Annotated in this window: 55 protein-coding genes and 2 pseudogenes (2 of these 57 running past the window's edge); 13 read left to right on the forward strand and 44 right to left on the reverse strand. The window is 47.0% G+C overall.

The genetic code is table 11. The features are described from left to right. The 8 genes from QD47_RS01855 to QD47_RS01890 all read right to left on the reverse strand — a co-directional run. Positions 1–157, reverse strand: partial view of a PTS lactose/cellobiose transporter subunit IIA gene (locus QD47_RS01855; RefSeq protein WP_044644523.1) — the beginning only. The gene continues 158 nt to the left of window position 1, outside the view; only the first 157 of its 315 coding nucleotides appear in the window; its start codon is at positions 155–157; the stop codon falls past the left edge of the window. A gap of 43 nt (positions 158–200) precedes the next feature. Next, positions 201–515 carry a PTS sugar transporter subunit IIB gene (locus tag QD47_RS01860; protein WP_044644524.1) on the reverse strand — a complete coding sequence of 105 codons (315 nt, stop codon included), beginning with the start codon at positions 513–515 and terminating at the stop codon, positions 201–203. A gap of 16 nt (positions 516–531) precedes the next feature. Continuing rightward, entirely contained in the window at positions 532–2,469 is a 1,938-nt protein-coding gene (locus QD47_RS01865; protein WP_044644525.1) for a BglG family transcription antiterminator, read from the reverse strand. Positions 2,470–2,684: 215 nt separating this feature from the next. Further along, positions 2,685–3,659 carry a polysaccharide pyruvyl transferase family protein gene (locus QD47_RS01870; RefSeq protein WP_044644526.1) on the reverse strand — a complete coding sequence of 325 codons (975 nt, stop codon included), beginning with the start codon at positions 3,657–3,659 and terminating at the stop codon, positions 2,685–2,687. Continuing rightward, complete coding sequence (locus QD47_RS01875; protein WP_044644527.1) at positions 3,634–5,013, reverse strand: lipopolysaccharide biosynthesis protein; 1,380 nt, start codon at positions 5,011–5,013, stop codon at positions 3,634–3,636. The genes QD47_RS01870 and QD47_RS01875 overlap by 26 nt, the downstream gene beginning before the upstream one ends. Positions 5,014–5,085: 72 nt before the next feature. Next, positions 5,086–6,039, reverse strand: a complete 954-nt coding sequence (locus tag QD47_RS01880) for a glycosyltransferase family 2 protein (protein ID WP_044644528.1) — start codon at positions 6,037–6,039, stop codon at positions 5,086–5,088. Between the two features lie 40 nt (positions 6,040–6,079). Then, a complete protein-coding gene (locus tag QD47_RS01885) occupies positions 6,080–7,021 on the reverse strand; it encodes a glycosyltransferase family 2 protein (protein ID WP_044644529.1) in 942 nt (313 codons plus the stop codon). Between the two features lie 202 nt (positions 7,022–7,223). After that, positions 7,224–8,024 (reverse strand): DUF1836 domain-containing protein, encoded by an 801-nt coding sequence (locus QD47_RS01890; protein WP_044644530.1) that lies wholly within the window; start codon positions 8,022–8,024, stop codon positions 7,224–7,226. 223 nt (positions 8,025–8,247) lie between these two features. Between QD47_RS01890 and QD47_RS01895 the strand changes: the two genes are divergently transcribed. Further along, entirely contained in the window at positions 8,248–9,618 is a 1,371-nt protein-coding gene (locus QD47_RS01895; protein ID WP_044644531.1) for a hemolysin family protein, read from the forward strand. 128 nt (positions 9,619–9,746) lie between these two features. Then, the gene (bacA, locus tag QD47_RS01900; protein ID WP_082067091.1) at positions 9,747–10,544 is read left to right on the forward strand and encodes an undecaprenyl-diphosphate phosphatase; all 798 of its coding nucleotides are present in this window, start codon (positions 9,747–9,749) and stop codon (positions 10,542–10,544) included. A 140-nt stretch (positions 10,545–10,684) separates the two neighbouring features. On the opposite strand, the gene QD47_RS01905 is transcribed toward bacA, so the two are convergent. From QD47_RS01905 to QD47_RS01935, 7 genes are all read right to left on the reverse strand, one after another. Further along, on the reverse strand, positions 10,685–11,011 hold the full coding sequence (locus QD47_RS01905) for a thioredoxin family protein (RefSeq protein WP_044644532.1): 327 nt from the start codon (positions 11,009–11,011) through the stop codon (positions 10,685–10,687). A 207-nt stretch (positions 11,012–11,218) separates the two neighbouring features. Next, positions 11,219–12,130 (reverse strand): aldo/keto reductase, encoded by a 912-nt coding sequence (locus tag QD47_RS01910; RefSeq protein WP_044644533.1) that lies wholly within the window; start codon positions 12,128–12,130, stop codon positions 11,219–11,221. A gap of 243 nt (positions 12,131–12,373) precedes the next feature. Next, entirely contained in the window at positions 12,374–13,357 is a 984-nt protein-coding gene (locus QD47_RS01915; RefSeq protein WP_044644534.1) for a siderophore ABC transporter substrate-binding protein, read from the reverse strand. Between the two features lie 12 nt (positions 13,358–13,369). After that, the gene (locus QD47_RS01920) at positions 13,370–14,128 is read right to left on the reverse strand and encodes an iron ABC transporter ATP-binding protein (RefSeq protein ID WP_039273792.1); all 759 of its coding nucleotides are present in this window, start codon (positions 14,126–14,128) and stop codon (positions 13,370–13,372) included. After that, positions 14,122–15,072, reverse strand: coding sequence for an iron chelate uptake ABC transporter family permease subunit (locus tag QD47_RS01925; protein WP_044644535.1), 951 nt, complete (start codon positions 15,070–15,072; stop codon positions 14,122–14,124). The genes QD47_RS01920 and QD47_RS01925 overlap by 7 nt, the downstream gene beginning before the upstream one ends. Next, entirely contained in the window at positions 15,062–16,015 is a 954-nt protein-coding gene (locus QD47_RS01930; protein WP_044644536.1) for an ABC transporter permease, read from the reverse strand. The genes QD47_RS01925 and QD47_RS01930 overlap by 11 nt, the downstream gene beginning before the upstream one ends. A 222-nt stretch (positions 16,016–16,237) precedes the next feature. Further along, on the reverse strand, positions 16,238–16,768 hold the full coding sequence (locus tag QD47_RS01935; protein ID WP_044644537.1) for a GNAT family N-acetyltransferase: 531 nt from the start codon (positions 16,766–16,768) through the stop codon (positions 16,238–16,240). A gap of 250 nt (positions 16,769–17,018) precedes the next feature. On the opposite strand from QD47_RS01935, the gene QD47_RS01940 reads away from it, so the two are divergent. Then, entirely contained in the window at positions 17,019–17,990 is a 972-nt protein-coding gene (locus QD47_RS01940) for a ring-cleaving dioxygenase (protein WP_044644538.1), read from the forward strand. Between the two features lie 161 nt (positions 17,991–18,151). On the opposite strand, the gene QD47_RS01945 is transcribed toward QD47_RS01940, so the two are convergent. From QD47_RS01945 to QD47_RS01960, 4 genes are all read right to left on the reverse strand, one after another. Beyond that, positions 18,152–19,849, reverse strand: coding sequence for a M3 family oligoendopeptidase (locus tag QD47_RS01945; protein WP_044644539.1), 1,698 nt, complete (start codon positions 19,847–19,849; stop codon positions 18,152–18,154). A 220-nt stretch (positions 19,850–20,069) separates the two neighbouring features. Beyond that, entirely contained in the window at positions 20,070–20,879 is an 810-nt protein-coding gene (thiD, locus tag QD47_RS01950; RefSeq protein ID WP_044644540.1) for a bifunctional hydroxymethylpyrimidine kinase/phosphomethylpyrimidine kinase, read from the reverse strand. 190 nt (positions 20,880–21,069) lie between these two features. Further along, positions 21,070–22,476 carry a hypothetical protein gene (locus QD47_RS01955; protein WP_044644541.1) on the reverse strand — a complete coding sequence of 469 codons (1,407 nt, stop codon included), beginning with the start codon at positions 22,474–22,476 and terminating at the stop codon, positions 21,070–21,072. 285 nt (positions 22,477–22,761) lie between these two features. After that, positions 22,762–24,723 carry a bifunctional 2',3'-cyclic-nucleotide 2'-phosphodiesterase/3'-nucleotidase gene (locus tag QD47_RS01960; protein WP_044644542.1) on the reverse strand — a complete coding sequence of 654 codons (1,962 nt, stop codon included), beginning with the start codon at positions 24,721–24,723 and terminating at the stop codon, positions 22,762–22,764. A 239-nt stretch (positions 24,724–24,962) separates the two neighbouring features. On the opposite strand from QD47_RS01960, the gene QD47_RS01965 reads away from it, so the two are divergent. The 4 genes from QD47_RS01965 to phnE (QD47_RS01980) all read left to right on the forward strand — a co-directional run bounded on the left by QD47_RS01965 (position 24,963) and on the right by phnE (QD47_RS01980) (position 28,480). Beyond that, on the forward strand, positions 24,963–25,931 hold the full coding sequence (locus QD47_RS01965) for a phosphate/phosphite/phosphonate ABC transporter substrate-binding protein (RefSeq protein WP_044644543.1): 969 nt from the start codon (positions 24,963–24,965) through the stop codon (positions 25,929–25,931). A gap of 133 nt (positions 25,932–26,064) precedes the next feature. Beyond that, positions 26,065–26,835 carry a phosphonate ABC transporter ATP-binding protein gene (gene phnC / locus QD47_RS01970; protein ID WP_044644544.1) on the forward strand — a complete coding sequence of 257 codons (771 nt, stop codon included), beginning with the start codon at positions 26,065–26,067 and terminating at the stop codon, positions 26,833–26,835. Next, the gene (gene phnE, locus QD47_RS01975; protein WP_044644545.1) at positions 26,832–27,686 is read left to right on the forward strand and encodes a phosphonate ABC transporter, permease protein PhnE; all 855 of its coding nucleotides are present in this window, start codon (positions 26,832–26,834) and stop codon (positions 27,684–27,686) included. Before phnC ends, phnE (QD47_RS01975) begins: the two co-directional genes overlap by 4 nt. After that, complete coding sequence (gene phnE / locus QD47_RS01980) at positions 27,683–28,480, forward strand: phosphonate ABC transporter, permease protein PhnE (protein ID WP_044644546.1); 798 nt, start codon at positions 27,683–27,685, stop codon at positions 28,478–28,480. Before phnE (QD47_RS01975) ends, phnE (QD47_RS01980) begins: the two co-directional genes overlap by 4 nt. Positions 28,481–28,561: 81 nt before the next feature. Here the strand turns inward: phnE (QD47_RS01980) and QD47_RS01985 are convergent, their stop codons facing one another. From QD47_RS01985 to QD47_RS02065, 18 genes and pseudogenes are all read right to left on the reverse strand, one after another. Beyond that, a complete protein-coding gene (locus QD47_RS01985) occupies positions 28,562–29,560 on the reverse strand; it encodes a DarT ssDNA thymidine ADP-ribosyltransferase family protein (protein WP_044644547.1) in 999 nt (332 codons plus the stop codon). Then, complete coding sequence (locus QD47_RS29955) at positions 29,544–30,461, reverse strand: macro domain-containing protein (RefSeq protein WP_052646707.1); 918 nt, start codon at positions 30,459–30,461, stop codon at positions 29,544–29,546. The genes QD47_RS01985 and QD47_RS29955 overlap by 17 nt, the downstream gene beginning before the upstream one ends. A gap of 12 nt (positions 30,462–30,473) precedes the next feature. Beyond that, positions 30,474–30,692 (reverse strand): helix-turn-helix domain-containing protein, encoded by a 219-nt coding sequence (locus tag QD47_RS01995; RefSeq protein WP_044644548.1) that lies wholly within the window; start codon positions 30,690–30,692, stop codon positions 30,474–30,476. Positions 30,693–30,757: 65 nt separating this feature from the next. Then, positions 30,758–31,885: an aminotransferase class V-fold PLP-dependent enzyme gene (locus QD47_RS02000; protein WP_044644549.1), complete on the reverse strand. Its 1,128-nt coding sequence runs from the start codon at positions 31,883–31,885 to the stop codon at positions 30,758–30,760. 165 nt (positions 31,886–32,050) lie between these two features. Next, on the reverse strand, positions 32,051–32,926 hold the full coding sequence (gene cysW / locus QD47_RS02005; protein WP_044644550.1) for a sulfate ABC transporter permease subunit CysW: 876 nt from the start codon (positions 32,924–32,926) through the stop codon (positions 32,051–32,053). Positions 32,927–33,001: 75 nt separating this feature from the next. Beyond that, a complete protein-coding gene (gene cysT, locus QD47_RS02010) occupies positions 33,002–33,835 on the reverse strand; it encodes a sulfate ABC transporter permease subunit CysT (protein WP_044644551.1) in 834 nt (277 codons plus the stop codon). Positions 33,836–33,862: 27 nt separating this feature from the next. Further along, the gene (locus QD47_RS02015; RefSeq protein ID WP_044644552.1) at positions 33,863–34,924 is read right to left on the reverse strand and encodes a sulfate ABC transporter substrate-binding protein; all 1,062 of its coding nucleotides are present in this window, start codon (positions 34,922–34,924) and stop codon (positions 33,863–33,865) included. 383 nt (positions 34,925–35,307) lie between these two features. Next, the gene (locus QD47_RS02020) at positions 35,308–35,991 is read right to left on the reverse strand and encodes a hypothetical protein (RefSeq protein ID WP_044644553.1); all 684 of its coding nucleotides are present in this window, start codon (positions 35,989–35,991) and stop codon (positions 35,308–35,310) included. Positions 35,992–36,111: 120 nt separating this feature from the next. Beyond that, entirely contained in the window at positions 36,112–36,606 is a 495-nt protein-coding gene (locus QD47_RS02025; protein ID WP_044644554.1) for a hypothetical protein, read from the reverse strand. 250 nt (positions 36,607–36,856) lie between these two features. After that, positions 36,857–37,048 carry a hypothetical protein gene (locus tag QD47_RS33850; protein WP_327204658.1) on the reverse strand — a complete coding sequence of 64 codons (192 nt, stop codon included), beginning with the start codon at positions 37,046–37,048 and terminating at the stop codon, positions 36,857–36,859. Further along, positions 37,028–37,429, reverse strand: a pseudogene (locus QD47_RS02030) (MFS transporter); the annotation flags it as partial. The gene QD47_RS33850 and the pseudogene QD47_RS02030, both read right to left, overlap by 21 nt. Positions 37,430–37,654: 225 nt before the next feature. Then, a complete protein-coding gene (locus QD47_RS02035; RefSeq protein WP_044644555.1) occupies positions 37,655–38,956 on the reverse strand; it encodes a pyrimidine-nucleoside phosphorylase in 1,302 nt (433 codons plus the stop codon). Between the two features lie 32 nt (positions 38,957–38,988). After that, on the reverse strand, positions 38,989–39,696 hold the full coding sequence (gene deoD / locus QD47_RS02040) for a purine-nucleoside phosphorylase (RefSeq protein ID WP_044644556.1): 708 nt from the start codon (positions 39,694–39,696) through the stop codon (positions 38,989–38,991). A gap of 65 nt (positions 39,697–39,761) precedes the next feature. Beyond that, positions 39,762–40,943 carry a phosphopentomutase gene (gene deoB, locus QD47_RS02045; protein ID WP_044644557.1) on the reverse strand — a complete coding sequence of 394 codons (1,182 nt, stop codon included), beginning with the start codon at positions 40,941–40,943 and terminating at the stop codon, positions 39,762–39,764. A 32-nt stretch (positions 40,944–40,975) separates the two neighbouring features. Then, positions 40,976–42,154 carry a NupC/NupG family nucleoside CNT transporter gene (locus tag QD47_RS02050; protein WP_044644558.1) on the reverse strand — a complete coding sequence of 393 codons (1,179 nt, stop codon included), beginning with the start codon at positions 42,152–42,154 and terminating at the stop codon, positions 40,976–40,978. 76 nt (positions 42,155–42,230) lie between these two features. Next, complete coding sequence (locus tag QD47_RS02055) at positions 42,231–42,626, reverse strand: cytidine deaminase (RefSeq protein WP_044644559.1); 396 nt, start codon at positions 42,624–42,626, stop codon at positions 42,231–42,233. Positions 42,627–42,656: 30 nt separating this feature from the next. Further along, on the reverse strand, positions 42,657–43,319 hold the full coding sequence (gene deoC / locus QD47_RS02060) for a deoxyribose-phosphate aldolase (RefSeq protein ID WP_044644560.1): 663 nt from the start codon (positions 43,317–43,319) through the stop codon (positions 42,657–42,659). Between the two features lie 209 nt (positions 43,320–43,528). After that, positions 43,529–44,464 carry a sugar-binding transcriptional regulator gene (locus QD47_RS02065; protein ID WP_044644561.1) on the reverse strand — a complete coding sequence of 312 codons (936 nt, stop codon included), beginning with the start codon at positions 44,462–44,464 and terminating at the stop codon, positions 43,529–43,531. Positions 44,465–44,684: 220 nt separating this feature from the next. Here QD47_RS02065 and QD47_RS02070 point away from each other — a divergent pair, with 220 nt between their 5' ends. Further along, positions 44,685–45,098: a chemotaxis protein CheW gene (locus QD47_RS02070; RefSeq protein ID WP_044644562.1), complete on the forward strand. Its 414-nt coding sequence runs from the start codon at positions 44,685–44,687 to the stop codon at positions 45,096–45,098. A 111-nt stretch (positions 45,099–45,209) separates the two neighbouring features. On the opposite strand, the gene QD47_RS02075 is transcribed toward QD47_RS02070, so the two are convergent. Next, positions 45,210–46,316, reverse strand: a complete 1,107-nt coding sequence (locus QD47_RS02075) for a slipin family protein (protein WP_044644563.1) — start codon at positions 46,314–46,316, stop codon at positions 45,210–45,212. Positions 46,317–47,219: 903 nt separating this feature from the next. Between QD47_RS02075 and QD47_RS02085 the strand changes: the two genes are divergently transcribed. After that, positions 47,220–48,638: a helix-turn-helix domain-containing protein gene (locus QD47_RS02085; protein ID WP_044644612.1), complete on the forward strand. Its 1,419-nt coding sequence runs from the start codon at positions 47,220–47,222 to the stop codon at positions 48,636–48,638. A gap of 1,143 nt (positions 48,639–49,781) precedes the next feature. Further along, positions 49,782–50,111 (forward strand): DUF3139 domain-containing protein, encoded by a 330-nt coding sequence (locus QD47_RS02090; protein WP_044644564.1) that lies wholly within the window; start codon positions 49,782–49,784, stop codon positions 50,109–50,111. Between the two features lie 365 nt (positions 50,112–50,476). Here the strand turns inward: QD47_RS02090 and ribD are convergent, their stop codons facing one another. The 3 genes from ribD to QD47_RS02110 are packed head-to-tail and all read right to left on the reverse strand — an operon-like array spanning position 50,477 to position 53,474. After that, complete coding sequence (ribD, locus tag QD47_RS02100) at positions 50,477–51,577, reverse strand: bifunctional diaminohydroxyphosphoribosylaminopyrimidine deaminase/5-amino-6-(5-phosphoribosylamino)uracil reductase RibD (protein WP_044644566.1); 1,101 nt, start codon at positions 51,575–51,577, stop codon at positions 50,477–50,479. Further along, complete coding sequence (locus QD47_RS02105) at positions 51,574–52,338, reverse strand: GTP cyclohydrolase II (protein ID WP_044644567.1); 765 nt, start codon at positions 52,336–52,338, stop codon at positions 51,574–51,576. Before QD47_RS02105 ends, ribD begins: the two co-directional genes overlap by 4 nt. Positions 52,339–52,370: 32 nt before the next feature. Next, positions 52,371–53,474 (reverse strand): FAD-dependent monooxygenase, encoded by a 1,104-nt coding sequence (locus QD47_RS02110; protein WP_044644568.1) that lies wholly within the window; start codon positions 53,472–53,474, stop codon positions 52,371–52,373. 351 nt (positions 53,475–53,825) lie between these two features. Between QD47_RS02110 and QD47_RS02115 the strand changes: the two genes are divergently transcribed. Then, complete coding sequence (locus QD47_RS02115; protein WP_044644569.1) at positions 53,826–54,158, forward strand: winged helix-turn-helix transcriptional regulator; 333 nt, start codon at positions 53,826–53,828, stop codon at positions 54,156–54,158. Positions 54,159–54,286: 128 nt separating this feature from the next. On the opposite strand, the pseudogene QD47_RS30440 reads toward QD47_RS02115, so the two are convergent. Further along, a pseudogene (locus tag QD47_RS30440) lies at positions 54,287–54,397 on the reverse strand (winged helix-turn-helix transcriptional regulator); the annotation flags it as partial. Between QD47_RS30440 and QD47_RS02120 the strand changes: the two are divergent. Next, positions 54,393–54,905 carry a DJ-1/PfpI family protein gene (locus QD47_RS02120; RefSeq protein WP_044644570.1) on the forward strand — a complete coding sequence of 171 codons (513 nt, stop codon included), beginning with the start codon at positions 54,393–54,395 and terminating at the stop codon, positions 54,903–54,905. The pseudogene QD47_RS30440 and the gene QD47_RS02120 overlap by 5 nt on opposite strands. 35 nt (positions 54,906–54,940) lie before the next feature. On the opposite strand, the gene QD47_RS02125 is transcribed toward QD47_RS02120, so the two are convergent. Next, on the reverse strand, positions 54,941–56,008 hold the full coding sequence (locus QD47_RS02125) for a DUF1835 domain-containing protein (RefSeq protein WP_052646708.1): 1,068 nt from the start codon (positions 56,006–56,008) through the stop codon (positions 54,941–54,943). A 115-nt stretch (positions 56,009–56,123) separates the two neighbouring features. On the opposite strand from QD47_RS02125, the gene QD47_RS02130 reads away from it, so the two are divergent. After that, a complete protein-coding gene (locus tag QD47_RS02130) occupies positions 56,124–56,828 on the forward strand; it encodes a YoaK family protein (RefSeq protein WP_044644571.1) in 705 nt (234 codons plus the stop codon). 7 nt (positions 56,829–56,835) lie between these two features. Here the strand turns inward: QD47_RS02130 and QD47_RS02135 are convergent, their stop codons facing one another. After that, a protein-coding gene (locus tag QD47_RS02135) for an alanyl-tRNA editing protein (RefSeq protein ID WP_044644572.1) crosses the window boundary here: on the reverse strand, positions 56,836–57,671 show its 3' portion. It continues 340 nt past the right edge of the window; the window shows 836 of its 1,176 coding nt (coding positions 341–1,176); its start codon lies beyond the right edge, outside the window — the gene reads right to left on this strand; it ends in the stop codon at positions 56,836–56,838.

Consider the following 57,671-nt stretch of genomic DNA (forward strand, 5'->3'; position numbering starts at 1 on the left):
GTGCTTGAACCGATTCCTTGGAGGCTTCCTTAATCAGTGCTCTGGCTTGTTCAAAATTCCGTTTTCTCACTTCACCGAGTGCGGCAAATGCCTTTTTGTTGGCTTCGCCGGAGTGAAGAATAATTCCCATAATATGTTGTTCTGTCTCTGTCTCCATATTCCATCCCTCTTCTTTCTTTTTTATTTGTCACATATTTGGATCATAAATTGTTTTTATGAACTAACTCAATTGCAAACTCAACTACTTTTTTTCCGTTACCCATTCCGTAATGAAGAGAATTAATGACAGCAATCGGCTTACCGTAAGAACCGTACTCCTTCTCGACTCCCTTGAGCTTGTGACTCACCTGCGGTCCCAATAAAACCACATCAAAGTTGTTAATGTAATCGGATAACTCTCCAATCGGATGAGCCTCAATGACCCAATCCTGTTGATCTGGCTCAAGGGACTTTTTCATTTTGCTGACCAATATACTGGTAGACATTCCTGCGGCACAAACTAATAAAATATTCATAATAAACGATCTCCTTTTACATTAAATTTGCCATAAAAGCCTGAAAATTTTCCGCGCTTGTGAGCGCTTTGACATGGTCTGTTTCCAAAATTCGTTCAATCATGCTGTACAATCGGTTCAGCTCTTCTTTTTCCTTCGGATTAATGGCCACCAGCATCACCAGTTTGATTTTTCTGCCTTCATGCTTGATCGGCTCCTCCAGCACCCCTACCGAAATAGCTGTTTTGGTGGAGATATAATCCATCGCATGTGGCAGAGCAATTAAATTTGCCAAAACAGTGGACTGCATCTGCTCCCGCTCAATGACAGATTGATAGAACTCTTCACCATCGCTAATCATGTGCTGCTCTAACAAATTTGCTGTTAATGTACGCAGAACTTGAAAGTAATCACCCGGCTGTCTAACGTATTCAAATAATCCCTCGCTGAAAAAAGAATGGCCGTTCCCTGATTCGTGACTGTTCTGGCTGTGAATGCGAATAGGACTTTGTAAATATTTCTCGATTTTATTCAGGTCTGACCGGTTCAGCAACGGATTGACCTGCAATACAGGAATGCTTGTGTCCGCCTCTATGGGTACCGTAGTCACTATAAAATCAACCTGCCCCAAGTCCCCATTCAATACCTGTTCAAGCTGATACATAGAGTACCATCCCAAAATGTTCAGCCGTTCACCATAATAGGACAACAGCTTGCGATATAAAAGCTGAGCCGTTCCCAAGCCTGAGCCGCACATAATGGCAACCACAGGCTTGTCAAACACTTCTTCCAGCGCCACGGCAAGGTGTAATGAAATGTAGGTCAGCTCTGATTCATTAATCGTTAGCCCGTACCTTTCTTTAATGATAGGTACAAGGACATTCGATAGCTCAAAGGCAAAAGGATACTTTCTTCGCGTTTCCTCTTTTAAGGGATTAATCTCAAAAGTATGCGTTTTCAAACGATAGATCAGTGGACTTATATGTTGAATAAGATTATGGGTCAAATTCTCATTGTTCAGAAAATTAATACCAAATTTACTTCGTATCTCGACCAATAAGTGCTTCACAATGTCAACGGCTTCTTGGTTCTGTGTATGTGAATCATCATTTTTCACATTTAACAGCCGCTTGGATTGGAAGCGTTGCTGTAGATACTTCAGTTCATTTTCCTCCGGTTCAGCCATAAGCTTGCTCATACCCGCCAAGACAATTTTCACAATATCCGGGTCCAGCTCTTCCTCAATCTGTTGATCTATAATAAATCCCGTCTGGCTGCGCTTCATGCTGATAAAAAAATCTATAAACAAGGAGAAAATGTCCTGATCGGTTAGGAAGTACCCGTAAGAATTAAGCATATTCATAACTAGCTTCTGGAACTCAATAAGATCATCATAGACATGGGGTTCCTTGAACAGATATTTTATGCGATTCATAATTTCCAAGTGCTTGCCTGTTGTCCCCTGCTGTAGAGCATGGTATAGAAGCGCCCGCTTGGAAATTTCATTTCCCGACAGCAATAAGCCTTTGGTTTGAGATACCGTTAACTGCAAGCTTGGAAAGCTATGAACGACTTCACTCACTCGCTTGATATCATAATTAATGGTCGTCTTGGAAACGTAGATATCATCGGCTATAGTTTCCATCGTTATATAGTCGGTTGAAAACAAGAGCTTGAGCACGATATACACGGTTCTTTCAATAGGCGTATTCGGTACATCCGTCTCCTGATCCGTGAGATTGAACTCCTCGAAAATACCTCTAATGATTTTCTTATCTCTGGGCTCGATATAATAGCCGACTTGCTTCGATGAATGAATCTGGACTTTATATTTAGACAATTCGTTATTCAGCAGCTTAATATCCGAACGAACGGTTCTGGCACTGACCAAAAATTCTTTCGCAATGGAACTGCCGGTAAGTGGATCGTTTCCAAAGAGAATACGAAGAAGTATACTGATTTGACGATTGTTCATTGATGATCTCCCCCCTTCCACCACACTTTGCCCATATCACCTTCCCTGTAAACTCTATGAATTCATTGTAAACGACAAAGGATGTCAGAGATATTAAACGAATTTCCTATGACATTAGGAAATGATAAATAATCAGCTTTCCAAAGTAAAAGGCCCCCTGAGCCAGTAAATGGTCAGGAGGCTTTTTGGGAGTTTATAGTGCGGAGGAATAGAGATTAAGACGGCTGCTCCAGCGCATCAGGTGTATCGCTGAACAGCTTCGCCTTGGGATTTGGCTGTGTCCAGGTGTTATAGTATTGCGAGTTTTTGCCGTAAGAATTATCAATGACGACATGCGGCATGTCGAGCAGGCAGGCCAGGATATGACCATGCAGCCGTGAGGTGCGAACCTCGCGGTAAGAGCTGAACAGCGTAACCGCCTTGTTCATGAGGTGGTCGGTGTACTTGTACCAAAAGGTACGTGTAGGCAGCGGACCGCCGATTTTCTTGTCCAGACGGTAAAACTTCTGGAAGTAGACGATCCCTTTCACTTCCAGCGGAGTGAACAGAGTATCCCAGTCCAGACGGTGGGCGGCATCTGCCTCGTCGTCGAATTGCTTTTGCCCTCCTACGGTTTCAATATCCGTGCGCAGGAAGTACAGTACGTCCTTGACCGTTTCCGTAGTCGGCTTCAACGGCCAGAGCTGGTGCGCCATGTCCGGGCATAGCGTGATGCTGCACTGATTCAGCTTCTCCTTGGCCCACTGATATGAACGTGTATCCCGCACAAACATATGTAGATCCGGGTGAGCATTGAACAGCGCAGCGACCTCATTCCCCTTCTGTTCAGATTGAAAATGGATCGTCTGCGGCATGATTACAATGCGGTGGCTCGGAAAATCTCGTACGATGCGTTCCCGCAAATTTTGGTGATTTGAATATAAATCGCCGAAATTGCCGCCTCCGTGACACACGATAATCCAGTCTCCCGGAATTTGAAGCTGATCGGGAATATCCATAGCACTGTAACGGGCACGAACACGGATACCGTTATCCTTGAAGAACGCCTCGGTGCCTTTCATGATGAGCACGTCTCCACCGTTGTTATACACGGGGTAGTCAACATAAATGATATTCGAACCTTGGGGGACTACGTCGAGAATGACGCTCAGCTTATTTTTCAGTTTAGCCATGGGATGCGAATTCGGCATCTTTCAGTTCTCCCTTCCTGTGCTTCTTTTGTATGGTCTGAATGACAAATGTGATATCACTTTTATCAAAAATGATCCGTGATAACGGAACATCGAAAAACATCGGGAACGAAAACAGCGAGAATGCCAACCGTACACAAGCGCCTACGAGCAAAGCAATGGCAATGCCGTCCAGACCGAAGATCGGGGTACAAATAAAAAACAGCCCGACGGTAATCGCATATGCCACAATTTGCCGAAACAGCACCAGCCCTGGCCGACCCAGTGCGTTGAAGGCCGAAGCCAGAATCCATGAGCCGCCTCCGATGATGCACTCCAGTGACAGCAGATAGAAGGTTAACGATGCTTCCAGAAAAGCGGGGCCATACAGCAAGCCCAGCATGTATCGTCCAATGAACAAAGCCGGCACGATGACGATCAGCATCGCAGCCATGGAGATGCGAAAAGCACGACCGACGGTTTCGACAATTTTGCTGTGCTCCATTCCAGTCACCTTCGGAAAGGTTACATTCGTAACAGCGTTCTGCACCACATTGAAGACACGCGACAGAGCATAGACGACAGAGTACAGACCGAATGCTTTGGGTGACAATAACGCCACAATAACGATTTTATCCGTTTGGGTGGACAGCGTCCCCATCAATTCCATCCCGTAGACTCTCGCTCCATAGCTATAATAAGGGCGGAGCACCTGGCGGCTGGTGAACAGGCGGAAAGTACGCAAATTCATATGCTTGCGCAAACGGAGGAACGCCCATACCAGCGCAAGGAAACTCGCGGCAAAATTCACGGCCCCTGCCAACTGCACATTGAGCAGCCCCATCAGCCACAGCGTCACTAGACCGATGAAGTTCAGCAGCGGATAGTAAAACAGCAGACCGTTATATACGCTAAACCGATCCAGTCCTTGCGACAATGCCGTTGTCAGTGCCGTAAGCACTGCCAGCGGAACCGCCGCCGCACAATAGAGCTGTGACAGGTGAACGATATCCGCACCATAGCCGTTCAGCCATAGCGGCATACATATCCACGCTACAGCTCCCGCCAACAAGCTGGCAGGCAACTGAATCCACAGCGACAGCGCCACCAGTTCCTCTGTCGTGCCTGTTTTCTTCTTGAGGTTATAAATCAGCGACGTAGGCAAGCCGAAGCTCAGCACGCTACCGATCAGCGTAGGCCAGAACAGAACCGCCGCCAGTTCTCCTTTCCCCTCGACTCCGAGCATACGTGCGGTCAGGATGGAAGTCAGGGTCGTGACGATCAGCACGAAAAAATTGTTAAAGCTCGTGCGCATGATCGTTTTGGCGAGACTGTCACCCGTGAATACTTTCCTTGCTGCTGTCCATGTGCTCATGTTACGTCCAACTCCCGTTCCTTATTAAGCCTCTCGTCTCTATGTTCACATCGCGCTCCTGCCGCACCTCCATCAGCCTACGGTTTTTTTGGAATTACGTTCAGGTAGCTGCCCTCCGCCCATAAGCTCCTTCGGACTTGAAAAGATCGCCTTCAGCGCTTTTCTGTAGCCTTGAATGGCAGTATGATTTTTCTTGGGCTTCTCTCTCAAAATCTGATACAGTGTCGTCCAATACAGCGCAGCATAACCAATCGGCCCGGATTGCTCATCCCGCAGCAGATGAATATGATTCATCACCCGCATATAAGTCACCTGCTCCATATTGTCGCGCGAGGACGGCGATTCGTGGTGAAGCAGCGTAAGCGCCGGGTTAATGTACAGCGGGCCGCTTTTCATGGCAATTCGTGAAAGTAACAGGTCTTCCCCTACACTATAGCTTTGCAACCAAGGTACCGGCTCCAGACTGCGAATCGCCTCACGACGAAATGACATATTGCAACCATGAAAGAACTCGGTTCGAAACGTCTTCTTCGCCTTGTGCCAGTTGTACATCGAGCCGGACTGACCGCTGAGAGACAGCTTTCCTTTGGACAAGGACTGCTGGAATGATAGCAGGCAACGAATGGTCCCCATGAAGCTGTTGCTCATTCCCTTCGCAATACCACCGACACCAGCGGCCTGCGGGTAAGCCTCATAGGTACGTATCAGCTCATTCAAATAGTTGTTCGGCAGCTCAACATCATCGTCAAGAAACAAAATGATATCGCCCTGCGCCAGCTCAACTGTTTTTACACGTGAAAGCCATAAGCCCGGCTGCTCCTTGCGATGGTATCGGTAGGTAATCCCCGCTCTGCCCAATTGACGCTCATAGCGTTCCAGCACATGCTTGGGCAGTTCTCCATCATCAATAATCCACAGCTCGGTTTCACATGCCTCCGGTGCCCCAGCAATAGCAATTGAATTGATGCATCGGGTCAGATCGTCAACCCGATTTCGGGTGCACAGGGCAATGGACAAGCTTAACATCATACTCCCCCTTTATCCTGAAAATGTGTGTGGAATCAGATTACTGAACCGCCGGGCCTAAATATTCGTTATATTTTTGCTTGCGCGGATTCAGAATGAACAGCACCCCCTGCTTGTATCCTTCTGCGGCATTAAAGTTACGGCGTAGTATTTCCTTGAACATCAGGTAGGACAAGGTCCATAAAAGCGCCCCGTACTGGATGGCTCCCGCCTTTTTCAGAGCAAGGAAATAATAGTGATTGATCGCTGTAGCCTTGGCTACTTTGCCCGCCTTATCGCGCGAGCTTGAAGATTCGTGATGAATGATCGTCAAGTCGGGATTGATAACCAGCTTGCCGTAACGGCTCGCCAACTGGCACATATACAAATCGTCAGCCACGGCATAGCTGGTCATCCACGGATACGGCTTCATATCCCGAAGCGCATCCCTCCGGAATGACATGTTGCAGCCATGAAAAAATTCCGTGTCAAAAACCTCCGTCGCTTCTCCCCAACGCAGCAATGAACCTGCCAGACTACTGGGCGAAAGCTTGCCGAGAGACGGGGACATCTGAAATGTCAAAATGCCCAGCAGCTTCCCTGCCCGGCTCGAATGTAGTCCCTTTGCAATCCCTCCAACACCCACAATCGTTTCATCCTGATCATAGGTATCGAGCAAGCGCCGGATATAGAGTTTATCGTCCAGTTCGGCATCATCGTCAAAATACAGCACGATATCATACCGTACAAGAGATAACGCTTCATAGCGGGACAACCAAACGCCGGGACGACTTTTTTTATGATACTTCAAAACGCCTTGAGGCAAGCCGGATACCATGTCACGGTACAGCTCGACCTGTTGGTCGGAAATATCGCCGTCATCCACAATCAGCAGCTCTACAGCCGTATGCTCCAGCTGCTGCTGTCCTGCGATAGATTGTATACAGCGTGTCAGATCTTCGATCCGATTGCGGGTACAAATGATGATGGAGACATCGGACATGCCATTACCTCCTGTGTGTATTCAGATGCTTTGGAAGAGATATTCAAAGTTTTTCCAATTGCTGGATGATATATGTTTATTGTATCTTTGACAGCGTTTGAGTGTATATACCTCTTTTGTATACTTTTTCAGTCTCTAAAAGGGTAGACAATACTCGAAAAAGGGCAAAAAAATAGGATCGGCTTCTAGCGCCAATCCTGATCTACCCTTGAAAGTCCAGAAACAACGTCGCATTCACATACCTGCGTGCCATGGACAAAAAATAACTATTTTGCACCGATACCGCAGCTACCAGCAATGTATTCCGAACGGCTTGACACTGGTTAGGGGTCAAATGCTGCAAACGGCTCGTGTATTGATCTGCCGCCTGAATCAGCAATTCCTCTGTCGCACCTTCCTGACGCTGCTGCCCTGTAGCGAAATTCCCGTTTTCTTTGGCAAACCCTGCGCCTGCCACATCCAGCAGTTGATCTCCATTCGCATCCAGCTCCTCAAACAAGGTTGAATAAGCAGCGTACAAATCGACCGGCTGGATTAGATCATCCGTATCATCCTCCGGCTGTTGGAACAGGATATGAAATAACTGACGGATGGATTCAAAATCAAGACACGATTTCAAATCCTCCACAATGAGCAGCAGTGCGGCCTGGTTGACTGAATATTTTTTACCGATCTTCGGTGATCCGAGAAATTCCTTGAAGTCACGTTTGACCCAATTTTGCATAGAGGCCAATGAAACATGGCTATATTCGACCAGTTGACCGAGAGAAACAATCTCCTGTAACGAAAAGGCTGCGCTGTGCTTGCCCTTGATGATTTTATCCAGCACAGGCGTTACCTCAGTATACAAAAATGTCGGCATCGTGCTGCCGGGACGGTCCGGATGGATATGGGTGCGTCTCCAGGCATCCTGAAGAACGGCCAACGGCTGCAATTCGCGGCGACCTTCCATCGCCAGCAGCAAATGGGCCATATCACGGCGTGTGAGGGTAAAAGACTCCATCTGCTTTCCTCCCTTTAAACCATTTCAAGTTCATTTGAACTCATCATACGCCCATAAACTAGGCTTGTAAAGTGAAGCAATGATCCGTGCGGGTTCTGTTTTGCCTTATTTTCCGTGCAAATTGGAGGCAGGTGACCTGCTATGATTGGATATGAACCTTGTATATTTGCTTTTAAGTTCTTAAAATAAGTTCAAGTGAACTTAAAATGGAGTTCATTAAAAATTGAACGAAAAAGGGATGAGTGAAAATTACATGGGTATAGGTGTCAGTCTATTTTTGTTCGCGGTGTTGATTATATTTAGTGCTTTCTTCGTGGCTACCGAGTTTGCGATTATTAAAATCCGTTCCAGCCGGGTCGATCAGCTGGTAGTGGAGAACCGTAAAAATGCACTGGCGCTACAAAAGGTCGTCAATAATCTGGACGGCTACCTGTCCGCCTGTCAGCTTGGTATTACGATTACAGCGTTGGGACTCGGCTGGCTCGGTGAACCGACCGTGGTCAAATTGCTGGAGCCTCTCTTTCAACAGCTCAACATCAATGGGGAATTTTCACATATCCTGGCCTTTATTATTTCATTTGTCATTGTAACTTACCTGCACGTGGTTATCGGTGAACTGGCTCCCAAAACGCTGGCGATCCGCAAAGCGGAAGCAGTAAGCTTGTTGACCTCCCCGGTCATCGTATGGTTTAACCGGATTATGTATCCGTTTATCTGGCTCCTGAATGGCTCGGCCAACCGTTTGGTTCGTTTGTTTGGTCTTCAACCGGCAAGCGAGCATGAGGAAGCGCATTCTCAGGAGGAAATTCAGATCATTTTGTCCGAAAGCGTGGAAAGTGGTAAGATCAATAACACCGAATATGGCTACGTGAATCGTATCTTTGCTTTTGACGAGACCGTTGCCAAAGAAATTATGGTGCCACGTACAGATATGGTATGCTTGTTTACGAATCGCTCGCTGAAAGAAAACATGCTGACCATTCACGAAGAGCAGTATACCCGTTTTCCGGTGGCGACAGAGAACAAGGATCAGATCATCGGTATGGTTAATACCAAGCAGTTGTTCCTTGAGTATGACCGCAACCCTGAGCTTGATTTCAATAGTCTGATTCAACCGATCCTGACTGTTCCGGAAGTTATACCTGTCAACACGCTGCTCAAACGCATGCAGAAGGAGCAGGTTCATATCGCCCTACTCGTCGATGAATACGGCGGAACCTCCGGTCTAATTACTATTGAGGATATTTTGGAGGAAATTGTTGGCGAAATCCGTGACGAATTTGATAAGGATGAACGGAAGGAAATCGAGAAATTGACGGAGAACAGTTATTTGATGGATGGCAAGGTGATGCTTTCCGATCTGAGTGATCTGACTGGCTTGACGTTGGACGATGAGGACGTGGATACTGTCGGAGGGTGGGTGTATAGTCGGGTTCCAGAACCGAGACAGGGCAAGGAATTCATAGAAGATGATGTGAAATTTATCATTCGGGAAATGGGTAAAAATCGTATTCGGCGGGTGGAGATTATTCTACACAATGAATCTCCTGTATCTGAGTTGGAAGCGGAATCGGACACTTCTTCCCGGGAGTGAACCGCTGTGACCTGAGTGGCCTGCACTGTGCACTTGACACTTGCGTTCACTCCTACTGAAATGACATACTTCCAGGGCAAACGGCTTAGGCCTTTTGCCCTGCACGCGTGTAAGGAGGAACTAGTAAAGTGGATATTTTATCATCTATTATTATGGGTATTATTGAAGGGCTGACAGAGTTTTTGCCGGTCTCTTCGACGGGTCATATGATCCTGACGGCTGATCTTCTGGGGTTAAACACGGAGAATGATACAGTCAAAACGTTCGAGGTTATTGTGCAGTTGGGTGCTGTGCTGGCGGTCGTCGTATTGTACTGGCGCAGGTTCCTAAGCCTGTTTGATTTCAGACGCAGAATCTCGACTCAGCCGCGTCTAAACCTGCTACACATTATTTTGGCCATGATTCCTGCGGGTGTGATTGGCGTGCTGTTCCGTGATGTAATCAAGCAATACCTGTTTGGTCCTCAAACCGTTCTGTACAGTCTGGTCATCGGAGGCTTGCTAATGATCGCGGCTGAAAAATTCCATCCGCCCATTAAATCGCATACGGTGGATGACATTACGTATAAGCAGGCTTTTACGATTGGCTTGTTCCAGGTCCTGGCTTTATGGCCGGGCTTCTCCCGTTCAGGCTCAACCATGTCCGGGGGCCTATTCGCCCGTGTAAGCCATACAGCAGCCGCTGAATTTACATTTTTGGTTTCTGTTCCAGTCATGCTGGGCGCATCGGGCATTGATATGATCAAAAGCATGGACCATCTGTCCATGAGCGATTTTCCGGTGTTCGCGGCAGGCTTTATCACTGCCTTTATCGTCGGAATGCTGGCGATCAAAACGTTCCTCGGTCTGCTCAAACGCTTGAGCCTGACTTCATTCGCCATCTACCGCTTCGTACTGGCGGCTGTGTTCTTCTTCATTATTTTGTAAGCTGTTGTTTGTTGCCGCAAAGCCTTCATGCTTTTCAGCAATTACAGCTCGTTTCGTATGACAAAAAAGGGTTATCCCATAGGCTTAATTTGTCAGCCATGGGATAACCCTTTTTCTATTTCAGCATTTTGCATCATTCATTATTGTTTTGATTCCAACGTGGTCAGGTATTCGGAAATTTGTGCTGGCGTCTTGGCATATTTGCTGTGCAAATGAGCAATTTTTTCGCCGTTACGGAAAACAAGCAGGCTCGGAATTCCACGCACCTGATTTTCTTCAGCAATCGGCTGGAATTTCTCAGCATCAAGCGCAAAGAAACGCTTATCCGCATTTTCCTCGATAATGCCACCCATGAATTTATCCAGTGTCTTGCAATCCGGACACCAGGTTGTATCAAATTTTACGACCGTCAAGCCGTCACCGTTAATCAAATCCTGATACTGCTGCTGTGATTCGATGCGTTCCATTTGTTGGTTCCTCCTAGAGTATATTTATGAACGTCTCCATACTCAAATATGGATTATAAACCTGAGCTTATTCTTATATTGTAATGATTCTTTCATATATTGCAACTATGGCAAGTACACGTTCAAAAGTATGAACCAATTTATCGGCTGGCAAATCGCATTTCCGACCGTGTGACAAAGATCCCCTCTGCCCTACCTGTGCTCATATTAACGGTATTGCGCATCATAGCGGTTAGCCCGGCTAATCTGCTGTAGCGCCTCCCGCTCCTGTTGGGTTAACGGCGGGAGACTCGCTGCTGCGATATTATGCTCCAATTGTCCCAAAGAGCTTGCACCCGGGATGACAGCAGCAACAGCCGGGTGAGACAGGCTATAACGGATAGCTGTCTGCCCCATGCTGCGCTCTGCACTCGTAAATGCCTTTAATTGCTTGCGTAAGTCCAGCAGCTCTGCCTCTTCGTAGTCCAGATAGCCCTTGGCTACCTTGCCTTCTCCTTCATCGGTCAATACGCCGCTGGCAACAGGCCCGCGTGCAATGACGCTGATTCCCCGATCCTGAAGTAATGACAGTACCTCTTCCTCTGCCCGACGGTCCAGCAAGCTATATTGATTCATGACGCTGACGATATTCGAACGCTCGACATATTCACGGATGACGTGAGGACGAATCGAAGAAATGCCATAATAACGGATGACCCCCTCCCTTTTGAGCTGTTCAAAAGCTTCAATCGTTTCGTCGATGGGGTCGTCAATCGTTCCTCCGTGGAGCTGATACAGGTCGATATAGTCCGTCCCCAGGCGGCGCAGGCTTTCTTTGACCGCAGACAGAATATATTCCTTGGACGGGTCCCACCCCCAGCCCTCCTGGCCCGGCATACGCCGATTACCGACCTTGGTCGCCAAAACGACATCTTGACGCCGTCCACGGATCGCTGCACCCACGATTTCCTCATTACGTCCGTGGTGGTATAAATCCGCCGTATCCAGCAGGTTCACGCCCCGATCCAGCGCTTCATGGATCAGGTAGACACCTTGCTGTTCCTCCGTACCGACCGACATACAGCCCAAGCCAATCTCGCCTACCAGCAAATCCGAAGACCCCAGACGATTTTTCTTCATACATGGGTTCCCTCACTTTCATTAGCGTGTAACATTAAATTTTGAATATTACTCTATTATACGCAAAAAATAACCCCAAAGGACATAGAGACTCCACGTTCTCCAATCCTTTGGGATTATTGCATAAAATCCATATTACATTCGTGCTATCGGAACAACCACTTGATGGCCTCGGGGAATTGACGCTGGAAATCCAGATGACCTTTCATCGTATGCAACTCTCCATCGTGTACCTGTTATCCATTACAACGCGGCGTCAATTTCCTTGATCATTTCCGATACGGATTCCAGACCATTACCTGACAGGTACCAGTAGTTCGGGTCAAGATACACAATATGACCGTTTTTAAATGCATTGGTTTTCTTCACCAGCTCGTTTTCAATCGTTTGTTTGCCTGTAACCTGTTCCTTGCCTTCCTCTACCACGACTGCTCCACGGTCAACGACAAAGATGTAATCCGGATTTTTTTGCTGTACATATTCAAAAGAAACCTTTTGTCCATGCGTGGATACTTTAATGTCAGGATCTACAGGGGTTACGCCGAAAGCATCATGAATGATACCGAAGCGGGATTGTGAGCCATATGCGCTCAGGCTTCCTTCATTCGTCAGCACGATCAGTCCTTTAGCTTTGCTCGCTACAGCCTTGTCATGTACGGCCTTGATGGAGCTATCAATCGCAGCCAGCTCCTGCTTGGCAGCATCCTCTTTGTTGAAGATTTGACCCAGTGTTTCAACGTTTTTCTTAAAGGAGTTTATATAATCTTTGGTGTCTACAGCCAACGAAATGGTTGGTGCAATTTTGCTCAATTCTTTGTACGCATCTGCTTGTCTGCCACCGATGATGATCAATTCAGGAGACAGATCGCTGATCTTCTCGTAATCCGGTTCAAACAGCGTGCCCGCATTTGCATATTTGGAATCTTTATATTTGCTCAAATACGTAGGAAGATCCTGCTGTGCTACCGCCGCAACGTCAACACCCAGCTTATCCAACGTATCCAATGAGCCAAAATCAAAAACAACGACATTTTTTGGATTAACTTTGACTTGGACCGGGTTTTCATCCAGTGCATGTTTAACTTCGATGGTTTTGGATTCTGTTGTTGCAGCAGAAGATGAGCCGTTGCCAGTCGCTTCCTGAGTGGCTGGAGCCGCTTTGCCACACGCTGACACGATCAGTACCAGCGCCAGCATCAGCGTTAAAAACATCATATTTTTCTTCATTTTACATTCCCCCTATGTGAAATAAACGCAAATTTTATGATCACCGATCTGTTGAATCGGAATATCCATATCGTACAAATCCTTTAATACTTGACTATCAATCATTTCGTCAGCGGTTCCCTGCTTCAGTAGCCTGCCGTCCTTCATCCCCACAATATAGTCCGAATAGCAGGAGGCAAAGTTAATGTCGTGAAGCACGACCAGAATCGTTTTGCCCAGATCATCCACCAAACCGCGTAGCGTCTTCATAATCTGAACCGAATGCTTCATATCCAAATTGTTCAGCGGCTCATCGAGCAGTATGTATTCCGTGTCCTGAGCCAAAATCATGGCAATAAAAGCCCGCTGTCGCTGTCCCCCACTAAGCAAATCAATATGCTTGTCCTTCATATCCTCCAGTCCCATGTAGGCCATAGACTGCTCCACCATTTTGCGATCCTCGCTGTTCAATCTACCCTTGGAATAAGGAAAACGGCCGAAGCTGACCAGCTCCTTCACGGTTAAGCGGATATTGACATCATTGGTCTGTTTTAAAATGGATATCTTCCGGGCCAGCTCCTCACTTTTCGTCAGGCTCACGGCCTGCCCGTCAATCAGGATTTCACCCTCATCGCTGTCCGTCAGACGACTGATCATCGACAACAACGTGCTTTTTCCCGCGCCATTAGGTCCAATAAAGGAGGTAATGGTGCCTTTCGGTACGGTGACGGATACCTGATCCACCACATTTTTATTCCCGTAGCGTTTGGATACGTTTTTGACTTCTACCATGATTTATTCTCCCGCAGCAAAAGGTACAGGAAGTACACCCCCCCGATAAAGTTAATAATGACGCTGACCGTTGTCGATAAGTCGAATACTCTCTCTGCCAGCAGTTGGCAGCCTGCCAATGCAATGACACTGACACAGATGGAGGACGGAATAATATATCTGTGCCGATAGGTCTTCATCACCTGATAGGCCACATTCGCCACAATCAACCCGAGAAAAGTAATCGGTCCGACGAGCGCCGTGGAAATGGAGATGAGAATCGCTACGATCACCAGCAATCTTTTGATAATAAAACCGTACGGAAGCCCCAAGTTAATCGCATGCTCCCGTCCGAGCGACAGCACATCCAGATACTTGATGAACCTCCACGCATAAGCGAATACGAGCACTAGAATCACGACTGACAGCCACAGCAGCTCGGTGTTCACATTGCTAAAGCTGGCAAAGCTTTTGTCCTGAATTTTGGCATATTCGTTCGGATCAATCAGCACTTCCATAAAGGTAGATAAACTGTTGAACAGCGTGCCGAACACCAGACCGATCAGCAGAAGAACATAAATCCCGCGTCCGTCTTTGCGAAAAATTAATTTGTACAATAAACCCGCGAACAGCACCATCAGTCCCACAGATAATAAGAAATTCAGCTCTCTGCTGGTCGAAATGAACGGTACGGAGCCAAATGCAAAAACAATGGTCGTCTGAATCAGCATATACAGTGAATCCAGTCCGATAATGCCCGGGGTCAAAATTTTGTTATTGGTAATCGTCTGGAAAATAACCGTTGCAAAAGCAATCGATCCACCTGTCAGGATGAAGGCTGCGATCTTTTTCAATCTTCGTGGCAGCGCGTAGTGCCAGGTATGCGGAAGATCTATAAACACGAAAGCAGCAATCAACAGAAGCGCGGCAGCGGCTAATATGCCGATTTTTAATTTAGGATTCATAAGCCCTTCTCCTCAACAGCAAATACAAGAACAACGCGCTCCCGATCACACCAACCGTAAGCCCTACAGATATTTCATACGGATAAATGATGACCCGTCCCAAAATATCGCAAAACAGCACAAAGACGGCGCCCAAGGTCGCGGTATGGGCCAAACTTTTTTTTAGATTATCGCCCATATACATGCTGACCAGATTCGGTACAACCAGCCCCAGAAAAGGGATCGTTCCCACGGTCAATATGACTACGGAGGAAACCAAAGCCACGATCACCAGACCAACATTGACGGTGCGCTTGTAATGTACGCCCAAATTTGCCGCAAAATCCTCGCCCATGCCTGCAATTGTGAAACGATTCGCATATATGTACGCTAATGCAACCAAAGGAACACTAAGATACAGCATCTCATAGCGACCACTCATCACCAGTGAAAAATCACCCTGCATCCACGAGGAAATGCTTTGGATCAGATTGTATTTATAGGCGAAAAAGGTCGTCACCGAATTTAAAATGCCCCCGAACATTAAACCGACCAGCGGGATAAATACCGGGTCCTTGAAACGGATTCTATCCAGTATTTTCATGAAAATCAGTGTCCCCGCCAGGGCAAACCCGAAAGCCGTCAGCATCTTCGTCCAAAATCCTGCCGCTCCAAACACCATAATAGCCATCAGCACACCCAATCGTGCCGCATCCATCGTCCCTGCAGTGGTGGGAGATACAAATCGGTTCCGGGTAAGCTGCTGCATAATGAGCCCACAGATACTCATACTCGCCCCTGCGATAATGATGCTGATCAAACGTGGGAATCTGCTAATCAGGAGTACCTGCGCCTGATCCTCGGTTAAGTGGAACAAATCAAGTGGAGTTACATCATGAACACCGATAAAAACCGAGGCGAAGGCCAGTACCAGAACAGCCAGTATTAAATAACGCAATTTCATGTTCTAACCAAGGGAGCCTGTTCTCCAACAACCTGTACCAAGCTTCGGCCCTGTCCTCCCCTCCAATAATGATAATCATTATCAAAAATCAACTAGCATAAATTATATCAGTCCTCGCGTATCTGTCAAATCTTTTGAAATGAACAAAACATGGAAAAAAAGCCGTCAGGAGCATTCCCAACAGCTTGATCTACTTGATTTTAAAAATTTTGAATCAGGAGCTTACGGCTTCCACTCTTCCCGTAAAAGCCCCATTCGGATCGAATCATAATACTGTCCATTATAAAATCTACACTTTCGAAGCCGGGCCTCCAAGGTCATTCCCAGCTTCTCCCCAACCTTCATCATTCGATGGTTTCCTGACCAGGTTGTAAAGCCTACTCTTACTAGAGGTAATGTATTAAACAAATGCGTGATCCACAGTCGAAGTACCCTGGTACCATACCCACTGCTCCAATACTGTGCATCAAAAATACCAATTCCCATTTCAAGCCATTGGGAAGGCTTATGCTCCCAATAGTAGCTAACCGATCCAATGATCTTACCTTCCACTTCAATGACCCAATAATCATCTTGCCCGATTCGCTTTTCCTTATCTTTTAAATAATCATCAAAAGAAACTGTCTTATGTTCATAATAAGGCGCATCCCATTGCTTCCATTCCGGTGCTGCTTCTTTATAAGTTAACGTCCAAAGAGCCTGTAAGTCTTCTTCTGTAACGGGCCTAATGGTTAAATCCTTATCCGCATACATCGAGTACACTCCTTTTATAATAAAATTCATTCTATCTACATTGGGCTATATCGGGCTTTATTGTATCTGCTTTTGCACTATTTCGAATTTCTATTTTTGTCCATCTTTGGAGTCAGTGTATAATTCAAGTTGACAAACAATCCAAAACAATATATCTTAATATCAAGATAATAAATAATAAAGAAAAGTTTACGACTGTTGATTTTGCTTTGAAAAACCTAATCATATAAAAACCAAGGAGGACAATGACATGAAACTGTTAGGATTGCATCACGTTTCGGCGATTACGGCGGCGGCGGCTAAGAATGTTGATTTTTATACTCAGGTAATGGGTCTTCGACTCATTAAGAAAACGGTGAATCAGGATGATGTGAGCGTTTATCACCTCTTTTATGGAGATGAGCGCGGAACGGCTGGTACCGAAGTCACTTTCTTTGAAATCCCACATGCGGGGCAAACTCGTACGGGGAATAACAGCATTTCGGCGCTTTCCCTGCGGGTACCGAATGACAAGGCACTGGATTACTGGAAAGACCGTTTCGAGCAATTGGATGTAAAACATGGTGAAATTACGGATCAAGCGGGACGTTTGGCGCTTTCGTTTGAGGATTTTGAAGGGCAGCGCTTCTTCCTGGTTTCGGATGAGCATGACAACGGAGTGCGGGGCGGTACGCCTTGGGAGAAAAGCCCTGTCCCTGCTGAATACGGCATCGTCGGACTTGGCCCAGTTCATCTGACCATTCCAAAAGCAGAGAACACGATCCTCATTCTGGAGCAGGTGATGGGCTTCCGCAAAAAGGGCTCCTATCCTTCCACCGTTGCAGGGCAGCCTGATGTGGTCATCTATGAAACCGGCGAAGGCGGTACCGGAACTGAGATTCATCTGGAAGAACGTAACGATCTTCCACAAGAGCGCCCGGGACGAGGCAGTGTGCATCATGTAGCCTTCCGTGTTGCGACTGAGGAAGAACTTAGACAGTGGGTGGATCGTATTAACCAACTGCAAATTTCCAGCTCAGGGTTCGTGGATCGCTTTTACTTCCGTTCATTGTATTTCCGTGAGCCGAACGGCATTTTGTTTGAATTGGCAACCGATGGACCCGGCTTTGATACAGATGAAGAACTGGAGTTTCTGGGTGAATCGCTGGCGTTACCGCCATTTTTGGAATCGCGTCGCGCTTCCATTGAAGCCAACCTCAAACCGCTGAATACCAAGCTTTAATAGAGCTATATTTGCTCTAAAATCACACAAAGCCGGGACTTCTACATCATGTAGAGGTTCCGGCTTTTTCCGTGCAACAGCTCTGTTTCCATCCCAAAGGACATCTCATTTGCAAGCCTTTCAGCTTTTACTGGTAAGTGAAATGCCCTTTTGGGTTAAGCTTACAGCTTTTTATCATCCACGCTGTTCAGCCAAGCTTCAATTTCTCCGATCACAGAAGCGATACATCCATCCTGGAACGGAGAGATCAGACCAGCCAGCTCCACCAATCCGGTAAAAGAACGACTGCCCCCGGCACGGCACAGCTTCAAGTAATCTTCCCACGCAGCTGTCCGGTCGATACTCATGCGTTTCCAGAATTGGAACGCACACAGTTGCGCGAGTGTATAGTCAATATAGTAGAACGGAGATTGAAAAATATGACCCTGTTTGTGCCAGAACCCGCCCTGCTCCAGATACTCGTTGCCTTCATAGTCCAAATGCGGTTTATACTTGCGTTCAATGGAGCGCCATGCGCTTTTACGTTCGGCTGGAGTCCAGTCTGGATGTTCGTATACGGCATGCTGAAATTCATCCACAGCTACGCCGTAAGGGACAAACAACAACGATGAGGACAAATGTTCAAAGTGATATTTATCCGTATCGTCCTCGAAGAATTGCTTCATCCAGGGCCATGCGAAAAACTCCATACTCATGGAATGAATTTCAGCTGCTTCCATGGTTGGCCAGTGGTATTCGGGGATTTCAAAATGCCGACTTTCATACACCTGGAAGGCATGGCCCGCTTCATGCGTCAGCACATCGATATCACCGGATGTACCATTGAAATTGGAGAAAATAAACGGCGTGCCATACTCACTCAAAAACGTGCAATAGCCTCCGCTTTGCTTGCCCTTTTTGCTAGTCAGGTCCATCAGCCCACGTTCGATCATAAAGCTGAAAAATTCATGTGTTTCCGGTGAAAGCTCCTCATACATACGCGCTCCATTACGAATGATCCACTCCGGGTCGCCTTTGGGTGTAGGATTGCCTGACAAAAAGTTAAAGCCTTCATCATAATAGCGAAGCTGATCCACTCCGATCCGCTCGCGTTGGCGTTCCTTGAGCTTTGTTGCCAGCGGAACGATATGTTTCAGCACTTGTTCGCGAAAATTGGCAACCATAGCGGCATTGTAATCGGTACGACCCAAACGGGCATAGCCCAGCTCTACAAAGTTATCGTAGCCCAGCTTGTGCGCTATGCGCGTGCGTACCTTAACCAGTTCATCGTAAATTCGATCCAGTTCATCCTCATGCTCGCTCATAAATTGATACTTGGCCTCGGAGGCCTGTTTGCGTGTCTCCCGGTTTGTCGCCATTTCAAAAGGCAGAAGCTGCGACAATGTACGTTCTTCTCCCTCGAACGGGATCTTCGCCGAAGCAATCAATTGGGAGTATTCGGAGGTCAGCTTATTTTCCTGCTGCAAATCCTCAATAATATCCGGGTGGAACGACTTGAGTGATACCTCGGCGATACTGAAAAGCTGGCTACCCCACTGACTCTCCAGCTCGGCTCTGAACGGCGAGTCTACCAATGCACGATAGTAATCGGTTACATACTCCTGAATGACCGGCATGAAATCATCAGCGTACTCTTGCTCTGCTTTGTAAAATGCGTCCTCCGTATCAATGGAGTGCCGAACCTCTACTAATTGCAATTGCGTTTCCACGTTACTGCGCAGCTTATTAATGGCATGAATGACTTCATTTTGACGCTCTACGCTGTCCGCTTCACGAAATTGTTGCAAAAGCGTTTTAAACCGCTGTTCAATTTCAGTTTGCTCTGGCCGGATATAAGCCATTTGGCTGAATAATGTCATTGCTTCGAGTCCTCCCTAAATTTAATAAATCTGATGCCTATTATACAGTACGATTAGAGCAAACTGGAAGATATAATTCCAAAAAAATACATCAAAAACCGCAATACCAAGTATTGCGGCTTAAAGACTCTAGCCTAAACGCTAACTATCGGAGATGCACTACCTAATGCAGCCGTTTGAGGAGTTTGCAAAATCCTGATTTTATAAGTGCATTCATGCTTTACTGATTTTGCAAACGATGTGCCGCATGCAGAGTCGGGCCGACGAATTCGTTCAGCTTGAAGCTGCCTTCAATCGCCTGTGTAATGAATTTTTTGGCCTGATCCACCGCTTCACGTACAGTCAGCCCTTGGGCCAAGCCAGCCGTTACCGCTGCCGAAGTTGTACAGCCTGCACCATGGGTGAAGCTTGTTTTCACAACATCCGCCTCGAACCAGTCGAAGGTAATTCCGTCATAAAGCAGATCCATCGCTTTACCTGCGCGGATTTTACCACGGTCCTTGATCAACACGTGCTTCGCCCCGCGCTCATGGATAATCGCAGCCGCTTCCTGCATCTGTTCCAGCGTCGTAATCGGTCCGTTCTTCGCCAGCTGCGAAGCCTCGAACAAATTCGGCGTTACCAGATCAGCGCCCGGGATCAGAAATTCCAGCATCGCTTCTGTATTTTCCGGCTGAAGCACTTCATCTGTACCTTTGCAGACCATAACCGGATCAATAACGACCCGTTTAAGATCATGCTTGCGCAGATGGCTGGCAACCAGTTCGATAATATCAACAGAACCGAGCATACCCGTTTTCATCGCGTCAAAGCCGATACCTTCCAATACCGTGCGCAGCTGTGCTTCTACCACATCCAGCGCAACAGGATATACAAGATGGTTCCAGGTTTGGGGTTCCATCGCAACTACGGTTGTCAATACATTCATTCCATATACGCCAAGCTCCTGAAAGGTTTTCAGGTCTGCCTGAATACCCGCGCCGCCGCTGGTGTCGGAGCCGGCTATCGTTAATGTTTTGGGAATCGTCATTTTCACATGCTCTCCTTCACTTACTGTGCTGCATTTATCCTAATCCCGCATGCGAAACTTGTCAACGCGCAATGCATTCTTCCTATGCTAAAAGTCACAGAAAACAGTAGCATTAAAAAACGAGAACGTTCCCTTTTGACCGGAAACATCCTCGCAAGAATAGGATCTATGAAGGCTTGAATGACAAAGATTATAAATACCCGCCGGTGCTGTGATCATAAGCATGATTCTTTTCATTTTCACGCACGCCCAGACAAAACTTCTGATACAAATGCTGCTGTTCCGGGGTAGCAAAATTCCGGTGCTGCTCAAACAAAGCCATGCAACCGATAATATGCTCAGTATAGCTATTGTCTACAGACAGCTGTAAGCAATGCAGTGTTTGCCCCAGTCCCTCCGCATAATCGCCCTTCCGAAAATGATATTCGGCATACACCTTGCAAAAGGAGGCGAAGCGGAATGCATTAAAATGCTTGCGGTAGTGAGTGTCCCATTGATCCGGGGCAAGCTCCCAGAAGCTCTTGAGTTGCTGGCTGAATAGCCCCAGCTCGGCATCCACAAAGTAACCGAATCTGTTCGCTGATTCCAGCAGCGTATTCAAGCCTTCCAGTGTCTCGTCCGGATGCTCGCGCAAATACGTAATATATTCATAAATTGCAGAGGTATTGCCCATTTTAATTTCGATACAAAGCCGATTGCCTTGAGCATACACACGATGCATGTCCACTACTTTCCGGCCTTCCTCGTCCAATCCTTCAAACCAGCTCAAATCTGCATACCCATCAATCCATTTCTTGGATTCCTCATACCTGCCCTGAAACTCATAGCAGCTGGCCTTGAGCAGATGACCCTGTGCATAATAGTAGACAAGCGGTTTGAGCAGCTCCAGATGCTCATCTCCAAAGCGGTTCCGATTGCGGTATAGCGCCTGAGCCAATTCTCGCAGCTCGTCCGCATACATTTCCATCTCGGACCATTGCATTTTTAACGCAAACACTTGAGATAGCATATGTAAGCCTTCCAATGCGTAAGTTTCCGGCAACCGACCACGGTACAAATGGAATTGTACAGCAGCCTTCAAGCTCCGTTTGTTATCCTTGATCTGAATCTGGAATATACGGAAATAGCTGATCGCTAACCGCTCGGAGTGGGTATATTTCTCACTCTCGATGACGCAATTGTACAGAAGCATGGCAGCTTCATATCTGTCGTCTTCAAACATCGCTTCTGCGGTCTCAAAAATAGCCGGAATGTTCGATAAATCATCCATCAAATAGCCAAGTACGCTGCAAATACATTCCAGCTTGTTCAGCTCTGAACAACGGAGAAGAAACGGACGTAACCTCCTCCAGTGCGGTAAGGAATGAATAAAACATTCATCCACATACATCTCGAATAAGGCCCCTTCTTCCAATCCCATAGCCCCGGTAATCAGATCAAGCTGATTAACTGAAATCGGCCGTGGGGGATTCCGGTTAAGTATACCACTAAGTGTACCCGGATTTACCTTGGAAGCATCTGCGAAACATTGCATGGAAATACCTTCACGCTGAATATACTTTTCAATTTCTGCACGAATCGTGGTGTTTTTTTCCAAAGGGACACCCCCTCCATCAAATGATGGTGACTTTTTCATTACCTTTTAAACCAAAATTTGTTTAATCAAAGTATATGTCTAATTATAACGGAGGTCAATAACTTAAACGCGACTCAGGACATATAAAATTACGAATTTCGTACGATTTCAAATAATCCGTGTGCAAAAAGACCGGCCCCGAAAGGACAGTCTTTGCTCAACATTTGATGCCATAGGCTCATAAAGAATGGAAATGAGTCCGCTTTTCCCTCGTTGGATATGTTGTCATGTATTTGTTCAAAAAATTCAGGATCGTCCGAAATCCAGGGCAAACTTGGCGTATCCCTCTGCGGTCAATCCTTCATAAAGCAACTCCGAATAGGCTTGCGCGGCATCTGTTGCTTGCGGTGATGTCAGGAATGTCACGTGCGGGCGGCCCGGCCATGGTGAGAGGGACCAGTGACCGTCTGCTTTGGGCGTCAACGTCTTCATATGCCGTACATATTCGGTCAGCACATGCCGATTTTCATCAGGTGAAGCGAGTACGATTCGTTCCCCACCCGGATTGACCAATGTAGAGGAAAACGCACGATAATTGTTCGTGACAACCAAATAGCTTCGCTGCATATCCATCGGCGCTCCATCCAAGGACATATGAATGATTCTGTGCGCATCCGGTTCCTTCAATATTCCAGCTGCATCATATCTGGCGGGCTGCGTCACATCAATCTGATACCTAATCCCGTCGATAATATCAAAATTAAAGCTCGGAAAATCCGAATCAATCAGCTCTTGCTCCTGTTCTGCATAAGGATCAATTTGTCGGAATTGTCCGGCAGACCATTCGAGCCATTCCCGAATTTCTGCCCCGGTCAGCCGAACGACATGCAGTGTGTTTGGAAAATTGTACAGATCGGCGATATGCTTGATCGCCAAAGTCCCCGCCGGAATATCGGTATAATACGAGGGACCGTATCTGCCGCCTGTTTTAAAGGGAGCCGCTGCCGACAAAACGGGCAGACCTTCGTACTCACTCCCCTGCATCTGCTGCTTCACATACCACATTTGTGCGTCGTTCACGAGTTGAACGGAAGCATCGTCCATTACCTGGGCAAAAAAGCTGTTTACTGCTAACGTCGTCTGGCCAACAGGTGCGCGAATATAGTCCAGCGTTCCGGCATGCTCTTCCGCAACCGCCTGCTGAATGGCAGTATCCGGTTGCACCAGCGCTTGCTTGCGTACTGGATCATACACCGGACGTACCTCTGCAGAAGAGGCAGCCACTTGCCACGCTCCGTCCATAAGGGTCAGGTCCAGATCTATGACACCCAGATGATCTCCCCAAAAGCCCGGCTCCACCGCCGGAATATCATGTATAGTGCCTCGCTCCGCGTCCACACCCGTTTGACCAACGAACGAAGGGCCGGGGAATACTTTATGCGCATGACCAAACAAAATAGCGTCGATCCCTTCTACATTGCTCAGATGCAGCACCGCATTTTCCATATATGGCGTTTCAGGAATATCTTCGAAGCCCGCGTGGGGCATGGCAATAATCAAATCGGCCCCCTCTGCCTTCATTTGCGGAATAAACCGTCTTGCTGTCTCCAGCATATCCTTGACGATGATTTTTCCTTCCAGCCACGCCTTGTCCCATTGCATAATTTGCGGAGGCACAAACCCGATAATCCCCACCTTCAACAGATGCTTGAAGCCTGCCTCATCCTCCACCGTCTTGTCCAGTATCAGATAAGGTGTAAAGTAATTTCGTTCTTTTTCCACGACTGTATGGCTATCTGTAAAAATATCTTTCTTCGTATCTATATCTGTATCCGCCTGAATATAGATGTTGGCATTGATAAAAGGAAACTTGGCTCCTTGAAGGCAAGTCTGCAAATATTCCAATCCATAGTTAAATTCGTGATTTCCAATATTGCCCGCTTCGTACCCAAGCAGATTCATCGCTTTGTAGGCAGGATGCACGGCGTTAGGGTCCTGTTGGAGACGTTGTACTGCATAATCCCCCATCGGATTGCCTTGAATAACATCCCCGTTATCCAGCAGCAGATGGTTAGGTACCTCGGACCGAGCCACCTGGATTAGACTGGCTGTTTGCGCAAGACCGTACTGGAACGTTTCCCGATCCGTATAATAATCGTAATTCCACAAGCTGACATGAAGATCGGTCGTAACCATAATGCGAAATTTCACCCTCACAGGACATAGCGTCTGCTGTCGTACCTCTTTATTGATATCTGAAATATCCAATCCTGTTCTCTCCCTCAGCTTCGGTCATAGAGCTTGAACAAGTCTAACAGGGTACTGTTAAGAGAATGTTAAATGAACAGAAATGAGAGAGTATAAGATATATTTTACATACTTTTTACCAAAGTCAGGAATGGTTTTTACCCTAGTGACCGGACTAGCTGTTAAGATTCTGTTTGTCACAGAATTTACAGACTTTTTCAATTTTATTTTCGTTATTACTATTTTAGGGGGAAATTATTTTGTTTAAAAAAGCACTGACCTTGTGCATGACTTTCACACTGGCTGCGGGTCTCGCAGCATGCGGCTCCAATGCGAGCAATAACAACAGCGCGTCCACTCCAGGCACAGATGGCACGAAAAGCGAAAGCACAGCCTATGTTCCTACAGAGTTAAAAGTACAGTTTGTTCCTTCACAAAATGCAGATACGCTCGAAGCCAAAGCCAAGCCGCTCGAAAAGCTGCTGGGCGACAAGCTCGGAATTCCGGTGAAAGTAACCGTTTCTCCTGACTACAACACGATTGTGGAAGCCATGTCTTCCAAACAGGTAGATGTAGGTTTCCTTCCACCGAATGCCTATGTTCTGGCACACGATAACCGTAAAGCAGCCGATTTGCTGCTGCAAGCCCAACGCTACGGCATTGATGATGCCACAGGCAAGGACACAACTGAAAAAGTAAACTTTTATAAATCCATGATCGTGGTGAAAAAAGATTCTCCGATTCAAAGCCTGGCTGATTTGAAGGGTAAAAAAGTCGGCTGGCAAAATGTAACCTCCTCCGCAGGCTATGTGTATCCCGCAGCAGAGCTGAAAAAAGCCGGCGTGGACCCGGACACGGATGTCCAGGGTGTAACGATCAAAGGCCATGATGCCGCTATTCTGGCGCTACTGAACGGTCAGGTTGATGCTGTAGCTGTTTTCCAGGATGCACGCAACACGGTAAAGAAGGAAATTCCGGATGTATTTGAAAAAACACGTGTCATTCATTACACAGCTAAAATTCCGAATGATACGGTCAGCGTACGTTCCGATATGGATCAAGCGTGGAGAGACAAAATCAGCCAAGCCTTTATAGATATCGCCAAGGACCCGGAGGGCGGTCAAATCATTAAAGAAATTTATACGCATGTAGGCTATGAAAAAGGCGACGATAAAAACTTCGATTCTGTTCGTGAATATGCCGAAGCCGTCGGCCAAGCAGTTAAGTAATAGGAGCAAACGCGTAATTGTAATGAAGCAGTAGCTACGAAACAGGCTTTACGAATGACAGGGCAGCACCGTCCATGTATTCATGGCGGTGTTGTTTTCATTCCACCCCATCGGGGGAGAAAGTTGGGAGCATATGATCGAATTCCGCAATGTATCGAAAACATACCCGAACGGCACCAAAGGGTTGAACAATATTAATCTGACGATTAAAGAGGGCGAAATGGTCGTCATTGTTGGCTTGTCCGGTGCGGGCAAGTCCACTCTGCTGCGTTCTATTAATCGCCTGCATGACATTACCTCCGGCGACATTGTCGTGGGCGGCAGGTCTGTCACGTCTGCCGGAAGCAGCGAGCTGCGCCGCATTCGCCGTGATATCGGCATGATTTTTCAGAGCTTCAATCTGGTCAAGCGTTCAACCGTACTCCGCAACGTGCTTTCCGGCCGGGTCGGCTATCATTCGACGCTTCGGACCATTCTGGGCCTTTTTCCGAAGGAGGATATCGAGCTGGCACTAACCGCGCTGGAACGCGTGAACATTCGTGAAAAAGCCTATAGCCGGGCTGATGAGCTGTCCGGCGGGCAGCAGCAGCGCGTATCCATCGCCCGCGCTCTGGCGCAGGAGGCCAAGATTATTCTGGCGGACGAGCCTGTCGCATCGCTTGATCCGCTGACCACCCGCCAGGTCATGGACGATCTCCAGCGGATCAACCGTGAAATGCAGATTACGACCATCGTCAATCTGCATTTCATTGATCTGGCGCGCGAATATGCGACGCGGATTATTGGGCTGCGCGCCGGGGAGGTCGTCTTTGACGGCACGCCGGAGGAAGCTACGGATGACGCCTTTGCGGAAATCTACGGCCGTGCCATTAAGCATGATGAGCTGCTGGGAGTGGGATCATGAAGCCCGACTCCACTGCGCGGACGCTCTCTTCGACGCCGCCGTCACCGCAAGCCGGACCGCCGCAGCCATCCAAGCCGACCGCAGGGCCAGCCCTGCCGGGTCGTTACAAGCGTTACGCCACCTGGTTGATCTTTATTGTGGTTCTGGTGGCGTGCTCCATTCATACGGATGCCACACCTTACCAGTTGATCGTTGGCTTGCCGGAGATGGGCAAATTGCTGGGCGAAATGTTTCCTCCTGACTGGAGTTACCTGCCCACCATCTGGAAGCCAATGCTGGAAACCATCCAGATTGCCATTGTCGGCACGACACTGGGTGCGTTGCTGGCTATCCCTGTCGCGTTGCTGTGCGCCTACAATGTCATGCCGCGCAAGCTGATCTCGCTGCCGATGCGCACAATCCTGAACCTCGTGCGGACCGTTCCCGATCTGCTGTTTGCCTCCATCTTTGTGGCGGTGTTCGGCATCGGGCCGTTCGCAGGGATGCTCGCCCTGCTCTTCTTCTCCTTCGGCATCATAGCGAAGCTGACGTTCGAGGCCATTGAAGCGATTGATCCCGGGCCGCTGGAAGCCATGACTGCCGTTGGCGCGAGCCGCATTCAGGTGATTGCCTTCGGAGTCGTACCGCAGGCATTGCCCTATTTTGTGTCCTACTTGCTGTACACCTTTGAGGTCAATGTACGTGCGGCTTCTGTTCTGGGGCTGGTCGGCGCGGGCGGTATCGGCCTGCTGCTCGACCGTTCACTTGGCCTGTTCCGGTATGACCGGGCAAGCATCATTATTCTACTGACCCTCGTCATCGTTCTGGCGATTGATTACGGCAGTAACCTGCTACGGAGGAAATTATTATGAATGATCCTACGCTTCGCAGACCTGTTGGCTCCCGCCTGCGCCTATGGGCGATAGCTATTCTGCTAATCATTATTTATATTTGGGCTTTCCGTGGGATGCAGTTCGAAGGATTACAGGGAACCGCCAAAAACGTTTCTGTCGCTATACTGGACGGCTTCCTTCATCCTGACTGGTCATTCGTTTACATTCCTGAAGGAGAGGACTTGCTACGTGGGCTGCTGGATACGCTGGTTATCTCCGTTCTCGGAACCTTTGTATCCGCATTTGTCTGTCTCCCGTTTGCCTTCTGGGCATCCAGCAACATGACCCGGTTACGCCCCTTGTCGGGCAGCGGTAAATTTGTACTCAGCGTCATTCGGGTATTTCCTGAAATGATCGTCGCGATCCTGTTCATCAAGGCCGTTGGACCCGGCTCATTTGCGGGTGTGCTTGCCCTCGGTATTCACTCCATCGGCATGCTGGCGAAGCTTTTTTCGGAAACGATCGAAACCGTCGATCACGGGCCGCAGGAAGCCTTGATCGCCTGTGGTGCCAACCGTTTGCAGGTGATTTTCTTCGCCGTGCTGCCGCAGGTGATTCCACAGTTCCTTTCGTATTCGCTCTACCGTTTTGAAATTAACATTCGTTCCGCAACCACGCTCGGTCTGGTCGGTGCAGGCGGTATCGGTACTCCGCTACTGTTTGCGCTCCAAATGCGCAACTGGAACCGCGTAGGTGTCATTTTGCTGGGCATTGTGGTCCTGATCATATTAACGGATTTAATTTCCGGCTGGCTGCGCAAGCGGATTGTATAATCTGTATAGGTGCCAGTCATTCAGATAAACCAAAAAGGGTCCCAAAAAACCATATAAAAATGGCTAACGGGACCCCTCTTATTAAAAAGGAAGATCGTCATCTTCTTTATTTTTATAAACATTTGAATAGGCCAAATCTCCATCAAGTCTTAAAGTTACCGCATAATCATTAGGATTCTTCAAATTTTTCAGATCAAAATTCAGCATATCTTTAGGAGAATATCCTTTTTTTGAAGAATAATAATGCTTTCCAGATTGGTGTTCAAGTATATCTAAATGATACTCAAACACTCCTTTTACACGGTTCCCTTTATTCAAATAAAAAGTAATCCTCTCTGTAGATAACACAGCCCTATCAATGTAAGTCCAATGGGAATAAAAAAGCTTACCTGATGTATCTACAGATATTAATTTCTCCCATATTTTCGCGGTTAGAGCATCAAGCTGATGTAAAAAGGTCTCTTTTTCAGCATGACTACGACACACAATGCCATAAAGATATTCCAGATCACAATCATCCGGTATTATTAGCTCTGCGTGGCGATGATATTTTATGTAGTTTTGAGAATAAGGATCATATGAACCTTCGTGATAAATAGATTCAAAAGGCATCTCTTTGAATCTTTCAATTGTATTGTAAGTTTCAGTACCATGACTCGCTAACGAGCCATAAGAAAACTGGGAATCTTCTAACGTTATGAGTGGAAGAGAATGAAAAATGAAGAAAATAGGCATAGGACAATGGGCTCCGCCAAGAAGGCGCTCATTTATTGGACGAAACCCTTCGTTGTTGAATTGCGTCGGAGTTCTGGGTCTAAAGTAAAATCGAACATACTTTTTCCATTTTGAAACGGTGTTATTTATGACTTCAGGACTAGCATTCTCGTTTTGCATATCACCTATCAGAGTTATTTTATCTCGTGAAAGTAATTTACCATAAGATAGAATCTTTGCAGCATTTTTAATATCAGTGAAATGAAATAAATAATTTGGCCACCATTTTCGATTTCCAAGCCAAGATTCATTTTTTAACGAATCAATTGCTTGCTTAAATAAATGAGCATCATTTTTCTGCCGCATCAACTATTTCCTCCGTGTAAGATTGTTTATTATAGCCAAGATGAGGTAACAATCGAATGCCATATCTTAGATCACTTTTATTTTCAAGCCTGTGAGCCATCTCGACGGGTTCAACATACCGTAATCGTGAAAGCAAATTAAAAACAACAGCACTAATGTTGTATAAACTTTCTGGGAGGTTAATCATCGAACAGAAGCCAACCGTTCGCAGTTGTCTCCAAAGATCAAAAAACTGATCTTGTGTTATATTTAAAGTTTTCTGAGAAGAAATAAAATTCAAACTGATATCCGTATCCTCTACAAGAGTAACTCTATATTCACTATCCCCAACAATTAACTTTAGATCGTCCTCAATCAGACTGTTAATATCATCCCATACCTCGTTAAAACTTAAGAGTGAAGGCTCAGACCATAACCATTTTTGAGTCTCTAATATGGTCGTATGTTCTGTTCTATTTGTTCTATCAGCTAAGTGAATAAAAACATCAATAGGAAGAGGTTTAAGATAACTTTCCATTAACGGTTTAACTTCTGTTTCCCAATCCAATCCACCATTACCACAACCCAATAAAGGGAATGAAATTGAATATATGCCCTTTTCAGCATAAGTCTCCACAAATTTTTGCAACCCCATTTCAATATATTCAATTTTTGAAGGAGACCTCCAATGCTTCTTTGTCGGAAAATTTAAAATCCATTTATGCGGTGTTTTATAGACCCAAAGCTTTCCAACATCAAGTAATTTACGTTCACAAAAAGTTTGGTATTGTTTAAACATTTCAGGATAAATATCTTTAAATTGTTTTGCAATTCCTTTACCCATAACTCCAACAGTATTAACTGTATTTACAAGCACTTGGGCAGGACTTTCGAAAATATTTGTTTTAACGTAAGTAATCATAGTAGTGACCCCTTAGATAATTTCACACTTTTTTTCAAGTGTTAGTATTTCTTCAATTCTAATATCAAGATATACACAAATCTTCGCAAGCAAATCTAGAGGAAGACGCTCAATTTGATTATTGCACAAGCTTCGTACTGTTTCGTACCTATAATCAATATTTTTAGATAATTGTCTGATCGTTATGTCTTTTTCATTTAAAATTGTCAGCAAATTCGATCTTATCTCCATTTTTCTCACCTTAGTTTAGTGTACATTGACTCGTTAAAAGAGTCAAATCTAGCAATTCATATTTATCAAATGGTCGCCACCTCGTCCATCACCCGCCGGATTTCCCCTGCCGTATTGTAAAAATGCGGAGCCAAGCGAATCACATCCTTCCGTGCCGAAACGATAATATTTTGGCTTCTCAAACGGCTCTCAACCGCCGATGCATCGGCAACCTCAACAGCGATAAAACCAGGTAAAGCGCCCTCCCCGGAAGGCAAGCGTATGCTTAACCCTTTGCGGCGTCCATACTCCATAGAAAATTCCAACAATTCGCTCATATACGCCTGAATGTCCGTGACCCCGATTTCCAGCAGCAGCTTTAAGGCTGCATTGGCGGCAAAGATACTAATGAATGAAGGCAATCCCGTCTCGAAGCGTCGGGCTCCTGCCGCTGGGACCGGGCGTGCAATATCAAACCGGGAAGCGGCTTCCTGTCCGAGCCATCCGGTAAGTTTGGGCTTGAAGCGGTCTATCCAATCGTTGCTTACATAAAGAAAAGCGACTCCCGGAATCCCCAGCATATATTTGCGGGCTCCTGCTACCAGAATATCCACGCCCATCGCTTTTACATCCATAGGTATGATTCCCGCAGACTGATAGGCATCTACAAACAGCAACGCCTGATTTCGGTGAGCCACATCCGCCATAGATTTTAGATCCTGCTGGAATCCGTTGGTGTAGTTCACATGTGACACCATAACAAGTGCAGTGTTTTCGGTAATGTGTTCCTCGTACTGCTGCAAAGTAACCTCACCATGCATGGAGGGGATACAACGAATGTGCTCACGGAATTGGTCCTGCGCTTGCCAGATGTGCCCTACGGTCGGGAAGTCAGTATCTGCGTACACAATACCTTCTTTTCCCGATACATAAGGAAGTGCAGTTGCCACCCCGGCAATCGCCTCGGAGGCTGAGGACAGCACCGCAATCTCGTCAGGCTCCGCCCCGATCAGTTTGGCAAAATGTCCTCTGGCCTCCTCCACCCGTGCCATAGACAAGTCTCCGTTATGCCCGTGTTGCAGCAAGCTTCGATGGTATTCCTCGATTGCAGCAGACACTGGCCTTGATATGGCTCCTTGTGAGCAGCTCCCTAGATGAATATGTGAGGACAGCACTGGAAATAGCTGGCGGTAGGACTGAAACGGATGTTTCATAATTCCCTTCGCTCCTCTTGGGCACAGCTACGTGCCTTGATATGATCATTTTATTATCCATATAAGTCATCTTAGAACAAGGGTCTCCCTTCCCATCTTATCGCCAAACATCGACGATAGACGCGAAGAGAGACCCTGTGGAATCAAGCACGTTCCTGCGTTTCATTAATGAACCCGCTTGCGCCCAAACCAGCTTTTAAGCACCAAGGTGGCTAGAGCCAGTAACAACAGCAGCGAAGCCACCGCAAAGGATGCCGAGAACTGATATTCGTTATACAAAATTTCCACATGCAGGGGTAGTGTGTTCGTTTCTCCACGGATATGTCCTGAGACGACGGAAACTGCCCCGAATTCACCCATGGCTCTCGCATTACACAAAATAATGCCATACAGCAGGCCCCACTTGATGTTCGGCAGCGTCACCTGCCAGAAAATACGCCAGCCGCGTGCGCCCAGCGTGACCGCTGCCTCTTCCTCCTGCTGTCCCTGATCCTCCATTAGCGGAATCAGCTCCCGCGCTACAAAAGGAAACGTGATGAACAGCGTCGCCAATATAATTCCCGGCAAGGCAAAAATAATTTTGATATCATGTTCGTCCAGCCACGGACCAAGCCAGCCCTGTGCGCCGAATACCAGTACATACATCAATCCACCGACGACAGGAGAGATGGCAAAGGGCAAATCAATCAGGGTGACCAGCAAGCCCTTGCCGCGAAATTGAAACTTTGTAATCAGCCAGGCGGCGGCTACGCCAAATACCGTATTCAACGGTACTGTTATCGCCGCCACCAGCAGCGTCAGCCGTAGCGCCGACATGGCATCCGGGTCGCGTAACGCTTCAACATATACGCTCCAGCCCTGCTTGAGCGCTTCGGTAAGTACGACGATCAGCGGCAGTATCAGCACCCACAGCAAAGCCAGAAAAGCGGCACCGATCAGCGTCCACTTCACCCAAGGGGCTTCGGTTGTAACCCTGTTGGGCGGTGCAGATGAAGGCACAGGTGCATGGGTAAGCTCCTGTCCGGTTATCGCTTGTGACATGATGTTTCTTCCTCCTTAAACAGCGGATATACCGCTATCGTATGAATCAAACGCATACTGTCCTGCGTGATAACGTTAGACAGTACGCCGCCGCGACCAGCGCTGAATGCTGTTAATTACCAGCAGCAGCAGGAATGAAATGACCAACAGCATCAAGGCTACCGCCGTAGCTCCGGCATAGTCATTTTGCTCCAGCTTGGACATAATGAGCAGCGGCGCGATCTCGGTCTTCATCGGCATATTGCCGGAAATGAAGACGACTGATCCGTACTCCCCGATGCCGCGGGCAAAAGCGAGCGCAAAGCCCGTCAGCAGCGGTGGTATCAGCTCCGGCACAATAACGCTGCGGAAGGTGCGCCATCTGCTTGCTCCCAGCGTAGCAGCGACCTCCTCCTCGTCCTTGTCCAGCTCCTCCAGCACCGGCTGGACCGTCCGCACGACGAACGGAATGCCGATAAACATCAGCGCGAGCGTAATGCCCGTCTGCGAATATGCCATCTTCCAGCCAAGCGGTTCGAACAACGAACCGATCCAGCCATTTTGCGCATATAAAGCTGTCAAGGCAACACCCGCAACCGCCGTGGGCAAAGCAAAGGGCAGATCAATCACCGCATCAAAAATCCGTTTTCCCGGAAACTCATAACGTACCAGCACCCAGGCTATCAGCAAGCCGAGGAATAGATCGATCAGCGCCGCAGCCGCAGCGCACAAAAAGCTTACCTTGTAAGAAGCCAGTACCCTGACATCAGTCGCCACATCCCAAAACTTCTCCCACGTCAGTCCGGTTGAGTTCAGAAGCAGCGCCGATAAAGGCACCAGCACCACCAGACTGAGGTACAGCACACTATATCCCATCGTTAACCCGAACCCGGGAAGAACGCGTTTTCGGGTGACTTGCACTTGACTCATGTTCTGTCCATCCCTCTCTGAAATCCATTAACTTCCAGGTACATAAATTTGGTCAAAGATGCCCTTGTCGCTAAAATGCTTTTGCTGCGTCTCCTTCCACGTTCCAAATACATCCTTCAAGGTCACCAGTTCCAGCTTGGGAAATTGATCCTTGAACTTCACCTTTACGCTATCCAGCGTTGGACGATAATAGTTCTCGGCAGCAATGGTTTGCCCCTCTTCGCTGTACAAATATTTCAGGTACGCATCCGCTACCTCGCGTGTACCTTTTTTATCCACAACCTTATCGACCACCGCTACCGGAGGCTCGGCCAAAATGCTGATCGACGGATACACGATATCGAATTTATCCGTACCCAGTTCCTTCACGGAAAGCAGCGCTTCATTCTCCCAAGCGATCAGCACGTCACCAATCCCGCGCTCCACAAAGGTCGTTGTCGCTCCACGCGCACCGCTGTCGAGTACTGGCACATGCTTATACAGTTCCTGTACAAACTGCTGGGCTTTAGCTTCATCGTTATTATTTTTCTTGAGCGCATAGGCCCATGCAGCAAGGTAGTTCCAGCGGGCCCCACCTGACGTCTTGGGGTTCGGCGTAATAACCTGCACATCACCTCGGATCAGATCGTCCCAGTCCTTAATTCCTTTCGGATTGCCCTTACGCACCAGCAGCACGATGGTTGAAGTGTATGGAGAACTGTTATGCTCATATTTATTTTGCCATCCTTCTTTAATCAGCCCTTTTTCCTGTAACGCATCAATATCGTAGCCCAGAGCCAGGGTAACTACGTCCGCATCCAACCCATCCTGCACAGAACGGCTTTGCTTGCCAGACCCTCCATGAGATTGCTTAATCGTAACTTTCTGCCCTTTCTCCTTCTCCCAGTGGGCGGCAAACGCCTTGTTATACGCCTCATACAGCTCACGGGTCGGGTCATAAGAAACATTGAGCAGCTCCACATCCTTGGAACCCGCAGCAGAGCTGCCATTCGCCTGTGTTTCTCCTTTGCTTGCTCCGCAAGCACTTAACGTCAACGTCAAAACCACTGATAGCCCGAGAATAAGTCCACTTTTCCATTTCCCTTTCATCAAAACCCTCCTAATTCTATGTAATTAATAAAAACAAATTCATTTACGCCTGTTATTGACAGACGTATTCAAAAAAAAGAGCGGAGAATTCCCTGATGCAGCCCTGATAGGTCAAACCTGTCGCTTGGACAGTGTCTGCCTGCTGTTCTTAGAGGTTCTCCGCCACAATGGCGAGATCATACTTTAATACTTTAATTCTTTAATTCCTACCTGTTTAATGAGTTATGTAGATATAATACGAGAGTTTATGAGCGTTGTCAAACCTTTTTTTGGGATGGATGATCTGTGCTTCGCTAGCTTGAGGGGATCAGAGGGGATAAAAAGTCAGGAACATTCTAATGTTCCCGACTGCTTACAAACTATTTTCATACACAAGGAACTGCTTAATTTGCGACCGTTTCAAGATTGACGGAAAAAACTCCAAAAAGCTTCGGATTGTCTGTAGCTCTTCTCAACCACAGCTCGCCTGAGCCAACCATAACTCCCTGATAATTGACAAACAAGTCGTCTGTCTTTTGATTCACCAACGCTTCACGAATTGCGTCCGTAAAAGTCTGATCATACTTAGCAATGAACTCTTTCTTATTCGGAATTGTTAGTGCCTTTTCGCTGTCGTTGACGCGCAGAGGGTAGAAAATGTAATTGGCCACCTTTTCCTTATCATTGTCGGCAACAGCCTTCTGCAACGCTTTGAATGTGTTCAAAAATGCCTTGGGGTCCTGAATACCTGCTACCTCAAAAGGATTGTGGGATGGATTGGCGGATTTTGGGGAGGAAGAAACATCCGATGAAGTAGCCGGGGCCGATGGACTTGATTTTTCCACGTCATTTCCGTTGTTTTCCGCACTCTCGCTCTCTTTCGCTACTTTTTCATTTGGGGCTGAACCACTACGATCCGCGTCAGTTCCATGCTCTATCGCACTTGTATTGCTTCCGGTCTCGACGGTTTCAGCATTCTTATCCTGGCCGCAGCCAGCGAGAGCTACAAATGTAAGTGTAAGTAAAATGGCTGTGAGTGACAGCCTCCGTGACATTTTCTGATTACCGTATTCTTGGTTTTTGGGCACAACGGGTCATCCTTTCTGCTTCTGCTTTCTGCTCTGACCTATTCTGTCATTAAGTCTTCAACCGTTCTATTGTAACATAAGTAGGCTAATGACCGCATGTCGTGCCCATATGGAAGGGGCTTACAGCGTAATATACGCGAAGGTTTTCACTGATCCTTTGGAGCCATCGTCCGTATTTACATCCAAAATCAGCTCAGTTGTGGAATCCTTCGTTGCTTCATTTTGTTCCTCCGGCTTTACCAACAACAGATCATGCCGTTCTCCCGGCTGCAACGTTCGGCTGGAAAATCCATCTGTCTGACCTGACAAGCCTGACGTACCCGCGCTTTTAAGCTTATATCGTATAGGTTGCTTCCCTGTATTCTTGATGCTGATATACAGCTTCCGTCCCTCTTCAAATGTAAAGTTCGTATGAGCAGGCCCCTCAAATTGCATCTCCTGATCATGTACAATGCGCTTCGTTACGCCCCCTTGCTCATTCTGCGTACTAAGCGGAACCGTCGAATGACTCTGATTTACTTCTGTAATCGTTGATGTCGGGACGCTCATACTGGCAAAAGTGGCATACCCTACAATTGCCCCTGCAACCCCCATCCAAACCCACTTATCTACCATTTCATTTCCTCCTTCATAGAACTATGCTGAATCCTAAACGATATAAGCCATTTTCCATAGCATTTATTCGTCGCCGTGATTACACAGATGGAACGGCTTATCTTCCACAAGAAGACGATCCAACCAGGTCATTTTGAATATAAAATCGGGGGCAGATTCAATCAATCCTTACTATACAAAAAAACGAACTCATATCTATTATGAGTCCGGCTGTCATATTTTTCAAACTTGATCCAAGGCATCCATGCGCTTATACGTTCAGCGTGTTACGGGACTTTTTCTTATCCAATACACTATAAACCACAAATATAATTAAATATGCCGCAATCAGCAGAGTGGAGAACAAATACATCGTTTTATAGGAGGTTAATCCCGCAACCATACCCAAAATCAAAGAGCCTCCCCCGATGCCCAAATCGAAGAAATTATAAAACGAACCCACGGCATCCTCTCGCTCATCTTCTCCGACCACACTGATGGCCCAAGCCTGCAAAGCCGGGAAAATAGCTCCAAAGCTCAAGCCATACAGCACAGCAGCGACCAAAAATTGCAATTCCGTCCGCGATGAGGCCACCATGATAATGGCGGCGATAAGCACAACCCCTGCGGGAATCAGGATATAAGCCGGGCCTTTGGTATCAAAAATTCTACCGGACACCAGTCGGACGAGGAAGCTTGCCATAGCCACCGTAAAGAAGAACCATGCTACGTTGGTGAATCCCTGCTCCTTGGCAAATAAGGCCACGAAAGACATCACTCCACCTGCCACTACGCCGACCAGCAGTACAAGACAGGATTGCAGCAGCACTTTTTTTTCAAATAATTTGAGTGGAACCTTCGTTTTTTCCTTCGTTGTATCTGCACTCGTCTAGCATTTTTTCCTTCCGGCTTACAATAGCTCCGCTCATTCTTTCTTTTCATCATTGAAATTCCTTGTTGTTTGGTTAATCAAAGCGGGAGCTACAAAAAAGCCGGAAGCCCTCTAACTGAGGGTCTCCGGCTCGATAACCACGATATCTATTACGACCTTATGAATACAGCTTAACGCTTACTCTGTCACCGTTCCGTAGATCAGTACAGGAGCTTCGGCGTGATCCGCAATATGGATGTTCGCGTAGATTTTCTCCAGCACTTGGGCCACATCTTCACGGTTCGCATGGATGGTAACCAGCGAATCGCCCACTTTTACAGCATCGCCGACCTTTTTGTTCAGCATCAGGCCGACAGCCAGATCAATCTCGGATTCTTTGGTTGCGCGTCCTGCTCCAAGCAGCATCGCAGCGGTACCGATTTCGTCAGCCACGATTTCAGCCACCACACCATCCTGCTTCGCAGGCACTTCGATGAGATACTGCGCTTGTGGCAAGCGTTCCGGATGATCCACAACCGAAGCGTCACCGCCCTGGTTTGCAATAAACTCTTTGAATTTCTCCAGTGCTTTGCCATTGCGAATGACTTCCTGGAGCTTCTCTTCGGCGTCTTCGAGGGAATCTGCTTTGCCAGCCAAAAATACCATCTGACTGCCCAAGGCCATACACAGCTCTTCCAGATCCTTTGGTCCTTGACCGCGCAGTGTATCAATCGCTTCTTTGACTTCCAGCGAGTTACCGATGGCAAGACCCAACGGCTGGCTCATATCCGAAATGACAGCCATCGTTTTGCGACCGACGTTGTTACCGATGCTTACCATGGCATGTGCCAGTTGTTTGGCATCATCTACGGTTTTCATGAACGCGCCTGCACCTGTCTTCACATCGAGTACGATGGCATCGGAACCAGCAGCGATTTTTTTACTCATAATCGAGCTGGCAATCAGCGGAATCGAGTTTACCGTGGCGGTAACATCACGCAGCGCATACAGCTTTTTGTCCGCAGGTGTCAGGTTGCCGCTTTGTCCAATGACCGCAATTTTGCTGCGATTCACCAGATCTACGAATTCGTCCTTGCTGATTTCTACGTGAAAGCCTGCAATAGCCTCCAGCTTATCAATGGTTCCTCCGGTATGTCCGAGGCCGCGACCTGACATTTTCGCTACCGGAATATCCAAAGCCGCTACGAGCGGAGCCAGCACCAGCGTTGTCGTATCACCCACACCGCCAGTAGAATGCTTATCGACCTTCACGCCTTCAATCGCGGACAGATCAATTGTGTCACCTGAATGAACCATTGCCATCGTCAGATCCGCGCGTTCGCGCTCGGTCATATCTTTGAAGAAAATGGACATCGCCAACGCACTTACCTGATAGTCAGGAATTTCCCCTTGCGTGTAGCCTTGGATAATAAAATTAATTTCCTCGGTGGTCAGTTCTTTTCCATCACGCTTTTTCTCTATCAAGTCTACCATTCTCATATGTCATTTCTCCTCACTGTGCGTATGATCGTTTACAGGGATATTGCTGTATCCAGGGCAACTTCCATCATTTCTTTAAAGGTCGTTTGTCGTTCTTCCGCTGTCGTTTCTTCACCCGTCAGCAAATGATCGCTTACCGTCAGAATCGTCAACGCATTTACGCCAAATTTGGCCGCCAGCGTGTACAATGCCGAAGTCTCCATCTCGACACCCAGTACGCCGTATTCCATCAGCTTTTGTGTAATTGATTTGTCATCACGATAAAAGCTGTCCGAGCTGAACACGTTGCCGACATGCATTTTTAAGCCCTTGGCAACACCGCGATCATAAGCGCCCTTCAACAAAGGGAAGCTGGCAATCGGTGAAAAATCATAGCCGCCAAAGATATGGCGGTTCATGCCGGAATCCGTACAGGATGCCTGTGCCAAAATAACGTCACGTACATGCACATGCTCCTTCATCCCGCCGCATGTACCTACGCGGAACAAGTTTTTCACACCGTACTCGCTAATCAGCTCATTGACATAAATACTGATGGACGGCAGTCCCATTCCGGTCCCCTGTACAGACAGGCGTTTGCCCTGATACGTTCCCGTAAATCCGAGCATTCCGCGCACCTCGTTGTAGCAGGTCACGTCTTCCAGATAGGTTTCAGCAATAAATTTCGCCCGCAACGGGTCTCCTGGCAGCAGAATTGTTTCTGCAATCTCTCCAGGTTTGGCTCCAATGTGTACACTCATGTTTTTATTCCTCCGTCCCATTTGTCCGAGTTTATACTCTAACTTATATCCAGGTTTAGTCCCGATTATTGAAGTTCTGCCAAAAAGCTTGTTCCGTGTTCAGGCAGCTTCACACCAAAGTTATCTGCTATTGTCGCTCCGATATCCGCAAACGTTTTACGTACCGCAAGCTCCTTACCTCCAGCTGCAAAACGTGGGGAGTACACCAACAGAGGCACATATTCACGTGTATGATCCGTTCCCCGATACGTCGGGTCATTCCCGTGGTCTGCGGTGATAATCAGCAGATCTTCATCCGTCATTTTAGCGAATACCTCCGGCAGACGGGCATCATAATCGTCCAAAGCCTGGCCATATCCCTGCGGATCACGGCGATGACCGTATACGGCGTCAAAATCGACCAGATTCAAGAAGCTTAACCCGGTAAAATCTTCATCCAGCGTAGCCACCAGCTTATCCATACCGTCCATATTGGACACGGTGCGCACAGCTTTCGTCACACCCTCGCCGTCATAAATGTCGGAGATTTTACCCAATGCAATCACATCCAGGCCTGCATCCTTAAGCTCGTTCATTGTGGTACGACCAAACGGCTTGAGCGCATAATCATGGCGATTGGAGGTGCGGGAGAAGTTCCCCGCCTCTCCTACGAACGGACGCGCAATAATCCGGCCCAGCATGTACGGGTCTTCCAGCGTGATTTTACGACAGAACTCGCAAATCTCATAAAGCTCCTTCAAAGGTACAACTTCCTCATGCGCCGCAATTTGCAGCACCGAATCCGCCGATGTATAGATGATGAGCGCTCCTGTTTTCACATGTTCTTCGCCCAACTCGTCAATGATTTCCGTTCCGCTGGCAGGCTTGTTGCCGATGACTTTGCGGCCCGTATGCTCCTCAATGCGCTGAATCAGCTCATCCGGAAAACCATCAGGGAATACGCGGAAAGGAACCGCAATATTCAAGCCCATGATTTCCCAGTGTCCGGTCATTGTATCCTTACCGTTGGACGCTTCCTGCATTTTGGTGTAATACGCCAAAGGTTGCTCAGCGGCTTGCACCCCTTCAATAGAACGAATATTGGACAGACCGAGCTTACCCATATTCGGCATGTTCAGACCGCCGCGTTCGCGGGCAATATGACCCAGTGTATCTACATCGTAATCATCAAACTGGGCAGCATCCGGCGCTTCGCCGATCCCCACAGAGTCCATAACAACCAAGTGAATCCGTTTGAATTTAGACATGATGAAATTCCTTTCCTAACTCGCTGTTTTTTTTACAAAAACAACCCTGCAATCGTTGCCGACAGCACGCTAACCAGCGTCGCGCCGTACAACAGCTTCAGACCAAAGCGGGCCACCACATTCCCCTGCTTCTCATGCAGACCCTTCACAGCCCCGGAAATGATACCGATGGAAGAGAAGTTTGCAAAAGATACGAGGAACACCGATACGATCCCGATTGTGCGATCCGACAAGCCCGTTTGCTTGGTCAGATCCAGCATCGCCACAAATTCATTAGACACGAGCTTGGTGGCCATAATGCTGCCCGCCTGAACCGCTTCGCTCCATGGAATCCCCATGACAAAGGCGATAGGCGCAAACACATAACCAAGCAATGATTGGAAACTTATTCCAAGCGCCCAGGAGAAAATCCCGTTAACCATGGCAATCAGCGCCACAAAACCGATCAGCATCGCAGCTACCGTAATGGCGACTTTGAAACCGTCCATAATATACTCCCCGAGCATTTCGAAGAAGGACTGCTTCTCTTCCTCCTGAACCTCCAGCAAATCATCTTCCTTCTCAATCTTGTACGGATTAATAATCGAAGAGATAATAAAGCCGCCGAACAGGTTCAATACCAAAGCAGTAACCACATATTTGGGGTTCAACATTTGCATGTAGGCTCCCACAATCGACATGGACACCGTAGACATCGCAGACGCACACAGCGTATATAGTCGATGCTTCGGCAGGAGACCAATTTGCTTTTTAACGGAAATAAACACCTCGGATTGACCCAGAATAGCCGAAGCTACAGCGTTGTAGGATTCCAGTTTACCCATTCCGTTTACTTTGCTCAAGACAAGCCCGATATATTTAATAATAAAAGGCAACACTTTGACATATTGCAAAATCCCAATCAGCGCGGATATGAACACGATCGGCAGCAGTACACCGATAAAGAACGGCGCCGCCCCTTCATTCGCAATCCCGCCGAATACAAAGTTAATTCCTTCCATAGCATATCCAATCAGACTATTAAACCCTTTTGCAAAACCTTTGACCAGAATTTCACCAATTCCTGTATTCAGCAATACAAAAGCCAGCGCCGCCTGTAAAACAACCATAACGACCAGCGGACGATACCTGATTTTACGTTTGTCACTGCTGGCAACGTAAGTAAGTGCAAATACAACGAGCAGCCCCAACAGAGCGATTACATATTTCATTTTAATTTCCCCCTTATTACATTAAGCGCTTACATTACCCATAAAAAGAATGCGCCCCGAAAGAGGCATTCTTTTTTTATTTCCCCAGATCAGCAGGTCGAAAAGCACCCGGCAGTAGTTGGTCCACCGTCCACTCTTCCGTGTTGCCATGAAGGTTGGTCAGATACACTTTGGTATCTGGTTGAGCAAATTCGGAAATCACCTGACGACAGGCTCCGCATGGAGACACAGGCCCTTCCGTATCTGCTACAATCGCAATGGCATCAATTTTACGGCAGCCTTCGGATACCATTTTAAAAATTGCTGTCCGTTCCGCACAATTGCATAAGCCGTAGGAGGCATTTTCCACATTACATCCTCGATAAATCGTGCCATCGCTTCCGAGAACCGCAGCACCGACCTGAAAATTCGAGTACGGAATATATGCCTGTTTACGCGCCTCAAGCGCTTCCTGAATCAATTGATCCTTCATCGCAAATCCCTCCATGACTTTAAAATGAACTTAGTAGGAAGATGTAGACTGCTCACCCTGGATGATTGTCACACCGGAACTTGCACCAATACGGCTTGCGCCAGCTTCCACCAATTTCTGTACGTCTTCCAGACTGCGTACGCCGCCGGAAGCCTTAACACCAATCTCAGGTCCTACGGTTTTGCGCATCAAAGCCACGTCTTCCGCAGTAGCTCCGCCTGTAGAGAAGCCTGTCGAGGTTTTCACGTAATTAGCTCCTGCTTTGACGGACAGCTCGCAAGCCAGTACCTTTTCTTCATCTGTCAGCAAGCATGCTTCAATAATTACTTTTACCAGTGTACCCGCGGCTGCTTCCACGACTGCACGGATGTCCTGCTCAACGAGCTGTAAATCACGCGCTTTCAAAGCGCCTATATTAATAACCATATCAACCTCAGTCGCACCGTTAGCAATAGCATCCTTCGTTTCGAACGCTTTCGTTGCCGACGTATTGGCTCCCAACGGGAAACCGATAACGGTGCAAATGTTCACGCCTGTTCCTGCCAGTTGCTCTGCGGAGTAAGCTACCCAGGCCGGGTTCACACATACGGAAGCAAACTGATATTTCTTCGCCTCAGCGGTCAATTTCGTAATTTCATCCTTCGTCGCGTCTGCGCGCAACAATGTATGATCGATCAATCCTGCAATGTTCATTCTTTAAGCGCTCCTTCATTGGAAAGATAGTATGAGGACTAATGTCCTTTACTTCTCTGTGATAAGACCATCATAGCACGGCATTGAACATATGTAAAACACATTTTGAAATTATGTTCAAGCCTCCGCATAAGACGTTTACCCACAGTTAAATTACCCCATAGGCGCACGCCAAAACTGTATGTTTAGTCTGATTAATGCAAAATGATCTACTGTAAAAGTGCCTGTGCCGTAAACTGATCTGTCACCAAAATATTGGCATACTTACCACGGAGCGATGCCCGGATAGCCTCAACTTTGCGCTGCCCTCCAGCTACGAGAATCGCCTTCTCCTTCTTACGCAAATCAGGCAGATCAATGCCAACGGTGCGGCTGTTAATTTCCTGACTGCATATATTGCCCTCATCATCAAAAAAGCGTGAGCAAATATCGCCCTTGCCGATTTTCTGTAACAGCTTCTGCTCCTCATGGTTAAAATAGCCCAATCTGAATAGCAGCGCATCCTCCTTGACCGTACCCACCGTAAACACGGCAATGTTCGCCTGCTTGCCAAGCTCAATGATACGCTGGATATGCCGATCCTCCTCGACCATTTTCTTGACGGCTTGACTGTCAAAAATCACAGGCAACGGCAAATACCGTGCAATCGTGTGAAAGGCTTCTGCGAACAAATTCACCGTCTCCACGGCATACGTGTTGACATGTGAATGGCTTACGCCTCCTTTGAGCTGAACGACCTCGACGCCCTTAACCTGCTTTTGCTGGAGATGAAGCGCCACCGCATGCATCGTCGTTCCCCACGTCACTCCAATAATATCCGCATCTTGCACCATTTCATGCAAATAATCGGCAGCTTTTTTGCTAATATGCTTCTTGATCTCCTGATATTCATTTAACGGCGAATAGCAGACCAGAACGGTATCCAGCCCGTATTTCTTCTTGACCTGCTCTCCGAGCGCATCCATATCCTCCATCGGATCAACAATACTGATTCTCACATAGCCCTGTTCCTTGGCAGCTTGAAGCAACCGCGATACCGTGGGACGCGATACCCCGAGTCTGACTGCAATTTCTTGCTGGCTATAGTCGTTCAGATAGTATAATCTGGCTGCCTCGATACTTAGTCGCTGCTTTTCATGATCCATTCTACTCAACCCGCTTATCTTAAAATGTAGTGCCACCAGACGTCATACCTTGGCCATTTGGAAGATTTAACTGCTATTTTGTGATATTCTGTGAATAGAACCTGGCTACATAGCACCTTCAACTTTAGCTTTCCATTTGTTAAAACGCAATAGTTACCCCATTTTACCGTCACTTCACAACCTGTGGTAGTCTTATCTGAAATGTAAGGAGAATTGGCCTATGTCCGAATTTATTGTGTGCAGATTGGCGAGCAAAACGTTCGCTTTAAACTTTGTAGAAGTGGAAGAAGTCATGAATGCCAAGAAAGGAACACCGCTTCCTTTTTCCGAGTCATGGCACGAAGGAATGGTCACCATTCGCGGTGACGTATTTACGATCCTGAATTTGCGCAAAAAACTGCTGCTCCCTGCTTCAAGCGAGTCCTCCGAGGACAAAATGATTTTGCTCAGCCGGGCAAAAATTGCTCTGCTTGTCGATCAGGTAGAGGATACCGCTTCCGTGGAAGACAACCAGTTGAAAAGCAATGAGGAAGAGTGGCAGCGTGAACTGTTTCCTACTGTTCTGGAGCATCAGGGTGCTCTCGTTCCGGTGATCGATATGGACGCTTTCCTCGCTTCGACCAAGACGAATTAAGCGTATTGATGTAAAATACCACCCAAAGCTTGAGCCGTCTCGCGCTCATCTTTTGAGTGGTATTTTGCGTTAAGGGGCGTGAAACCTACCGCTATCCCTCTATACGGTCCCCTATCCGTCCTTCATGTGAACCAGCGTGTTCAACTGTTCCAGCAGCGTATTCCCGCCAGTCAGTGAAATCGTACCAATCTTCTCACAGATTTTTTCCAGAAACTCCAGCTCTTTGAGACGGTAGAGGGTGGCATTTTCGTCCATCAGCTTGGCGGTATTCAGCAGACTGCGAGTAGATGCTGTCTCTTCGCGCCGTGTGATGAGATTGGCTTGAGCCTTTTTCTCTGCCAGCAGCACCGTGTTCAAAATATCCTTGATGTCCCCAGGCAAAATGATATCCTTCACCCCTGCCGACGTAAAAGCGACCCCATATTCGTCGCTTTGCTCATTCAGTCGGGTCAAGACATATTCCGCAATTTCCTGCTTCATTTTCAGCAAATCATCCAGCTTCATCGTTCCGACATACTCACGCAACACCAGTTGGAGCATAATGTACATTTGCTCCTCGAATGCCCGGAATTCCAAGGCACGCAGCGGATCAACAATGCGATACTGACAGACGAAGTTCAGGCGCAGTGTGATTTTGTCCTCTGTCATGATTTCCTGCCCCATCAGGTCCATCTGCTGCTGTCGCAAATCTATCGTTCTGATCTCCGTGTTCACCGTCGACATCCAGAAATAATATTTACCCGGCTTCAGCTCGCCTTGCAGCACGTTATCATAATACAGGAAGCCCAGCTCATAGCTTGCCACCTGAAGCGCCTTCCAGAAGCCCTGTGTCTTGGCCAAAAAGGCTTGCCCCAACGCCTTATCAATCGCAGGCTGCCGGGTATCCGCATGAACAAAACGATGCTCCTTGAGCACGTTCCAGAAAGCATATTTACCAGCGGGCAGCAGCTCCACGAACCGATTATCCTCATAATGCAACACATATTCATAATCCTCTACATCGACGACACTCAATTGCTCCAGCAGAACGGAATCCGTCAAAAACAAACGAATATCGTGATCCGGTACAAAAAATGGTTCAGCAACATTCAAAATCTCAACCGTTTCCTGCTGAAATGTCTTCAATACGTAAGTCCCCGGCAGCAGCAATTTGTAATAGCTTCCCTTTTTAAACAGCAGCCCGCGCTCATCCGATTTAATCGTTATTTTCTTAAACATCGTATCACTCCTAATCGTTAAAATCCTCAGCTTAAAGGTATGCTTCTTTCTATGTATTGGCGGCTCCGCGGTCCATTTGATCTTCTGATCGCTGTTGCCCCTGAATTTTTAGAATTGATGAACCCCTTATAGGGTTAAAATTCAGTGGCAAAGGCGAACGCTTCGCTTCTTCAGATTCAAATGGACCGCTCCGCTGCTACCCGCCTTAAAATCAACATACTTTTAAAATGAGGATTCTTCATTTTTATTCGTTGCAGTAGGGTTAGTGACCCTTGCAGAGCATCCCACCAGGGTGGTGGGCGGGGCCAAGCTTGAGGAAAAAGGAAGGTTCCGCCTGTTCCCGTGTTGCGAGGATGGAATTCATCAGTCCAACTTCGACTGTAAATTCGCACTCCCGAAGCCTCGGGGCCTGTCGGCGCTTGCTCTCTCCGGTATCCGCTGGCCGCATAGCCACCTCCCGACTTCTGTCATGTGGACCAGATATGGGATACTCATTAGGGTCTTTGTAGTGGTTTTTTTCGATTTTTTGATACTCTACCATGAGTCGCGTGGAAGGCGATTGGGATTCGAACCCTAATTTGGTGGATACATCAGATTTACAGGATACCTCACCCGATCAGGCAGGCACTGCGGGACCATTTGAAATCCTCACCTCGGTAATATCTTTCTGTATCAGCCTTTATCATTATCACGCACACCCGCACTCACGAACATGGCGAAAGTATTACGACTCCATAAAAAAAGCAAAAAAAGACACTAAAACGTTCGTTCTGATTTTTTACATTTAATTGGTTATAATCCATGCGTATAATAAAAAAATTGCATTGACACATGTTAATATTTGGACAATAATTTTAGGATAGTTATAAATTTTGGATTTTTTGTATGAAGGGTGGTTATGACTTGGAACATACACCTACGATTTTAGCGGAGTTGGAAGATTTTATGAAGAAAAACGATTTGACTGTAGCAGAATTAGCAGATCGTTCAGGCGTACATCAAAGAACGCTTAATACTTGGGTTACTAAGCATCGCCCTGTGGCAATACATCAACTGGATCGAATCACGCTGGCTATGGGATTGCAAGAAGGTTTTTTTTACGAACGATACATAGATCATTACATCATCGAACGTTCCCCGGATTGGCGGCGAATTGAACCGGTATTGTATCGCTGTGCTGAACTGGATAAGCTGGAAGCGATTCAACGTATAGTTGGACACATCATGGACAACCTGCTCTATTCCCCGAAGCTGTTTGATGCAGCAGAAAAGCTATTCGCACAAGGCCGGCATGCTGCTGCGTTGTGGCTCTATAAAGGGGTTGCAGAGGCCGAGAAGTACCAGCACTCTGAACGCTTGGCAATCTGTCAGTATCGCCTGTTTACGATTCAGATTGGAGACGATAAGAACCAAAATCTCAAGGCCGCTACGCGATTTGAACCCTTTGTCGAACGTTTGGACGAGATAGAGCAACTGGACGCGCTAAAAGATTTGGCGAATGTGTATCGTTCTTTAGATGAATGGGACAAGGTTGATGAAACGGCGAGAAAAATGAAGGAGAAAGCGGAAATTCAATATACGCTGACAAATCAGCAGAAGAAGAGGAAGCGTGAGGAGCCTGCTAAGAAGCTGAGTCGTCCCCTGTTTGTGTACATCACCTATGCTGATCTACTGTGTGCTAGGGTCTGTGATGCTCAAGGCAATTATGACCAAGCACTACTGTTTACATTTAATTATGCTAATTTAGATTGGGTCGTAGAGACGGATGAGGACACTCAGCACTGGGTCAGCCTGTTCAAGCACTGGGCACAAGCTAATACTATGGTGAATAAGCTTTTATCTGGAGATATAAGTGTGCTACATGATTATGTTGAATATATTAGTGCATCTTCTGATACAACTGAAGAAGACCGGATTGTGCAACTTTTGAATATTATGCTAGCGGCTAACCGATTCCATGTAGATGTGGATGATGTTCTTTCACGTTTTGAACTGGACATTAATTCCTTTGCTCAGCTACCAGCATCTGCTGATATGTATACGCAACAAGTCTTACCGCATTATCTTGTGCATTTTGGTTATGAGTTGGCCTATTACTATTTATATAAAGGGATGTATAGTGATGGCTTTAAACATTTGAAGTCTGCCACGCTAAAAGCGATTATACTAAATAACGAAACTTATTTTATAAACTGTTTGGGATTATTCGAGCATTTTAAAGTCTACGCGATGGATGAAACAAAGGTAGAGTTTTCAAAATTCATTGAAAAGGTGTGGTTAAATAATGTTAAAAAAAATGGTGCTGCTGATCGTCGCGGCTAGCTTTTTGTTTATTATAACTGTACCTGTGCAGTCGAATAATCATGATCAGGGTATCCAACCTCTTGAACAACATGGAGGCGCTTAAACCGATAGGAACAAGAGAAATCCTCGCCGACCCGTTATGAACTAATCCCATAATTGTAATACATTTAGTTTAAACTGCCACAGGAGGACTGTAGTCGGTATTCTACCGGGGACAGTCCTTTGAGCTTTTCTTTAGCTTCACCCCATAAGACATTCACCCTATGAGTTATTTATCCCATTAACCATTCACACTAATAAATATTAAGTGACTCTTCGCTCTACTGGATGGGTAAAGCAACTAGAGTAAAGTCATAGGTTGGACTAATCCTAGAAGGAGCAAACGGAACATGACTAAAAAAGCAAGACGAACCTTTAGTGCTGATAACTCTGATCTTAATCATTTTTTATGTGTTGGTCCAATTTACTTGCATCTAATCATTAACCGTCTTGAATTTCATGAAGGTTATTCTAACTTTGTATCCAACCACATTTACCTTATGGAAAATTTTCCACTTCGGTATTTTGCTTGAGGGTTGCCTACTCCATACACTCACTTTTAGTGACTTCGATACTTCCTAAGTTGCTTCAAGTTATTTTGCTCCCCAATCTTGGGGAATCAGAATTATACAGCCAAAGCTTCTACGAAAATTTCGGGGAACTTTGAAATGATTTAGGTTCATTCGCCAAAGTTGGCGGTTGAGAATTACATATCCCAATGTGGACAAAAAAATCCATATTGAAAACACGAACATATACGATAGTTTTGATAGAAATATCAATAATATAGCTAAACATCAATATAGCTAAACATCAAATTGACGACTTGCTCAAACTGGTCGATTATTTCGATAGGTTGGAAATTATGCGATGTCGCACGATTTGAATATAAAAATATCCAGTCACCGCGAATAGGGGGTAACTGGATAGTGAAATTGATGTTTTATATGGTGTGGACATTCTTCTTCACAACATAAAATTCGCTTACATTAATCTAAGGTTGATAGTTTATTTAGTAAGTTTTATGAAAGCTACCAACCGTAGAGTTATACTTGGCAATATCAGATGGTAAATGTTTTTTCAATATTTTTTTTGAATTATAACCCAAAAAAGGAGATAGTCATGAAAAAATATGGAGTAGCAATTTTTATAGTAATAATACTTGCAACCGTTTGGATGCTTAGTAATTACACTAAAAGTCATACTCAAAACGAAGTATTCAACTATCTTGTAAAAATTCAAGGATACAAACCATCTGAAATTTATTCAGTTGAAACTCAAATAGGTAAAGCTCCCTTAGTTAGTACACAAGTTATATTCAAGGACGAAACAAATGCAAGGTATTTTTATAAAAAAGAGCAAGGTAAAATTATTCAGTATAGCCAAGCCCCCGTTAAAGGAGTAGATGATGGGGCGTATAGCTATAAACATAAAGAAAAAAAATCAAGCTAACTAATCAAGTCTCTTCGGTATTCGACATGGGTAAAATAGACTGCGATTTTATATGGAGAGGCGCTGGTTAGCATAGCGAAGAGCCAAAAAAGAATCCTCCAGGCTTTTTAGCCCTTCAGATCCTCAATCTTCGAAGTCTTTAAATCTTTTCGCCCTTCCCATACTCCACCCACATTTCGGAAAAATGAGTTGCTTTGTGGCGGGTAGTAGCGGAGCGGAGGGGTTGAATCTGGAGGAGCGTGAGCGTTCGCCTTTGCAGTGGGATTCTTACCTCTACATGTCTTATACAATCCGAAGAATCCCGCTGCAACAGCGATCGGAAGATCAACCCCTTCGCGGAGCCTCTCTCCCACCCACAACCCCACTCATTTTTCCCGCCCAAAATACCCTTCTATCTTCCAGTCCACGCCGACCTGCGTTACGCTCAAATCTTGTAACGCTACTGCATCGCTCATGGCGGACACCCCTTCTCCCCCGAGAAAGCCCGGTGCTCCACGCCCTCCAACCAGCTTTGGCGCAATGTACAGTACCAGCTTGTCAGCCAGTCCTTGCTGCACGAACGAAGCGTTCACCTCGGCCCCGCCCTCCACGAACACCGAAGATACCTCCGCTGCGCCCAAAATATCCAGCATTTGCGGCAGGTTGACCCGATCACTGTTTTCATCCTGTGTCGGATACACCTTTACACCCAACTGTTCCAGCTGATTCCGCTTGTCTTCATCATAAGCACGTCCTGTAAATATCCAGGTAGGTGCCTCACCATCTTTAATAACACGTGCATCCAAAGGAATACGTAGCGTGCTGTCCAGAATGATGCGAATCGGATTCCGGCCTTCCGGCAGACGAGTAGTAAGCTGCGGATTATCGTGAATGACTGTCTGTACACCGACCAGTATCCCTACATGCTCGTTACGAAGGCGATGCACATCTTCCCGTGCCACTTCGGACGTAATCCATTTGCTTTCCGAGGTCCGGGTGGCGATTTTACCATCCAGCGTCACCGCTGATTTGATCGTGATAAAAGGACGCTTGCTCACGATATATTGGTTAAACACTTCATTCATGCGGGCAGATTCCTGCTCACATACCCCAGTGATGACCTCAATGCCCGCATCCTTCAAGATTTGTACCCCTCTGCCCGAAACCAGCGGGTTCGGATCCAGCGCTGCAATAACGACCCGACGAATGCCAGCCTTCACAATCGCTTCCGCGCACGGGCCTGTCCGTCCATGGTGGGAACACGGCTCCAGCGTCACATAAATCGTCGCTCCCTGAGCATGTTCACCCGCCATACGCAAAGCATGAATCTCGGCATGTGGCTCGCCGGGCTTCAGATGAGCGCCGATCCCGACGATGCGACCGTTGTTCACAATGACCGAGCCGACGAGCGGATTCGGTTCTGTTTGTCCCTTGGCACTTTTGGCATTTTCCAGCGCCAGGCGCATATATTTCTCGTGAGTGGTCATAGAACCTCCCTGAAATCGAAATCCCGCAAATGGCCGGACCGTTCCACCTTCGTATTCAAATAGCGTTCATTATATTGCGACACATCGCCCCACAGCGGCATACGTCCTGCCACATTCATACCGGATTGCTTCAAAGCCTCCAGCTTTTTAGGGTTATTTGTAATTAAGGTTACCGGTTTTTGTCTCAGATGACGGAGCACACTAATCGCATCCGCATAATCGCGAGTATCATCTTCAAAGCCCAATTGGTGGTTGGCTTCAACGGTATCCATGCCTTCCTCCTGCAAAATGTAAGCCATCGCTTTGCTGAACAAGCCGATCCCGCGGCCCTCATGGTTTGCCAGATAGAACAACGCACCCGTTCCGTGCTCAACAATCATTTTCATGGACTGGTGAAGCTGAAATCCGCAATCACAACGCTTGCTACCAAAAATATCTCCAGTATGGCAAATGCTATGCATACGAACAAGCGCATTTTCCGACTGTTGAAGATCGCCGTACACCAGTACGCTCGATTGTTGCCCCTCTGCCAAATTCAGTGTGGACAAACGCTTCACAATCGTGTCAGCGGTGGCATTCATCAAGTCCTGACGATCTTCCTCATCCCGTACAGGCAACCAGCAATACCATTGAAAAACAACCGTTTCCCCTTCCAAATTGACTGGCAGCTTAATCGGCCCTACCAAAATCGTCGAAGATTGCTCCCCGCGAATCGTTTGAATTTTATCATTAAGTAGCGTAGCTACGTCTTTTTGGTTCATCTCTCTGCACCATCCTTTATATAAGCTTACTTCTATATAATTTGATTTTCCGCTTGTAAAAAATGTTCATGAAACGTGGATTCCATCGTAAGCTGTCGTTCCTGAAGCTCTGTGACAGTCTGCCGCCGCCCGTCTTCGAACGCCTTTAGGCCCGCTGCAGTATATCCACCCTCCTGACGCAAACGAAGAAGCTCACTCGCCAGTACATCGGCATCCTTCAAGGCTGCGTTCAAGCCAAAAGCTCCGGTAGGTGTCATGGTATGCGCCGCATCTCCAATGAGGACCAGTCCGTTCCGCGACCACGTATCACTGCGGCTGCTGAAAATATCCAACGGTACGAAGTCCTTCCACGAACGAATGTGATCATGCACGTTATGCTCCAGATCGGGAAATGCATCTGCCAACAGCTGTATGAACGGTTCAAACGACTGCTTAAACAAGGCAGGAAAGCTGCCTTCATCTACGTTCCAGCCAATTTGAATATAGCCCTCAGCCTGCGAAAATAAAGACAACTGCCGCCCGTTGACCAATGCCAGACGTGTGACAGGCTCCCATCCGGCAGGTGCCATAATTTTGGCCCACAGCAGATCATAGCCGTGTCTGATATTCGTCACTGGCATCTGCGCCAGCTTGCACACGGTCGAATAGCGACCATCTGCCCCGACAATAACAGAGCTGCGAATCGTAACCTCATCGCCGTTCTTATCGCAAGCGATCAAGCCTGTGTAGCCCTGCTCGCTATCGCCTTCCAGCGCAGTCACTGTCGTGCCCGCCAAATAACGAAAGGACTCATACGTAGCCGCCTGCTTGAGCAAAGCGTCCAAAAAATGAGGCTGTGGAATATGGACCCCTACATTACCGACCGCTGGCTCAATCGTCTTCACCTGCTGCTGATGCTCCCAATATTCGATTCTCGTCGAAGCGAGGATGTAGTCCTCATGAATTTGTTCGAGCAGCTTATGCTTTTGGATCACTTGCTGACCCTCATCATTTAAAATTTCGCCGCGAAAAGCCTTTCCCGCCACGCTCTGCCGCTCAACCAATATCGTCGAAACACCTTGCTCCGCCAACAAACAGGATAACAAGGCCCCGGCTGGTCCCCCTCCAACTACGCACACTTCACATTCCAGCTTCATCTGACTTCCCCCTGCACCTAAACCATGACCTCAACAATTAGTCCGTTCCTGTCAATTTAATTGCATCGTTATAATATCAAATTTTAAGCATTTTGCAACAGTCCCAAGAGCGATTTCAAATCAGCAATATATAGATCGAAGCGGTTTAGTTCGTCTATCTATTGTACTTTCGAGCGTTGGGAATCGAATGATGCAAAATACTATATATACGTCCGTATCGAATCCAGCAAGTTACTTTATGTAACAAAGTATATTTATATCATTCGATTTCGTCAAGTAATAAATTTATGTAAAGTAAAATCATTTACTTTTAACAGTAGATCGTTAATAATAGGAGCATGAGGTGATCACATGAACATACCGCAAATGTGCCCACGGTTTGAAAAAGCTATGGAGTTACTGAGCAAGCGTTGGACGGTGTTAATTGTATTTCAGCTAACTAACGGTCCGCAACGTTTCGTCGCTATTGAGAATTCAATTCCCAATTTAAGCGGGAAGGTCCTTTCCGATCGCTTGAAAGAGCTTGAGGAAGAAGGCATTATACTACGTATGGTCTATCCCGAAAAGCCTGTTCGGATCGAATACTCCCTTACGGATAAGGGACGCGATCTAGCTCCATTGTTTGATCATATCGGCACTTGGGCTACCCGCTGGGTTGAAGTTTTGCCAGCAATTGAGCAGTAATAACCTGAGTTAAACCGACACGGACTCAGACTGCTAACATGCCAAAGAACGCCTTTGCTCCAAGTACAATTCGTACTCATGACGCAAGGCGTTCTATTTTTCATATGACGGATTGCCCTATGATTTACTTATATATCGCCGCGTTGCATTTCCCCGCGAATGGACTGAACCCGCTTTTTTCCCCAATCATACATCATCTCGACAATCGGTAAAATCGTCATCCCCAGCTCGGTCATAAAGGCTCTTTTTATTATACCCCCGGAACGCTTTAATGAAGATGAATTGTTTAAACCGAAGGAAGCGCTGGAGCAAGCAGGCGTTACCGTTACGCTGGCTAGTACCAAAACAGGTGAAATTATCGGTGACTACAACGGTAAAGCGACCGCGAATCTGGTTTTCACAGACGCTGTCCCTACTGATTATGACGTGGTCGCTGTAATCGGCGGATCGGGCACGAATGATCATCTGTGGAACAACGCGGATCTCCAATCCCTGCTAAAACAAACGCATGAGCAAAAGATTCTGTTGTCCGGCATCTGTGCTGGCTCTGTAGCCGTGGCCCAAACCGGGCTGCTCTCCGGCAGAGCGGCTGCATGCTATCCGGTGGATGTGCAAAAGGATCAGCTCCAGACGTATCAAGTCGAATATGTGACTCAGCATGTGGTTGCCCATAGCGACATCATCACTGCTGATGGTCCAGACGGCGCACAGAAATTTGGCGAAGCCCTCGTTCAAGCCTTGCAATAGGTTTGAGCCGAGCCCCCACAGAACAGGTAATACGATCAAGCATTTTCAGGCCCTTTTTTTATTGGACTTGGAGATGCTTTCTTTCTAATACTATAACGTCTCATAGCTCCTGGAACGCCTTTGATTTCCAGCATTCCCTCATAAATCAGGGCTCGAAGCCGATATTCGAAAAATTCATCTCCCATCTGCTGATCCAGGTGTCCCATAGCTTCTCCGATCACTCTTGCCGATTTGATAAAATCAGGCTGTGCTTGCTGCTTGTGCAGCTTATCCACCTTACTCAAAATATAGGCATCATAATAGTTTTCTTCTACATTAACGATGCTTCCATCTTTCCATATACGTAGCACCTCAGGCTTCATCGCCAGCTCACACCATTCTTCCGCCATTCGTTCTCTTTCTCCTGGTGTTAAAGAAATACCCTTGTCCTCTCGACTTAGAATAGCTTGTAGTTTGTCGGCAGGTATCTCGCCTGATCTTAAGCCTGTAGCATCCGGACGTTTAAATACGCGGCTGCAAGCATCTGCCGCATTTTTAATCCGAATATCGTTAGACATATTCCTCAGCAGGTACATGCTCAAACGAAGCCCCACCTGCTCAGGGGCATTGCTCCCCGTCCAGATCGTAATGTCCGCCTGTGCTGGAATAGCAGCAAACTGCTCCAGCAACAGAAAATCATCCCTTTCAGCATCCTCATCATGCTCATCATAAATATGATCTCTAAACCATTCCCGCCGTTGCCTACGCCCCATTTCCTGCTGAAGCTGCCACAATGGGCCGATGGCATAGTTATCCCGAAAAGAAATAACCCGATGCGTATCTTCCCATCCCAGTTGTTTGAGTGCTATTTTCATACTCCCTGCAAAAGAATCGCCAATCACGATATGCACCTGCGTGCCACCCTCGTCAGGCTCCCACCATGAGCGTCTGTTTTGAGTCTCAAGCAAGTAATCATATAACTCTGACACTTGCTCATACAAATCATCTTTAGAAGCTTCGTTCCGTTTCACAGCTTCTGTCACTTGTATGATGTCTATCAGCCATAATCTTTGTTCGCCCGCAGTCATGCTGCGAATTGCCTCCACAAATCCTTTATTCTCCATGACTTTTTCTCCTTTTACACCTGTTTTTCGTGCCGCAGTGTCCAATGGAATTGTCGAATCGGAATAGTCGTGCTATGTTAGAGGAATCGACGTTGTAGCATAGGAGGCTTCTGCCGTGAATATGAAAGGCAAAATCCATTTACATCAAGTAACGTCCGAATCGTTACGACTGGGCGCCTTACTTTCTTTAGTAGGGGGGTTTCTGGACACATACACGTTTGTCGGAAGAGATGGCGTGTTCGCCAATGCACAGACAGGCAATATCGTACTGCTGGCTGTCAAAGCCATTCAGGGAAACTGGGGTCAGGCGTTAGCCCATATCCCGCCCCTGATCGCCTTTTCACTGGGTGTTTTTGTAGCCGAGGGGATTAAGAGAAAATCCATCCACCGCCTGACACCCGACTGGGCCCGTGCCATTCTACTGCTGGAAATTTTCATTTTTTTCATCGTGGGTCTGATTCCGCAGGGGGTTCCCAATACGGTGGTGACGGTGATCGTCTCGTTCGTCGCTTCTGTACAAATGACTTCCTTCCGCAAGCTCATTGATGCGCCGTACACCTCCACCGTCAGCACGGGGAACCTCAGATCTGCCACAGAGGCGGTGTATATCGCCATTACGACCAAGGACACGAATGCTGCCATTCGTGCCATGCGTTACGGTGTCATCCTGATCACCTTTCTGGTCGGGGCTTTTCTGGGAGGATTTTTGACGTTGGCTATTGGGGATAAAGCCATCTGGGGCGCTGTCGTGGCACTCATTTTTTCTTTTATTTTATTTACGGAAAAAGAACATAAGTGGAAGCTACCCCTGAGCCACTAATCCTGCATTAGCCCTGAATAAACTGCCGCTGGGCGGTTTCAAAAAAGTTCAAAAGGTCTTCACGGGACGAGAATGCTGCCTGAGCCGATTGGTTGCTGCCGCCACCCTTACCCTGAAACGCGCCCAGATGCTCTTTAAAGTATGCTCCGCAGGCAACATGCTGTGTGCCGTTATGCGTCAGAATGATTTTGTTTTCTGCTGTTGTGGCTAATAATACAAGTAAATCATGTTCAGATGTCAGCTTGGCAGCCATTTGCTGTACTTCCTGAAAGGTTTTTTGTTCAAAAATATGAGCCAGAACCTGCCCCTGAACAGCAGAAAGCAGCTCTGCTGCCTGATACGAGGTATTTTCTTCTTGCAGGATGTCCACTTGCGCCTTGAGCTGCTTGTGCTCCTGCTCCCACTTTTCAAAGCGGGTCAAAATATCCTTGCGCCCGGTATTAAACCTCGCAGACAGCACGTCCAGAATCTGAAGACTTTCGTTAAAATCCTGAAGCGCGCGAACGCCGCATTTAAAATGGATTCTCGCCAGCCCCTTTTGCTTCTCCCATTTCAGACATTTGATCATTCCAATTTCCCCGGTTCGGCCGACATGTGTACCGCCGCAAGCATTGTATTCAATACCTTCAATCTCGACAATGCGGATATTCTCCGTTACTTTTGGCATTTTCACAAGTGGGATGTCCTTCAATTGCTCATTCGTTACAAAATAACTTTGGATGCTGCGGTTACTATAGATTTGCCGATTCACTTCCTGCTCGATGGCGGATAACTGCGCAGGTGTCAGTTCAGAACAGTTTACATCAATTGTGGCGTACTCTTGTCCCAGATGAAAGCTTTCCG

The sequence above is a fragment of the Paenibacillus terrae genome (genome assembly GCF_000943545.1).
Lineage (GTDB): Bacteria > Bacillota > Bacilli > Paenibacillales > Paenibacillaceae > Paenibacillus > Paenibacillus terrae_A.

Excerpts from the sequence above, each read along its gene's own strand:
- QD47_RS01860 (WP_044644524.1), bottom strand. The coding sequence starts at position 515 with ATGAATATTTTATTAGTTTGTGCCGCAGGAATGTCTACCAGTATATTG.
- QD47_RS01865 (WP_044644525.1), bottom strand. The coding sequence starts at position 2,469 with ATGAACAATCGTCAAATCAGTATACTTCTTCGTATTCTCTTTGGAAAC.
- QD47_RS01870 (WP_044644526.1), bottom strand. The coding sequence starts at position 3,659 with ATGCCGAATTCGCATCCCATGGCTAAACTGAAAAATAAGCTGAGCGTC.
- QD47_RS01875 (WP_044644527.1), bottom strand. The coding sequence starts at position 5,013 with ATGAGCACATGGACAGCAGCAAGGAAAGTATTCACGGGTGACAGTCTC.
- QD47_RS01880 (WP_044644528.1), bottom strand. The coding sequence starts at position 6,039 with ATGTTAAGCTTGTCCATTGCCCTGTGCACCCGAAATCGGGTTGACGAT.
- QD47_RS01885 (WP_044644529.1), bottom strand. The coding sequence starts at position 7,021 with ATGTCCGATGTCTCCATCATCATTTGTACCCGCAATCGGATCGAAGAT.
- QD47_RS01890 (WP_044644530.1), bottom strand. The coding sequence starts at position 8,024 with ATGGAGTCTTTTACCCTCACACGCCGTGATATGGCCCATTTGCTGCTG.
- QD47_RS01905 (WP_044644532.1), bottom strand. The coding sequence starts at position 11,011 with ATGGAACGCATCGAATCACAGCAGCAGTATCAGGATTTGATTAACGGT.
- QD47_RS01910 (WP_044644533.1), bottom strand. The coding sequence starts at position 12,130 with ATGAAGAAAAATCGTCTGGGGTCTTCGGATTTGCTGGTAGGCGAGATT.
- QD47_RS01915 (WP_044644534.1), bottom strand. The coding sequence starts at position 13,357 with ATGAAGAAAAATATGATGTTTTTAACGCTGATGCTGGCGCTGGTACTG.
- QD47_RS01920 (WP_039273792.1), bottom strand. The coding sequence starts at position 14,128 with ATGGTAGAAGTCAAAAACGTATCCAAACGCTACGGGAATAAAAATGTG.
- QD47_RS01925 (WP_044644535.1), bottom strand. The coding sequence starts at position 15,072 with ATGAATCCTAAATTAAAAATCGGCATATTAGCCGCTGCCGCGCTTCTG.
- QD47_RS01930 (WP_044644536.1), bottom strand. The coding sequence starts at position 16,015 with ATGAAATTGCGTTATTTAATACTGGCTGTTCTGGTACTGGCCTTCGCC.
- QD47_RS01935 (WP_044644537.1), bottom strand. The coding sequence starts at position 16,768 with ATGTATGCGGATAAGGATTTAACCATTAGGCCCGTTACAGAAGAAGAC.
- QD47_RS01940 (WP_044644538.1), top strand. The coding sequence starts at position 17,019 with ATGAAACTGTTAGGATTGCATCACGTTTCGGCGATTACGGCGGCGGCG.
- QD47_RS01945 (WP_044644539.1), bottom strand. The coding sequence starts at position 19,849 with ATGACATTATTCAGCCAAATGGCTTATATCCGGCCAGAGCAAACTGAA.
- thiD (WP_044644540.1), bottom strand. The coding sequence starts at position 20,879 with ATGACGATTCCCAAAACATTAACGATAGCCGGCTCCGACACCAGCGGC.
- phnC (WP_044644544.1), top strand. The coding sequence starts at position 26,065 with ATGATCGAATTCCGCAATGTATCGAAAACATACCCGAACGGCACCAAA.
- phnE (WP_044644545.1), top strand. The coding sequence starts at position 26,832 with ATGAAGCCCGACTCCACTGCGCGGACGCTCTCTTCGACGCCGCCGTCA.
- phnE (WP_044644546.1), top strand. The coding sequence starts at position 27,683 with ATGAATGATCCTACGCTTCGCAGACCTGTTGGCTCCCGCCTGCGCCTA.
- QD47_RS01985 (WP_044644547.1), bottom strand. The coding sequence starts at position 29,560 with ATGCGGCAGAAAAATGATGCTCATTTATTTAAGCAAGCAATTGATTCG.
- QD47_RS29955 (WP_052646707.1), bottom strand. The coding sequence starts at position 30,461 with ATGATTACTTACGTTAAAACAAATATTTTCGAAAGTCCTGCCCAAGTG.
- QD47_RS01995 (WP_044644548.1), bottom strand. The coding sequence starts at position 30,692 with ATGGAGATAAGATCGAATTTGCTGACAATTTTAAATGAAAAAGACATA.
- QD47_RS02000 (WP_044644549.1), bottom strand. The coding sequence starts at position 31,885 with ATGAAACATCCGTTTCAGTCCTACCGCCAGCTATTTCCAGTGCTGTCC.
- cysW (WP_044644550.1), bottom strand. The coding sequence starts at position 32,926 with ATGTCACAAGCGATAACCGGACAGGAGCTTACCCATGCACCTGTGCCT.
- cysT (WP_044644551.1), bottom strand. The coding sequence starts at position 33,835 with ATGAGTCAAGTGCAAGTCACCCGAAAACGCGTTCTTCCCGGGTTCGGG.
- QD47_RS02015 (WP_044644552.1), bottom strand. The coding sequence starts at position 34,924 with ATGAAAGGGAAATGGAAAAGTGGACTTATTCTCGGGCTATCAGTGGTT.
- QD47_RS02025 (WP_044644554.1), bottom strand. The coding sequence starts at position 36,606 with ATGGTAGATAAGTGGGTTTGGATGGGGGTTGCAGGGGCAATTGTAGGG.
- QD47_RS02035 (WP_044644555.1), bottom strand. The coding sequence starts at position 38,956 with ATGAGAATGGTAGACTTGATAGAGAAAAAGCGTGATGGAAAAGAACTG.
- deoD (WP_044644556.1), bottom strand. The coding sequence starts at position 39,696 with ATGAGTGTACACATTGGAGCCAAACCTGGAGAGATTGCAGAAACAATT.
- deoB (WP_044644557.1), bottom strand. The coding sequence starts at position 40,943 with ATGTCTAAATTCAAACGGATTCACTTGGTTGTTATGGACTCTGTGGGG.
- QD47_RS02050 (WP_044644558.1), bottom strand. The coding sequence starts at position 42,154 with ATGAAATATGTAATCGCTCTGTTGGGGCTGCTCGTTGTATTTGCACTT.
- QD47_RS02055 (WP_044644559.1), bottom strand. The coding sequence starts at position 42,626 with ATGAAGGATCAATTGATTCAGGAAGCGCTTGAGGCGCGTAAACAGGCA.
- deoC (WP_044644560.1), bottom strand. The coding sequence starts at position 43,319 with ATGAACATTGCAGGATTGATCGATCATACATTGTTGCGCGCAGACGCG.
- QD47_RS02065 (WP_044644561.1), bottom strand. The coding sequence starts at position 44,464 with ATGGATCATGAAAAGCAGCGACTAAGTATCGAGGCAGCCAGATTATAC.
- QD47_RS02070 (WP_044644562.1), top strand. The coding sequence starts at position 44,685 with ATGTCCGAATTTATTGTGTGCAGATTGGCGAGCAAAACGTTCGCTTTA.
- QD47_RS02075 (WP_044644563.1), bottom strand. The coding sequence starts at position 46,316 with ATGTTTAAGAAAATAACGATTAAATCGGATGAGCGCGGGCTGCTGTTT.
- QD47_RS02090 (WP_044644564.1), top strand. The coding sequence starts at position 49,782 with ATGAAAAAATATGGAGTAGCAATTTTTATAGTAATAATACTTGCAACC.
- ribD (WP_044644566.1), bottom strand. The coding sequence starts at position 51,577 with ATGACCACTCACGAGAAATATATGCGCCTGGCGCTGGAAAATGCCAAA.
- QD47_RS02105 (WP_044644567.1), bottom strand. The coding sequence starts at position 52,338 with ATGAACCAAAAAGACGTAGCTACGCTACTTAATGATAAAATTCAAACG.
- QD47_RS02110 (WP_044644568.1), bottom strand. The coding sequence starts at position 53,474 with ATGAAGCTGGAATGTGAAGTGTGCGTAGTTGGAGGGGGACCAGCCGGG.
- QD47_RS02115 (WP_044644569.1), top strand. The coding sequence starts at position 53,826 with ATGAACATACCGCAAATGTGCCCACGGTTTGAAAAAGCTATGGAGTTA.
- QD47_RS02125 (WP_052646708.1), bottom strand. The coding sequence starts at position 56,008 with ATGGAGAATAAAGGATTTGTGGAGGCAATTCGCAGCATGACTGCGGGC.